Source organism: Rickettsia africae ESF-5 (genome assembly GCF_000023005.1).
Classification (GTDB): Bacteria; Pseudomonadota; Alphaproteobacteria; order Rickettsiales; family Rickettsiaceae; genus Rickettsia; species Rickettsia rickettsii.
Genome location: NC_012633.1, coordinates 173,015 through 230,685, shown reverse-complemented (window position 1 = coordinate 230,685; position 57,671 = coordinate 173,015). Strand labels below are relative to the sequence as shown.

Below are 57,671 nucleotides of genomic sequence, written 5' to 3'. Positions count from 1 at the left end.
CAATATTATCCGCTTTAATAGCATTTGCTATCGGTGTAATTGGATTTTCGACTTTTTGATCATACTCAACACCATTCACATATATCTTTTTTAAACTCAAGTTTACATTCCATAACATGAATAGAAGCAATAATAAAAATAATTATACACTTTAAAATTACTTGAATAATTTTCATATAATCAATCTAGGTACTATGTAGCTATACAGCATTAAACCTTTGTCGGTAAGATAGATATTTTCATCTAGTCTAATTAAGTCTAACGCTTGATAATGCTTAAGATTATTCATATCTAAAATATTCTCTAATTTCGTGTTTAATTTCTGCTCTAATGTAGAAATATTTATACCTTTGCTAAGGCGTAAACCCATCATTAGCATTTCTTCAATAATCTCTTGATGTGTTAAATTAGTATTAGTTTGAATACCAACATTTTTTGTTTTAACCGCATCTAACCATTTTTCAGGTTTATGCCACATCATAATTGCCGATACCGAACTTGAGGATTCAATGATTCTACTATGAGCTCCGGGGCCTATACCTAAATAGCTATTATAATTCCAATAAGTTAAATTATGCAAACATTCATACCCTATCATAGCATAATTGGATATTTCATATCTAAAATACTTTTTAGATTCTAGATAATGATTAGTCCATTCATACATTTCAGCTGCCGCATCTGAATGCGGCAAAATCAGATTACCCTCCTTAAATAATTTATAACACGGCGTACCTTTTTCGATAGTCAATTGATAAAGAGAAATATGTGAGGTAGCGAGCTGCATAGCTTGTTTTAATTCTTCTTGCCAGTCTTTTAATGTCTGACCGCTACGTGCATATATTAAATCAAATGACACTCGTAGAAAAATCGTATTTGCCGCCTCAATTGTTTTAATGGCCTGCATACAATCATGAGTTCTACCTAATTTTTTTAAATCGTCCTCTTTTAAGGATTGCACTCCTATTGAAATACGATTAATTCCGGCGGCTTTGAATGCTTTAAATTTTTCAGTTTCAAATGATGTGGGATTAGTTTCTAGAGTTATCTCGGTTTGATTATCAATAATTGCTAGATTACTGATTTTATTTATTATTCCTTCAACTATTACAGGATTCATTAAAGAGGGAGTACCGCCCCCAAAAAAAATAGATTTTATATATTTATTTTGAATAATATCCTTAAAATATTCAATTTCAGTTTCATAAGATTTAAGCCACTGATTATGATCTATAGTACTTGCTACATGAGAATTAAAATCACAATACGGACATTTGGACAAACAAAAAGGCCAATGAATATAAATACTTAAATCATTAGCCATAACTCTCATATTTTGTATTTTTGCTAGTGCTAACTTAGGTTTTGTGGACATTGCTAAAAAGATTTAATTTTGGTTATTTTTTGCTACAAATTATAAGATTTTTTTGAAATATGAATAACTATTTCTACAAAAATCTTATTAATTTTCGCTAAAAAAGACCTCAAAATAGCAAATCAATTAGCAATGTCTACAAAACCTAGCATTTTCTTTGATGTTATTCAAGGTGTATGATAAAACACTATTCTAATTCAAAGAAAACTTTAAATAAAGCTTTTAATTTAATAGATATTATTAAAATAATAAAAAAAATTACCCACTATTTTATAATTTTTTGTGTTCAAGCTATGGGAAGTAATAATGAACAAATATATAACCCAAAAAACACTAAATTTCTAGAAAAAACTGAAGCTCTAAAATGGGCAAAAGAGCGTACTGATAAAACAGCAAAGGCTTGCCAATCTATGCCTACTTATAAGGTAGTTAAGAAAGAACCAGAATCTGTTTGCTATGATCAAAGAAACACTCCTTTTGGTGCTATACGTAAAGGTTACGTGTATAATTTTTGGATGGATTATAAAAACCCGCAAGGGTTATGGCGTAGGACATTGGTTGAGAATTACTCGAAAGATAAACCAAAGTGGGAAGTTCTAATCGATTTTGATACATTATCCAAAAAACTCGGTAAAAAAGTAATGTATAGAGGTGGGAGTGATTGTTTTCAAAATCCTAATCGTTTCTTAATTACCATGTCATTTGGCGGTAAGGATGAGATGTTTTTTAGAGCATGAGATTTAGAGAAAAAGATTTTGTAAAAAATGGTTTTGAACCAAAAACAAGTAGCGGGAAATTACTAGAAGGTAAATTTACTGTCCCTACTTGGGTTGATCAAGATACTATTATATTGATCCAGTTTTGCATCAAGAGGAAGTGACTGACTCTTTATATCCTAGCTTGCTCTACATATGGAAGCGAGGAGAACCTATAGAGAAAGCCAAAAAACTATTTGAAATACCAAAGAATTATATACGTGTATCAGCCAGTAAACTTTTACCGATAATATTTCTTCATCTTTAATATTTATATCTGCAAATAAGGCTTTTTATAATTACGATAATTATATTTTAGATACTAAAGATGAGAGCTTAAAATTACAAAAAATAAATATGCCATCGATGCAATACCTGAAGGTTCTTTTAAAGCATATGTATTTTGGCTACTGCATTCCGGATTGGCAATTTAAAGATAGTAATATAGAACAGGTTCACTTGTTGCCATACACTACGCTGATCTTCTAAAAGAAGATAGCGATAAAGCTAGCTTAAAAATATTATTTACCCCAACAGAGAGGGAAGTATTGTATTGTGTAGGAATGACTAAAGATACGGTATTTTTAACTAGCTATGAGAATGTTATTTTCAAAAGTAGTAACATTTACATTAGAAAATCATGAATGGACAAAACCGGTAACTTTACTATCTTATGAAAATACAATTTTTGGTATGTTGTCTGATGATGAGGAAGAAGATGCATTAATTACTATAGAAAATTCTATAGTTCCTCCCACTATCTATTTATGGGATAAAACTCATGAATTAAAAGTTATTAGAAAGCCTTTATATCCGTTTGATAGCAAAAATTATGTTGTAGATCAAAAGGAAGCTACAAGCTCGGATGGAGTTAAAATACCATATTTTATTGTCTATAAAAAAGGTACAAAGATTGTAAGAATCCAACATTACTTGAAGCATACAGCGGTTTTCAAGTAATCAACTCTCCATATTTCTCTCGCATGGAAAATGAAGTATGGGTTAAACATAGCGGGGTTAGTGTTCTTGCTAATATTAGAGGTGGCGGAGAGTTTTGGTCCTGAGTGGCATAAGGCGACTCAAGGAATAAAACGTCAAACCGGCTTGAATGATTTTATTGCAGTAGCAGAGGATTTAATAAAGCAAAATATTACTAGTCCTGAGTATTTAGGAATTAAAGGAGGAAGTAACGGCGGATTGCTAGTAAGTGTTGCAATGACACAGCGTCCTGATTTATTTGGAGCTATAGCATGTGAAGTGCCGATACTTGATACGATACGATATAAAGAATTCGGAGCAGGACATTCATGGGGTACAGAATATAGTGATCCAAAGTAGAAGATTTAGTACATATCAAAAAATATGCACCGCTAGAGAATTTATCTTTAACGCAAAAATACCAAGCTGTGTTAATTACAGATTTCAGTATTAGAGCAGCGTGTACACCCATGACATGGAAGAATTTTTGAGTATGTGCTTGAGAAAAACCCAAATACTAAAACTTACTTTCTAGGAAGTGTAGATAGTGGGCATGGTAGTGGGAGTGATTTAAAAGATAGTGCCAATTATTTGATCAATATTTATACATTTTTTGCAAATGCTTTGAAATTAAAAATTAATTAAATTTAATACTAGGTCAATATGTGTTACTTATTATACTACTGGATAGTTTAAAAAAAACCATCGATGTCATTCCTGCGAAGACACATGGGTGTCAACTTAAGGAAAAGGTCACCCCGTGGCTTGACCACAGGATCCATATAATTTTAGTATTTTTAACTGGATCCCGCAATCAAGTCGGCATTGTTGCATGGATCGGAAAACCTACTCGATGTCATTCCCGCATAGGCGGGAATCCAGAAAAATAACTTCAATATTGCTACAGAAGTTACATACTTGATAAAATAACCATACAAACACTTGTTTTTATATGCTTGACTGGATTTCCGCTTCGCAGGAATGACATAATGTAGATATAATATAAATTCAAGAAAACAATTTTCCAATTCCGCTATGTAATAGATTTTTAGGATTCATTTTACTGGCTTTTTTCATTATCTCGCTTATTTGTTTATATTGCTTTAGCAAAATATTTACCTTTTGTACCGTAGTTCCTGCTCCAACAGCTATACGTTTCCTACGAGAAGCATTAATTATATCGGGATTTTTACGTTCTTTTGGCGTCATAGATAAAATAATTGCTTCTTGATGTTCAATTATTTTACTATTTAATTTTGATTGATCTATTTGATCCATAATTTTACCACTACCCGGTAACATACTAAGTATACTTCCAAAACCTCCCATTTTTTTTATACTTCTCATTTGCTGAAGATAATCATTTAAATCAAACTTACCCTTTTTTAATTTAGCTGCCGTTTTTTCGGCTTCTTCTCTATCAACAATACTAGCTGCTTTTTCAACAAAAGAGATAATATCACCCATATCCAGTATTCGAGAAGCTAAACGTTCAGCATCGAATTCTTCTAAATCAATTAGGTTTTCACCGCTACTTAAAAATTTAATCGGCTTTTTAGTAATATATTTTACACTGAGTGCTGCACCACCCTTGGAATCGCCATCAATTCTAGATAAAATTAATCCTGAAATTGCTAACTTTTCATTAAAACTACTTGCCGTAACTACTGCATCCTGCCCTGTCATACTGTCGATTACTAACAAAGTTTCTGTAGGCTCCACTATCTTTTTTATTGCAAGCGCTTCCTCCATCATCGCTTTATCAATTTGTGTACGACCTGCCGTATCATAAATTACGACATCATAAGCAGAAATTTTAGCCTCGGCAATAGCTCTTTTGACAATATCGAGGGGTTTCTCACCTTGCACAATAGGTAATGAATTAATCTGTACTGAGTTTGCAAGTATAGCGAGTTGCTCTTGTGCGGCCGGTCTGTAAGTATCCAAAGAAACAAGTAAAACTTTCTTATTTTGATTTCTAAGCCGTAAAGCAAGCTTACTACTCGCCGTAGTTTTACCACTCCCTTGCAGCCCTACCATTAGGAAATTTACGGGCGGCTTTGAATTTAAATTTAGCTTTGTCTCACTTTTACTTGAAGCTAAGAGATTGATCATCTCTTCATGGATAATTTTAATTATCATCTGTCCAGGTGAAACAGACTTAATAACCTCCTGCCCTAAAGCTTTCTGTTTAACTTCCGCTATAAAATCTTTTATCACCGGTAATGCAACATCTGACTCTAAAAGAGCCACTCTTATATCCCGCATAGCAGCATCTATTTGGGCTTCCGTCAAAATGCCTGAGCTAACTAGCTTATCAAAAATCTTCGTTAAATTTTGTGTTAAAGTTTTAAACATGCAAATAATTTAATTTATAAAGTTCCTAAAACCTAATATATACTACGAGTAAATGAACAATAGTCAAAATAAAACATAAATTAAATTTATATTCTAGAGGGAAGCCGCTTTCTATCTTGAATATCTATTAACTATAAAAAAAAAGAGTATCTCAATATATTTTGTTGTTTTATGGATAACATAGAAAGGAACGTAGTGATATCGTGTTAATTACTAGAAAACTCATTCACCACTAATATATAACTTGTTTTTAAGTCCAAATCATAATCAATGGTATTATATATTAACTTTTTTATGTCGGTAAATTTTTGCAGTAAATATGAAGGGTGTCTATTTGATAGTTTATTAAAAATCTTATTTTCCAAATCTAGAAGTTCAATATTAACGTTGGCAGATTTTTTAAGGATTCTATTCATTAATAATAATAAATTATCAATAAAATCTAGCCATAATTCTCGGTCTTTAGTAGTAAAGCGATGAATAAAATCTAACGTTTTGTTATCTGCTATCGACTGAATAAACTCGGAATATAATTCGTTTTTAGTATGATGGATAGATGATCTAACATTAATTTTAAAACATCTTGATCTAATTGTAGAAATAATACTTGCAGCTCTTGAAGTAATTAAAAAAATGTAACTATTCTTTGGTGCATCTTCAAGAATTTTTAAGCATGAATTCGCTGCATTCAAATTCATAAGCTCTGCCGAATAAATTATTGCAACTTTATAACCTGAAATTGCAGAAGTTTTACTTAAGAAGTCTTGTAATTTTCTTATTTGTTCAATAGAAATATTTTTAGCATTAGATGTAGCTGAAGTTTCCCTAGCGATGAAATGATAATCAGGATTGTTGTCAAGAGGAATGCTATTCTTAAAAAGCTTAATATATATAAACTCTTCTAAATCTTTTAAAGCTTGCTCTATATTTTCGGCTTCGATAAGCCAACTATTGTATAGCTTATTATGTTTTAAGTTAAACTCTAGGCGTTCAATTATCAATGGTTGTAATATCATTATGAATTGTACTTAAGAAGTATTCTATATCATTCCGGCTTTTGCAGAGCATTATTGCATGAGCTGGTTTTTCTAGTGTCACCCCGCAAGCGTGTAACGGGGTTCGGAAATTATTAGTACTGTAAATACGTTACTTCTTTTAATTACAAGCTTCTTTCATTTTTCTTCCGGCTCTAAAAGTAGGTTGATTGTAAGCATCTATTTGCATTTTTGCTCCGGTTTTTGGGTTACGACCCTCACGTGCTTTTCTATGATGTATTTCAAATGAACCGAAACCTGTTATATTAATATTATGGTGGCTCTTTATAGCACTAATCACACTATCAAGAACTAAATTAAGTGCTTTCTCGGCTTCAGCTTTTGTTAATGTTTTATGTGAAGCATGTTTATGATTATGACCATGATCGGTCATAAATGCTATAAACTCGGTTTTATTCATTTTTTTTGGTTCTTTTGTGTTATGTGTACTCATAATAAAATCAATTCTCCTTTGATAGGTTAATATGTATTGATGTTTTTTTCTAAAACAATATATACAACTGGCAATAATATACATCAATATATTTTTTATGTAAGTTAATTATAACAAACTACCCACATACTGCAAATGCCAGTTATTTACAAAATTTAAAATATATACGTTATTATATTAATTTATAGAAAAATGTAGCCATTTTACATCAGTTATACTGTTAAAACTATCTTAATCAAGTAATTAAAGTGAAAATTTATCGTTAAAACCCTAATTTATTATCAGTAGTAAATTACAAAAACTAATTTTCTACTCTATAAAAAATTATAAGTTTTTTAATAAAAAACAATATATACTTAATTTACATAAAAAGTGGAAACTGTCTTTCACCTTTTATATAGAATATTTCTAACCGAATAGCAGATTATGTAATAATTCACTATGCACATTAATTTAGAATAAAATTTTTAATCCAATGTTATTGTCTAAAATTTGTATTAAACGCCCTGTCTTTGCTACAGTTTTGAATTTGGTTATCGTAGCTCTTGGAGCAATTTTTTTTACCAAACTACAAATTAGAGGTACTCCGGATATTTCAGTTCCTATTATAAATGTCGAAGCTCATTATGCAGGTGCCGATGCCTTATATATGGAGCAAGAAATAACGACACGTATAGAAAAAGCTTTAAAGACGGTTAAAAATTTAGATTATATAACTTCTCAAAGTTCTACCGGCGAAAGTAGTATTACTTTATCGTTTCTATTATCTACCGATATTGAAGTAGCACTAAACGATGTCCGCGCCAAAATATCGGATATCACTTATATGTTCCCGCAAGATATGAAAACCCCGTCAGTTACAAAACTTGATGCCGATAGTTTCCCAAGCCTCTTCATAAGCATTGAAAGTGATCAATATAGCGATTTAGAATTAACAAAGATCGTCGAAGATAATCTACAAACACCGTTAGATAAACTTGAAAGCGTAGGACAGTCACAAATTTACGGCGGTCGGGAATATATAATGAGAATAGAACCCGATTCTAAAAAATTATATCAACATAAAATTTCTTTATTGGAGATTGAATCCGCAATAAAAGAGCAAAACAAAGATTATCCCGCAGGTACGATTAAAACAAAAAGCAATAATTTTATAGTAACTCTTGCAGGTTCTTTATCTACACCGGAAGAATTCGGTAATATTATTCTAAAAGTACAAAACGGAAGTATCATAAAATTACGAGATATAGCAAAAATATCTTTAACTTCTCCCGATGAGGACATAATTTTTAGATATAACGGCAAAAGCGCTATTGCCCTTGGTCTTATAAAAGAATCAAAAGCTAACGTCATAGATTTATCACATGAAGTAACTAAAGCACTAGAAAGAATTAAAGAATACATGCCCAAAGGAATAAGCATGGGTATCGCATATGATGCAGCAACACCTGTAAAAGCATCAATTTATGCAGTATTTCAAACAATTTTTGAAGCTTTAATATTAGTAGTTTTAGTCACTTATTTATTTCTTGCTTCTGCTAAAATTACCTTAATTCCGTTTGTAACAATTCCGGTATCGTTGATCGGTACTTTTAGCGTAATGTATGCTTTTGGATTTTCTATTAATATATTTACGCTCCTTGCTATGATACTTGCTATAGGTTTAGTGGTCGATGATGCGATAGTTATGCTTGAAAACATTTTTAGATATAATGAAATGGGGCATAAACCCATGGAAGCGGCTATGCTTGCTTCTAAAGAAATCGGCTTTGCAATCATTGCTATGACTATTACGCTTGCTGCCGTATTTTTACCCGTGGGTTTTATAGAGGGTTTTATCGGGAAATTATTTATTGAATTTGCTTGGACTTTAGCATTTTGTGTTTTGTTCTCAGGATTTGTTGCTTTAACTTTAACTCCTATGATGTCAAGTCGTATGGTTACAAAACATAATACGGACTTACCAAAATTCTTAGTAAAGTTTAACGACATTCTACAATTTATTCAAAATAAATATATTTACTATCTAAAGCTAACTTTTGACAATCAAAAGAAATTTGTCATCATTATTGCATCATCATTTATAGTGCTGATTATTAGTTTTAAATTTACTCAAAAAATTTTCGTACCCCACGAAGATGATGGATTCTTACAAGTTTCTCTTAAAGGTCCTGAAGGTTCTAATTTAGAATCTTCTACTAAAGTAGTGAAAGAAGCCGAAAAAATCCTTGCTAATTATAAAGATATATTAGGTTATCTGATGGTAATAGGTGCAGGCGGTAGCGATAACGTTTTTGGATTCATTCCTCTAAAAAATTGGGGTGAGCGTTCTTGTTCCCAAGAAACTATTAAGAATATGTTAAATAAGCAGTTTTCTGAAATACCGGGCATGTCGATTTACGCTATGGATCCACGTTCAATGGTTAGCGGGAATGCAAGTAGCCCTATCGAGTTTACTATTCAAACGAACCTTGAATATGATGATCTAGATAAAATATCACAACAATTTATTGATATAATGAAAACAAATCCTATTTTCTTAAACGTCAATAGAAATTTACAATCGGCAACGCCGACTATAAGTATAGAAGTCAACCGTGATAAGGCTTATTTATACGGAATGGATTTGGCAAATATAGGCAAAACGGTACAATATTTACTTGCAGGTCAACAAATCGGGCATTTTAGAATGAGTAATGATTTATATGACGTTATATTACAATTTAATCAAAAAGATCGAAAAGATATTAGCGATTTTAGTAAAATTTTAATCAGAGCAAAAAATAATAATATGTTACCGCTTGAATTGATAGCCAATATTACGGAAAAAATATCAGTAAAATCATATAGTCATTATAATAATTCAAAGTCCGTTACCATTTCTTCCGATCTTGCTCCTGACAGAAAAATTGATGATGCAATTAATGAAATCAATAAAATAGCCGCTAAGTTACTTGATCCTAGTAATACTATAATTGAATATATCGGAGAAATTAAACAAATGAGAGAGGCAGACAGTAATATGCTTATAACATTTGTGTTTGCTCTTATATTTATCTATTTAGTGCTTGCAGCTCAATTTGAAAGCTTTACTGACCCTTTATTAATATTACTCGCCGTACCTTTCTCAATAACCGGTGGTGTACTTGCTCTCTGGCTTGCCGGTAATAGCCTTAATATGTATAGTAATATCGGACTTATTACTTTAATTGGATTAATTACTAAGAATTCTATTATGATAGTAGAATTTGCTAATCAGCTAAGAGCAAAAGGAGTAAAGGTTCAAGAAGCTATAATAGAATCCTCAAAACTTCGCTTGCGTCCAATTCTTATGACTACTCTTGCTGCCGTAGTCGGAGCTTTACCTCTAGTTTTTGCAGACGGGGCCAGTGCTGCTGCTCGTAATTCTATAGGCTTTGTAATAGTTGGAGGATTAAGCATCGGTACTATATTTACAATTTTTGTTATACCTGTAATATATCACACTTTTAAGAAGGATTAATAAATTATAGAATTATAAAATTTAGTAGACATATAGCTCAAAATGAGGAATGATTATTTTACGTTAGTTTTATTGCATGGTTCGGAAAACGCATGTAGTGTCATCCCGAGGCCTCGCCACGGGATCCAAAAATGTAACTCATAATACTAGTGTAATTTTAGTATTTTAACTGGACCCCGCTATCAAGTTGTGGGATGACAGAGGTATGAGCCACACAACAAGATCTTTTACGTTTAACTAAAAGGAGATTAAATATGTTAATAAATACTTCTAATAATCCACTTATTACTACTGTACATTTATTATCTTCTATAGGTGCTATAAATTGGGGCTTAGTCGGATTATTTAATTTTAATTTAGTAACACTTTTATTTGGCTCATTTCCAATTATTGTTACAATACTTTATATAATTATAGGCTTTTGTGGTGTATATTCTTTCCTTTGTTTAGGTAAGCTATTTTGTAAACCCGGAATAGAAAAGGCGAAGTAACTCTACCTTTTCGTCATTGCGAGCAGCCGTAGGCTGCGTGGCAATCTCATGAAATCATAACAAACTCCTGAGATTGCTTCGTCAATTGCTATGCAATTTCCTCGCAATGACTCCTAACAACCTCACTTGTGCTATAGCAGTTATTGCTGCTGTTTCAGCACGTAATATATTACTTCCTAAACTTATAGATTTTGTATTCTTATATGAGGCAAGAAGTTCCAGCTCATCATTAGTAAAGCCTCCCTCCGGTCCTACAATAATAGTTATATCACTATTACTAAGTGATGATGAAATTCGTAATATAGAATTTTCTTCTTTTTCATGTTCATTAGCATATAACATCAAATTATTATTCTTTTTTAGGTAATCTTGTATTGTGATAGCTTTTTCAATTATCGGGGGAGTAAGACGTTCTGATTGCTCTGTTGCCTCAATAACACATTTTGTTAAACGTTCGATATTTACCGACCTAAATTGACACCACCTAGTAATTAACGGAATAATTTTAGTTATACCGAGTTGCGTAGCCATATTTATTGCAAGCATTAATTTATCTTGCTTTATTATAGCAACAGCAAGAGTTAACGTAGATTCTGTATAAGGCTTTTTTAACTGTTCTTTAAGTCTAACCGATAGGTTATTTTTACCTATATCGTTAATTTGTGCTAGAAATTCTCCATCCGTACCGTTAAAGAGACGTAAGCCATCATTTACTTTAAGACGTAGCACCGTTTTGACATAATGAACATGATGATCACTTGCTAATTCTATCTTGCTATTTTCAGCTAAACGACTATTAATATAAATACGGTTATATTTCATATATTTAGTACTATGGACGATAAAAAAGATAATAGACATCTTTCCAAACCAGCTTATAGAGAGGAATGTACAGGAGACACGGAACGCAGCACTACAGCGTATATGGACATACGTGAGGATGTGAGTACCGGATCGACGTCTAAATTACCTCTAGAAGCGAAGTTTGTAAAGATATCTAATAATATATCAGAAAAAGAAAATTTACCAAAAGAAAAAGAAATTGGCGGTGTTAAAGGTCTAGAACCGACAAGATACGGGGACTGGCAGCATAAAGGTAAAGTCACAGATTTCTAATGCCTTGCCTTCAACACACTAAAATTTTACCCTATAAACCGCAAGAATTGTTTGATTTGGTCTGGGATGTAAAATCTTATCCTAAATTCCTGCCTTGGTGTTCTGCTTCTAGAATTATTTCAGAAAATAATCAAGAGGTTATTGCTGAATTAGTAATTCAGTTAAAAGGCTTTTTAGAAAAATATAACTCACGAGTTACAAGCGAAATAACAGATGATGGAATATATTTGATTAATACGGTAGCTATTTCAGGACCTTTTGAATATTTAAAAAGTACTTGGCAATTTGTTCCATGCACGGCAGGAACTGCATTAAAATTCTTTATTGATTTTAAAATGAAATCCGTAATACTGGATAAATTAATCGGCACTTATTTTACCAAAGCAACCGAAAAAATGATTATAGCTTTCGAAAGGAGAGCTAAAGAGGTTATTAAATAAAAAAGAGTAAGGTTATAGATCTATAACCTTACTCTTTAGAAAGTTTTGTATTTAGTTACTAGGCAATATCAGATATATATCCTGCATCTCCCTCATCTCCTAAGATTTGAGTTTGATCACCATTAAGATTATTATAATCAAAGCTATAAAACTGCTCTTCTTGTTCTGCACTAGTACTGGAAGTATGATAATTAAATAATTCTTCATAAGCTTCATTTATTTCAGCATATTTCTGTATTTCTTTTGCAAGTTCTACTACTTTATTTTGTATAGCTTTTTCTGTACCATGCCATAACTTACTTGTAAAATTTGGCTTGTATTCTGCTAATTGGTTATTTTTGTAATTTTCTCTCTTTACAACAGTTTCTAAACTTAAAGCTTTTTCAATATCGTCACTTGAATAGCCCTTTTGTATTAGCTGCTGAATAATACAAGCATGTAAAGGAAGAATACTAGTATCTAGAACTAATTTATTTGTATATTGTCCTTTCACGCCAGGTATTGGCTGATATAACACACGATCTGTTGATTCTACTATTTCATAGCCACCATTACATTTGTAACCAACGCCGTCTCCCGTTAAACTTAAGGTTGGTACGCGAGTTATTACATTAGATATTATCTTAGCGTTTGTTCCTTCAATATATTTACCGGTAAATTTATCTATACCGTTTTTATCTATAGCAGTACCATATACAAAACTTTCTAACCCCGAAGTAGCCAAATACTCTTCAACTTTAGTTACTTCATGAGCTTGAGTAAAAAGCTTTATTTTTTCATTACTCTCCATAATGCCTTTTGCCCCATAACTAGTACCAAAAACACCCCATGTTATTAAAGGTATTTTGCTTAACCAACTACTAAATGAAAACAAACTACTTATTCCTACAAAAAAGCTTCCTGATGCTAATTTTGTATAAAAACTACAATCTTCTTGTGCTTTTTCTATTAAAGATAAGTAAGTAATCGGTTTATTACTTCTGAATAAGTTTTGTATTAATAATTTCAACATAGTCTATCTCCTAATTTAAATCACCATATTTCATGGTTGTAAATGCATTATATAACAAAAGTAATCAAATATCAATCCTTTATTTAATAATAGATTAATCTTTGACTTGACATTTTTTAGAAAAAACCATATTTTATGGTAATATTGATCAAAAAGAGGTAGATATGCCTACGTACAAAAATTCTAAACATATTAGCACTAAAAAGCTTGCTTATATAGGTTTAGACCTCGCATATAAAACAGATGATTTAAATATTTATAAGCTAAACGCATCAAAGGTCAATGAACAATTAACAGATAGCGGCTGGGAAATACTGACTGCTTCATGTGATAATATCAACACTGCTAAATATGCTTATAAAGCCGTCGCATTTATAAATAAAGACACTAAAGAAGTTCATATTGCTAGTGCCGGCACAAAATTCAATATATATGATTTATTAGACGACTTGCTTATCGCGCTGCACTACTTACCTACTAAACTAACTCCAATTCAGGATTTTGTTAATGAAATAATTAACAAATTAGGCGGCTTAAGTAAAGCCACAGAATATAGTTTTAATACTAGTGGTCATTCACTTGGAGCAATCATTGCAGATTTAACCTTAGTAGAAATACATTCTCGCAACCTACATTTTAATAAATCTACAACTTTTGATAGCCCTGGCTCAAAACCGATAATTGAAAGAGGCATAGAAAAAAATTTATTTACCGGAAAAGTAACAACTCCAATAAAAGAGCTAGCTACCCATTCTAAGATATATAATGCAAAACATAATCTTATTAATATTACTAATAAGCATTTTGGACAAACAACAATGGTACTTCCTGGTAAAAAAACAACACTATCACAATCAGAAGAATGGGCATCATATTTATATAATTTTGCCAAACAAAAAGTTACAAAATATCTAGGAATTAATGGAATAGTCGAAGGCTTTGAAGAAATCATAGCTGGAATCAGTAAACATGGACTTGTTAATTTTTCTGATTTGAAACAGAATATTACTTTAACCATAGATGATTGGGAAGCAGCAACACCAAAATATGCTAAAAATACTCTAAATTTAAAAAATAATTTATATAATCAAATAGTTGAAACTGAAACCGGAGCTAATTTAGTTGGGATGTATAATAATTTTCAAAGCTGCAATCAAGAATATGCTCAGGAAGTCCAAACAACAGGAGATATAAGTAATTATCATCTATATCCTCTAATATGTTAAATAAAAAAATAAATTTATAGGCAGAAATCACTTTTCGCCTTTCATATTCATTATTTCTTATTTAGAGCAACTAAATAGATTTCCGTAGATTCACTGCGGCTGGATGAAGGTTTAAAATGTTTCACTGTTTTAAATTCACGCTTTACTTTATATAATAATTCATTTTCTGCACCGCCACGAAAAATTTTAGCAATAAAATGACCGGAGGGTTTTAGTACTTTTAAAGCAAATTCAAAAGCTTGCTCACATAAAAGTAAGGTTCTTATATGGTCTGTAGCTTTATGACCTATGGTATTTGATGCCATATCACTCATTACTATATCAGCTCTACCGTCTAAAGCCTGAATAATTAATTCTTCCGTATCTGCTTCAAAAAAGTCTTTTTGAACAAATTCAACTCCAGCAACATGTTCAATTTCTAACACATCGATAGAGATTATTTTATTATTTAGGTTATTATCCGAAGCTTTAATCAGCTTGGAAGCTACTTGACTCCATCCCCCAGGAGCTGCTCCTAAATCAACAATTTTCATGTTAGGAGTAAAAAGTTTAAATTTTTCATGAATTTCAAGTAGTTTATATGCAGCTCTCGACCTAAAGCCGTCCATACGTGCTTTTGCAACATACGGATCGTTTAATTGGCGTCTAAGCCAATTACTAGAAGAGACGGTGCGTTTTTTAGAAGTCTTAACTCTAACGAATTTATTTCTATAACCGCTTAAATTATTTGTCATAAAATCTTTTATACTTATAAATAAATGAAGAATAAGCAGACTAAGTTTAATCTGGAAAAGAGCAAGGAATCCACAAGATGAGGCACAAAAGCCGTTAATAATACTTGAGTACCACAGTACTTATAGCCAATTTTTCAAATTAAACGAATATGCTCTTTTGCTATTTTATCTAATACAGAATTAACAAAACCAATTTCATGCTCATTTAACATATCATTTGCTATGTCCGTATATTCGTTGATTACTACTTTAGCAGGCGTAGTAGGACAAAACAATAGCTCACATATACTAACACGCAATAAAGCTCGGAGTAAGATCGGCATATGTGCAGGATCTTTATCATTTGTTAAATGATTGTCGATAATTTCGTCTAATTTATGAATATTTTCAAATACTGACTTTACCAGCATTTTAAAATGACTTATACTTAATGATATTTTTAAATTCTCAGGTAAATCTGTTATAGAATTATTATTTTGATAAAAAGAAAGTACATTTTGCATGATATCATCCATATCGTCGTTATTTTGCAATATGTTTTGATAAATAGCTTGCACTGCTGCAATACGTGCAATCGACTTTTTATTAATTTTATTTGAACTCATAGAGAAAAGAAATTTAAAATTTAATTTTCGTCAATGCGTAAGGTGATATGGCGTGATGTCATTCCCGTGAAAGCGGGAATCCAGTAATTCAAAAACATAAATACTATTAGTTTTTAAAACTAATACATTTGGATTACTTCATTTTTTTTCTGTGGATTCCCGCTTTCGCGGGAATGACATCGGAAACCAAGGAGCAACGTCCACTCACAACGACGAAATGATATCTATAACCTTACAATGTATACCTTAAAATAATTTATTAGTAAACTTATAAAATTTTTATGCTCTCTATAATAGGATTTATTATAACAATTAGTATCTTGGTATTTATCCATGAATTTGGACATTATTGTATTGCTAGATATTTTAATGTAAAAGTTGAGGAGTTCTCGATAGGTTTCGGTAAAGCACTAATAGGCATTACCGATAAAAAAGGAGTTAGGTGGAAGATTTGCCTTATACCGCTTGGCGGTTATGTCAAGATTTACGGCTATGATCGCAACCTTATGGATAAGACTAAAGAAGTTAACGAAAAAGTAGCTTTTGATGCTAAATCTTGTTTAGAACGTTTTTTAATCGTTGCAGCAGGTCCGTTAATTAATTATTTACTTGCCATAATAATATTTGCAGGTTTTTATTGTTACTTTGGAAAAACAGAGATTCCTCCTATAATAGGTAATGTAGTAGCTTCATCACCGGCAGAGAGAGCAGACTTAAGAGCAGGAGATAAAATTGTTAAGGTTAACGATAAATCTGTTAAAGATTTCGGGGACGTGCAAAGAGAGATATTAATTAACGGTTTTAGCTCTTCTACTTTAACCATAGAAAGAAAAAGTGAGGAATTTATCGTTAATATAATGCCTCAAGAAATAATTATATCACCTCCCGAAGAAAAGCAAGTTAAGAAAACTCTTCGCATCGGTATTATAGCTAAAAATGAACCTATTAATACTAAAATAGGAATTTTAGGAGGATTATGGGAAGCTATTAATACTACTATAGATATGTCTGCTTTAACTCTAAACGCAATATCGCAAATGATTGTAGGAAAACGTTCATTCGATGAAATAGGAGGGCCGATAGCTATTGCTAAAGAGTCAGGCAAATCTATAGCTGGTGGAACCCAAATGTATCTGTTATTTATAGCAATGCTTTCCGTTAATTTAGGATTACTTAACTTACTACCTATACCGGTGCTTGACGGCGGACATTTAGTATTTATATTATATGAAGCAATTACAGGTAAATTACCGCATCCTAAGACTAAAAATATTTTGTTACAATTAGGAGCAATAATCATAATTTTTCTTATTATAATTGCTGTTTCCAACGATATACAAAATTTGTTTTCCTAAATTATAGATTTGCTTGCTCTCGTTTATATTATCTACTATAGTGGAGTACATTAATTATGTTTGAATGCATTAGTTAGGAGAACTTTGTATTATTCTTAGCTAAAAGCGGAAATCCAGTTCTTTGTCATACCGCGACTTGAACGCGGTATCTAATTTATTATTTTTACCGTGGTCAAGCCACGGGATGACATTGGGTTTAAACACAGAAATTTAAATTAAATCTTAAAGAAGGTTTTAGGTGACAATCAGATCAATTAGTAAGTTAACAATTTTATTATTAACGATTTTTTATTATCATATTTCATTAGCTGACTCTGTAATTCGTAAAATAACTATCGAAGGTAATCATAGGGTTGAGCGTTCTACTATTGAGAGCTATTTAAAGCTTAAGGTAGGAGAAACCTATAATAATTCTAAAGAAGATGAGGTAATAAAACGTTTATATGCCACCTCACTTTTTAGAAGTATAAATATGCATATAACAAATGATGGTAATTTAATAGTTAACGTTACTGAAACGCCTTTTATAAGTAGTGTAGTATTTAGCGGTAATTCTAAAATCAAAACTAATATGCTCGCTAAAGAAATTTACACAATGTCGGGTGAATCTCTTAGCCAAGCTAAAATTGAATTAGATGTAAAGAAAATATTAGAAATTTATAAACGTAGCGGACGTTTTGCTACTACGGTAACACCTAAAATCGAAAATTTAGAAAACAACAGAGTTAAGGTTATTTTTGATATAGCAGAAGGACCAAAAACCGGTATTAACTATATTTATTTTAGCGGTAATGAAAATTATAGTGATTCAGAACTTAAATCTATTGTTTTAACTAAAGAATCTCGTTGGTTTCGTTTTTTAGAAAGTAACGATACTTACGATCCTGATAGAATGGAGTATGATAAAGAATTACTGAGAGAGTTTTATCAATCTGTAGGTTTTGCAGATTTTAGAGTAATTTCGGCATCGGCAGAACTCAATAATACTAAAGAATATTTCACCCTTACCTATTCCATTGAAGAGGGAGAAAAATATAGCTTCGGTAATATTACAATAGACAATAAATTAACTAATATAGATATAACACCGCTTAATAAAATTGTTAATATTAAGCAAGGCAAGGTTTTCAATATGAAAAAGGTTGATGATATAGCTGAAAAAATCGGAGAATATTTTACAGCGAACGGTTACCCTGCGGTAAATGTTTATCCGGATATAATGAAAAATGCTAATCATACTGCAGATATTAAATTTATTATTGAAAAAGCCGATAAGGTTTATATTAATAAAATTAATATTATTAATAACCTTAAAACCGAAGACCCTGTTATAAGAAGAGAATTTAAAATAGAAGAAGGTGATATAATTAATCGTTCATATATTGAAAAAGGTGAGCGTAATCTTAGAAATTTAGATTATTTTGAGAAAGTAGCAATTAGCTTAGCTCCGACTAAAGCTAAAGATAAATATGATGTTAACGTTGAAGTTGATGAAAAATCTACTTCCTCTATAGGTTTTGATTTAGGATATAATACTGCCGGCGGTTTATTCGGACGTTTCTCTTTCTTAGAGCGTAATTTAGTCGGTACCGGGAAACTGCTTAATGCCGGTGTGCAAATAAGTAAAAACAATACAAGCTATTACGGTGGTATTACCGCACCGCACTTTTTAGATCGTGATTTATCACTTGGCGTAAACACATTTAGCAACTATACCGGACGCGGTGCTAGTGTATTAAATACAACTGATCAAAGCTATAAGTTACACTCTATAGGAGTCAAAACTTCTCTTGGTTATGAAATTAAAGAGGATTTAGGTCACGAAATAGATTATTTAATCAAACGTGATATTTTAAGTGCTCCAACTCCATCAAGCTCAATATTCTTAAAGGAGCAAATGGGCAGATTCATTACTTCTGCTATAGGACATACTATTACTTATGATCAAACCGATAATAAAATTGTTCCAAAGAACGGTTATTTAGTAAGTGGCACACAAGAATTTGCCGGCGTTGGAGGTGATAACAAATATATAAAGCATGAAGTTGACGGTAAATATTATAAATCTTTCATACATAACAAGCTTACTTTAAAATTATCTGCTTCCGGAGGCGATATTGCAGGCCTTGGAGGAAAAATTATTAGAATTTCCGATCGCTTTAATTTAGGTGATTATAGTTTAAGAGGCTTTGCAAGCGGTGGTGTAGGACCTCGTGAAAAGGTCACTAACGAAGGACTTGGTGGTGAGCGATATTACACATTCTCAACAGAGCTTAATTTCCCAACACCTATACCTGAGGAATTTAATTTAACCGGTACAGTCTTTATGGATTTAGGAAGCGTTTGGAAAGTAGGCCTAAATAAGAAACAATATCAAACTCCAAACGGTTTTTATAACGATAAATCTCTTAGAGCTTCCATTGGTTTCGGCTTTATTTGGGTAACACGTTTTGCACCAATCAGAATGGATTGGGGTTTCCCGGTTAAGAAGAAGAAATATGACGATACGCAGCATTTCCATTTAAGATTTTCGACGCATTTATAAAGATGTCTCATTGTCACCCCGTGGCTTGACCACGGGATCCAATTAAGGATGCTAGTCTTTTAGCATTTTAAAATTTTTTATTGGATTGCCACGCTCCTTGTCAGTCGTCGCTCGCAATGATGAAACATGTCTCGTAGGAATCCGTATCTCAACATAATATAATCATATTTCAGCCGATGTAGCTCAGCTGGTAGAGCGGCGCATTCGTAATGCGTAGGTCTGGGGTTCAAATCCCCACATTGGCACCATCTTCTAAATAAAACTATAGCCCTATTTGTGATAGGCGTGGTAGAACCTGATATACTAATAATGTGTAGAAAAACGCTTTCGTGTCATACCGTGGCTTGACCACGATATCCAAAAAAATAACTTAAAATACTAATCATTTATTATCACCCTCAATTCAAGTGGTCAAAAAGTCCAGCATCTAAAGAACCTAAAGCGGTTTTAAAAAATGCTTATAAAATAAGTAATGATACTGAAAAACTTATTGCTGTTGATATAAAAAATGACCAGTTTGTAATATTTGATAATACAAGTGGTAATGTAGCTCATGTAAGGACATATCAAGAAATAGAGAGAGATGCTGTTTTAAAAAATAACCTAATCACAACAAAAATATGCAAATAAGGTAATAAAAACTTTAATGAAACCTCGAAGCGGTATAAATTATTAGAATAACAAAATGAAATAAACAATGACAGATAAATTATGGTATGCAAAAATAAATGAAGAAGATGCATATATCAGAAAAACACTTCAAGAATATATAGATTTATATTTCTTTGATTCTGTAGAATTTAAAGCAGTAGAAGATATAACCTTAGAAAATTTAGGTGAATTTTTAGAAGTAATGTTAAAACATTATCAACAATATCATTTTTTAGGCGAATTATATGATACTGGAGAAATATTAGAAGAATATTTCGATTATGTTTTTATGGATGATGAAAAATATATACATTATCCTAAATATTCTAAAGAGGATAGACGTAATTTAGGTTGGTTATTGATAGTAACTTATATACAAATGTGTAATCCAAGACTATTTCCAGAAGATGTCCCGCATTTAATAGAATTTTTACACGCTAAAGATGGAGAAGTGACAAAGGCTCAAGAAAAGCTAAATACCTACCTTGCCCAATTTGATTTAATGAAAAGACAAGATGAAGATTACAGATGCTGGGAAGCAATCACGAAAGAACGTCAGCAAGCTATAGCAGAAAATAAACCTTTACCAATAAGACCTATGAGTATTGAACTATCAAAATGCTTGAAAGCTTGAAGTGGGAAACTTTTTTAAGACCATCATAGAGCTAGCGAAAGCATCGGGAGTACAGCTGGCAAAGATGATAGCGATAGAGAAAGTAACGGAACTTGCAGTAAATGCTGTAAATAACAACGCACCATCTGGTTTAGGGCAGAAGATAGAGAATAAAATAGCGGGGAGCGTTACTCCAACTTTAAATTCTAATAACGGGATATTGCTAAGTGCTTACAGTCGTTTAGAGCAGGACGGTAACAAGAGAATATGACGCCATTCGTGATTCCCTGAGCCAAAATAAATATAGGCCAGATTGCAGCAACTGCGGTAATGCACTTTATTAACCGCAAGGTCACCTGAGTATTTTAAACTGGATCTCGCTACAAATGAGCTAGGATGACAGGGTGGAATTAATCCATGCAACAACACCAATGCTACACGGAAATGACAATAAGGTCTTTTTAAGCATGGGGTAAAACAAAACTACATTTTTTAGGTAATTCCATTATATTTTGTAAAGAATTATAAGTTGTTGCTAAAAAATAATATATACCTAGCTTTATATAAAAAGTGAAAGCCAATTGTCACCTTTTATATTCAACTTCTTAAGCCGAATAGCAGATTATGTAATAGTTCGCTATTTGTGTTAATTAACTATTATCTTTTTTCTTGGAGGAATATAGATTGTTTCATCTTCAGCATGCGAAATCTTTTCTAAAAGTCCGATAAAACGGTCGTTATTAGGTACTAGCTTTACTATCGCCCACCCCTCTTCTATTGATTTCTTTATGCGTTCTATATCAGATTTATGCTCTGAAAAAGATATAACTTTTTGTGCTGGGTTTTGCATATTGATAAATCAATTATAGTTGGATTAGTATTATAGTAAATATTTTTAATAAATCAATCACATATTTATTATTTGCTAAATATAAATAAAATGATTACCATATATTATGTCTTGTCTACTTATATCCTAATCAATAGTTTAATTAAAAATTAAAAGTTGTACGATGATTTTTTATTTTAAACATATATGTCACTTATTAACTTTATTTAATTTAAACTGTATAATTTAATTATGTCAAATAATAATTTACAACCGCCTGCTCTTTCTAAAAAGCAATTATTTGCTTTTTTTGGTATGATTGTCGGCATGTTTATGTCGGTACTTGATATTCAAATTGTCGCTAGCTCATTATCCGTAATAGCTGCCGGTCTTGCCGCTTCAAGCGATGAACTTTCTTGGGTTCAAACATCGTACTTAATAGCTGAAGTTATCATTATTCCTATTACCGGCTTTTTAGTAAGGTTACTTACTACTAGAATTTCTTATTTTATTGCAGCTTTAGGGTTTACGGTTATGAGCGTATTATGTTCGCTTGCAACTAATATTGAATCCATGATTATCTTTAGAGCATTACAAGGCTTTTTTGGCGGTGCTATGATACCGACGGTCTTTAGTACCGTTTTTATACTTTTTCCTGCATCGCAACGTCCTATCGTTACTATCTTAATTGGACTTGTCGTAACTGTTGCACCTACTTTAGGACCTACACTCGGTGGATATATTACGGAGATTTTATCATGGCATTTTATGTTTTTATTAAACGTCATACCCGGTATTTTCGTATGTACGGTAGTTTTTTTATATGGGGATTTTGATAAACCAAATTATAAATTACTGAAAAATTTTGATTTTCTCGGTATATTATTAATGGCTTTAACGCTTGGCTTATTACAGTATGTGTTAGAAGAAGGAAACAAAAAAGGTTGGCTTGAGGATAATTTAATATTATTCTTAAGTATTACAGTAGTTTTAGGTTTTATTTTATTAATCATTAGAGAACTAACCTTTATTAATCCAATTTTAGACTTAAAAACATTTCTTTATAAAGACTTTACTTTTGGTTGCCTTTATTCGTTCGTTATGGGTATCGGATTATACGGAACAGTATATATATTACCGCTATTTCTCTGTACTATTGCCGGATATGATACATTACAAATCGGGGCTACTATGATGGTGACGGGCGGAGCACAATTTTTATCTGCACCACTCGCCGGTAGAATGTTAGGGTTAGGGGTAGATTTACGCCTGATGCTTATTATAGGTCTTGGAGGGTTTGCTCTTGGATGTCATTTAAATAGTTTTCTAACGCCTGATTCTAAATTTGCTGCATTTGTGCTTCCTCAATTTGTTAGAGGGCTTTCATTAATGTTTTGTTTTATACCGACTAATAATATAGCTCTTGGCAATATACCGAAAGAAAGAGTAGGTAACGCTAGCGGGCTTTATAATCTTACTCGTAATTTAGGAGGAGCGGTAGGGCTTGCAATAATCAGTACTATACTTACTAATGATACTAAAACCTTTATGCAATATTTATCGGAAAATATCTCGTCTACTTCTATAATGGCATTAGAACAACTAGATTCTTATACTGAATTATTAAGCGGAAAAGTTTTAAATCCCGAAAAAGCATCATATTTGTTATTAGCAAACAAATTAAATCATGATGCTTTTGTAATTGCAATAAATAATATATTTAATATGATAGGGCTGTTATTTGTATTTATAATGCTACTAATACCTTTTACTTCAAATATCAAATTAACCGAAAATGTTAATGCTCACTAAAATTAAATTTATATTATATTTTCCTTGGTTATTATTAGAAATATGGAAATCGGCTTTCGCGGTTATTAAAATAATTTGGCAAAGAAAGATAGGAATAGAACCAGTTTTTGAATGGGTTGACGCAGAAGGGCTAGAAGAAATAGGCGAAATAATTTATGGTAATTCGATTACTCTAACTCCAGGTACAGTAACACTTGATATAAATAATAATATGTTATTAGTGCATGCACTCAATAAGTCATCGATTACCGACCTACAAAGAGGTATAATGATTAAAAAAATTAAGCAGATATTAAAAACAACTTGAAGCAGAAAATGATATCAGATATAAACGCTCTAAAGTATAAAAAAGTTTTACTTAAAGTGTCAGGGGAAGCTTTAATGGGAGATAAGCAATTTGGGCATGAATATGACGTAATAAAAAAGATCGCTATCGATATTAAAGAAGTTATCGATTTAGGAGTCGAAGTCGCTATTGTAGTCGGCGGTGGAAATATTTACCGCGGGATTAATGCAGCACTTGTCGGTATGGACCGAGCTTCAGCGGATTATATAGGTATGCTTGCAACGGTGATTAATGCTTTAACTTTACAAAACGTTATGGAAAGCCTCAATATCTATACAAGAGTTCTATCGGCTATTCCTATGATGAGCGTGTGCGAACCTTATATTCGCCGCAAAGCTAAAAGACATATGGAAAAAAAGCGTGTAGTAATTTTTGCCGGCGGTACGGGCAACCCGTTTTGTACAACCGATAGTGCCGCAGTACTTCGCGCAATCGAAATGAATTGCAATATTTTATTAAAAGCAACTCAGGTTGACGGTGTATATGATTCCGACCCTAAAAAAAATCCGGATGCTAAAAAATATTTCACTATTAACTATAAAGATGTTATAACTAATAACCTGCAAGTCATGGATACGGCAGCTATTGCAGTTGCAAGAGAAAATAAATTACCTATAAGGGTATTTTCGATAAAAGAACAGGGAAATTTTGCTAGAGTAATACAAGATAAAGGGGAATATACGACAATTGAGGAATAATATATTGTAGTGTGAATTGTTGTATGATTTTTATGTCATTTCCGCATAGGTGTTGTTGCGTAGAGACTAAATCGTCATTGCGAGCAGCCGTAGGCTACGTGGCAATCTAGGAAAAATAATAAAAAATTTTGTAGATCAGAATTTTTTACTAGATTGCTTCGTCAAAACTTATAGTTTGTCCTTGCAATGACGGAAAAACCAATCTACGCGGGAATTACATCGGGGACATTTCCTAATACATATAACAATGTCTCAATTCGTGTACTAATAATATATGGATAAATAAAGATGGATAAAGAGCATTTAAAGAAAAACTTACAAGAAAAGATGGAGAAAGCTCTAAAAGTTTTAGATCATGAGCTTAAAGGGCTACGTACCGGTAGAGCTTCAGTGAATTTACTTGATAGCGTAACCGTGGAAGCTTACGGGAGTAAAATGCCGCTTTCACAAGTTGCTTCTCTATCCACCCCTGATGCACGAACAATTAACGTGCAGGTTTGGGATAAATCTATGGTATCATCGGTAGAGAAAGGAATTACGATAGCAAATCTTGGCTTAACTCCTGCAACGGACGGTCAATTAATCAGACTGCCGATACCGGCTTTAACTGAAGAAAGACGTACAGAACTGGTAAAACTTGCTCATAAATACGGTGAAGATACTAAAATTTCATTACGTAATATTAGAAGAGACGGCAATGAAGCACTTAAAAAGCTAGCAAAGGATAACGTTATCGCAAAAGATGAGCATCATAGCTTATCTGAACAAGTACAAAAGCTAACCGATGATTATAGTAATAAAGTTGACTCGGTAATAAAACAAAAAGAACAAGAAATAATGACTGTTTGATTTTCTATGTCATTTCTGCTTTAGATTTGTTTCGTGGATACTAAATCATCATTGCGAGGAGGCCATTGTTGTGTGGACCGGTAAAATCCACTGTGTCACCCCGTGGCTTGACCACAGGGTCTATAAAAACAATAAAAAATACTAATAATTTTATAACTGGATCCCACAATCAAGTCGCGGAATGACAGCAGTGGAATTGATCCACGCAACAATACCTTGCGAGGAGAAAAGCGACGTGGCAATCCAGAAAAATCGATCCATGCAACAATGCTACGCGAGAATGACATACATTGAATCTATACTGACAAAATAAAATGACAAAATTAGTTAGAGATTTAATTCCAGAAATTATCTTAAAATCAGGCAGGATACCAGTTACTCATATTGCTGAATCATATGAGTATAAAGAATTATTAAAAAATAAACTACTAGAAGAAGTAGAGGAAATTTTACAAGATGAGTATATAGAGAAGTTGCCGATATGTTAGAAATACTTGAAACAATCTGTAATATTAATGGCTATAAACTAAAAGATATATTAAAAATTAAAAAACAAAAAAAGAAAGTTAATGGTGGTTTTGATAATAAGATAATTTTAGAAAAAATAACTAATTAGCTTTTTTGCCTTAATAAAATAAATGAGTCATGCAATAAAATCAGCTATAGAACCTTGTATCACAGGCTGTATCCAGGATCTAGCTCACAAGTCGCAGGACGACAGAAATACCGTTACAAACAGAAGCCTTCACAGGAATAACATCAGACTATACCACTCAAAATAATAAAACTATGATAACAAAAGAAGAAGCACAGAAAATAGCAAAATTAGCTAGATTAAAATTTGAAGAAGATACTGTAGAAAAATTTTTTACTCAGCTTAGTACTATTATGGATATGATCGATATTTTAAATGAAATAGATTGCAAAGATATAGAGCCTTTAACTTCGGTTTGTAATATGAATGCTAGAATGCGAGAGGACGCCGTTACAAGTTCTGATTTATCAAGTGAGTTATTTGATAATGTAAGTGGAAATAGTACTCAGCTGGCTAAAGAAGTAAAATATTTTATCACTCCAAAGGTTGTTGAATAATTATGACGGAACTAAACAAACTAACAGTAGCAGACAGTATAAAAGGTCTAAAAAATAAAGATTTTACAAGTACGGAATTAATAGGTGCACATATTAAACAAATAGAGAAGCATAGAAACCTAAATGCTTATGTTACCGACACTTTTGACTTAGCTTTAAAACAGGCTGAAGCAGCCGATCAAAATTATGCTCAAAATAACGCAAGAACCCTTGAGGGTATCCCGTTTGCCGCTAAAGATCTTTTCTGCACGAAAGGAATTAGAACTACGGCATGTTCTAATATACTGAAAAATTTTATACCTAATTATGAATCAAGTGTTACACAAAATATTTTTGATAAGGGCGGTGTGATGCTCGGCAAAACCAATATGGATGAGTTTGCTATGGGTTCAGCAAATATCACTAGTTGTTTTGGAAATGTAATTAGCCCTTGGAAAGCAAATGATGATAATGCTGATTTAGTTCCAGGCGGTTCTTCAGGCGGTTCAGCTGCAGCAGTTAGCGGATTTATGGCATCTGCTGCTCTTGGTAGCGATACGGGCGGCTCGGTACGTCAACCTGCAAGCTTTACGGGTTTAGTCGGTTTTAAACCGACATATGGTCGTTGCTCAAGATACGGAATGATATCGTTTGCTAGCTCCCTTGATCAAGCAGGAATATTTACTAGAAGCGTTTTAGACAGTAGCATTATGCTTGAAGCGATGATGGGGTTTGACGAAAAAGATTCTACTTCGATTAAAGCAGAAGTTCCAGAGCTACAATCCGCTATCGGAAGTTCTATGAAAAATATGAAGATAGGCGTACCTCTTAGCCTTGGTGAGGGCAGTATTATTGAACCTGATATTATGAAAATGTGGCAGGATACCATAGAACTACTTAAAAACGCCGGTGCTGAAATAGTTGATATTACTTTGCCGCATGCTAAATACGGTGTTGCTGTTTATTACGTAATAGCCCCGGCTGAAGCTTCTTCAAATTTATCTAGATATGACGGCGTTAGATACGGTCTTCGAGTAGAACGTGAAAATATGACGCTTGACGAAATGTATGAAATGACTAGATCAACTGGATTTGGGGAGGAAGTAAAACGTCGTATTATGATTGGAACATATGTGCTATCATCTAGTGGTATGGATGCATATTATCTAAAAGCTCAAAAAGTACGTCGTTTAGTTGCAAACGATTTTAATAATGCTTTTGCAAAAGTTGATGCCATTTTATTACCGACTGCCCCGACTGCAGCTTTTAAGATTGGTGAAAAACAAAATGATCCGACTATTATGTATTTAAACGATTTATTTACTATTCCTGCAAGTTTAGCCGGTTTACCTTGTGCATCGGTTCCTGCTGGATTATCGGCACGCGGTTTACCTCTTGGGATACAGATTATAGGTAAACAATTAGACGAATATAATGTTTTGAAAGTAGCATCGACAATTGAGTCAGGTGTAAAACATATTAAATTTGAACCAAAGGTTTTTTAATTATGGCATATATTGAAGGTAATACGGGGAAATGGGAATATGTAATAGGGCTTGAAATCCATGCTCAAATTTCCTCAAAATCTAAGCTTTTTTCAGGAAGTAGTACTATTTTTGCAGCAAATCCAAATTCGCAGGTTTCCTATGTCGATGCAGCAATGCCCGGGATGTTACCGGTATTAAATAAGCATTGTGTACACCAAGCAATTAAAACAGGACTTGGGCTTAAAGCTAAAATAAATAAATATTCGGTATTTGACCGTAAAAATTATTTTTATGCCGATCTGCCGCAAGGTTACCAAATTTCACAATTTTACTATCCTATAGTACAAAACGGCACTATGGAAATACCGACTAGTACCGGCGATCTTAAAACTATTCGTATTAACCGTTTGCATTTAGAGCAAGATGCGGGTAAATCTATGCATGATCAATCACCACATTACAGTTTTATCGATTTGAATCGTGCCGGTATTGGACTTATGGAAATTGTGACCGAACCTGATATATCATCACCGGAAGAAGCAGCTGAATTTGTAAAAAAGCTAAGAAACTTGTTACGTTATATTGGCAGCTGTGACGGTGATATGGAAAAAGGCTCGATGCGTTGCGATGCTAATATTTCAGTAAGACGTAGCGGCGAACCACTCGGCACAAGATGCGAAATTAAAAATATTAATTCAATTCGTAACATCATTAAAGCAATAGAATTTGAAGCTAAAAGACAAGTTGACTTGCTTGAAAGCGGTGAAGAAATAATTCAAGAAACACGCCTATTTAATGCCGATAGCGGCGAAACAAGAACTATGCGTTTAAAAGAAGAAGCACTTGATTATAGATATTTTCCTGATCCCGATTTATTACCGCTTGTTATTTCTGATGAGTTAATAAATGAGCTAAAAGCAAATTTACCTGAGCTACCTGATCAAAAGATTGAAAAATATACGAAGGAATTTAGCTTAAGTAAATATGATGCCGAAGTAATAGTAGCCGATGAATCGGTTGCTGAGTATTTTGAGAAAGCAGCAAATGAATGTAACCCTAAAATGCTTACTAATTGGCTAACTAGTGAATTATTTGGCCAATTAAATAAAGCATCGATAGGAATAAATGAATGCAAAATTACCCCCAGTAACTTTGCAAAACTGGTAAAATTAATAGAAAATGATACTATTTCCGGTAAAATTGCAAAAACCGTTTTTGAAATTATGTTTGAAACCGGTAAAGCACCTGATAAAATAGTAGAAGAAAAAGGACTTGTACAAGTTTCGGATAATAACGTGCTAAACACGGTAATTGACGAGGTAATAGCTGAAAATCCTGAATCAGTAGAGGGTTATAGAAGTGGTAAGGATAAATTATTCGGTTTCTTTGTAGGACAGGTAATGAAAAAAACCGGCGGTAAGGCTAATCCGACTCTTGTGAATCAGCTTTTAAAGGAGAAATTGAGTTCTTGATGCTATTCCTTTGAAGATATTGCCCGAGTGGATAGATTTTTCTGTCATTGCGAGCAGCCGTAGGCTACATGGCAATCTCGCCAAATATCCTGAGATTGCTTCGTCAATTACTACGTAATTTTCCTCGCAATGACGATTTGATATCCGTACAACAAGGGCAATACCTCGTAGGATGACACAGAACATACTCAAACTTAAAACATTATTTTTATGAAATTTCTGAAAATATTTTTACTATCTTGCTTACTAGTTTCTTGTGAAAAAAAAGAAACGGAAAAAACTTTAATAGTCGGTACTGCCGCAGATAATCCTCCTTATGAATTTATCCAAGACGGAGAGATTGTTGGGATTGATATTGATATTATCAAAGCAATAAGCGAACGTCTAAATAAAAAAGTTATCATAAAAAACTTCGACTTTAACGGTTTACTTGCAGCTTTGGTTAGTGAAAATATTGATGTTGCGGTGGCGGAGCTTTCCGTAACACCGGAGCGTGCTGAATATATCAGCTTTTCCGATAATTATGCTACTGCAAGATTTGCCATAATATATAGAACAGGTGATAATATACAAAATAGCAAAGATCTAGAAAATAAAATAGTAGGGGTACAGCTCGGTAGTGTTTTAGAAAAAAAAGCACACGATCTATCACAGACGATAAATATTAAAGTTCATTCTTTAGCAAATCATTTAATGTTGGTTGAAGAATTAAAAGCCAGAGTCATAGATGCTATTATTTCTGAGGAATTTCAAGGCAAAAAATTAAAAGAAAATAATTCAAATTTAGAAAGCAGTACTTTAGAAGAATTTTCATCCGATTTTGCTATAGGCATGTCTAAAAACTCAGGACTAATTAATGAAATTAATGAGGCAATCGATTCATTAAAAAAAGACGGAACCATTAACAAAATTATGAAAAAATGGCTGGGACAGTAACAGAAAGTCAATTTAAAGATGCTATGAGCCGATTCCCTCAGGGAGTGACTATTATAACAACAAATTGCAATAACGAACTTTTTGGCTTTACTGCTAGTTCTCTTACTTCCGTATCTTTAAAACCGCCGTTAATATTATTTTGCCTTAATAAAAACTCTTTTAGTATCAACAGTTTTCAAAAAAGTGATAAGTTTGCAATTAGTATTTTAGCAGAGAATCAAATTGATATCTCAAAACATTTTGCTAAATCACAATCTAATAAATTTACAAAAATTGATTATGAGCTTGGTAATAAAACTGATTGCCCTTTAATAAACGGTGCAACTTATCATATAGAGTGTAATAAATATGCTTCTTACGATGCCGGTGATCATGTTATATTTATCGGTGAAGTAATAAATACCGCTATTAAAAATGATTTAAAGCCTCTATTATATTTTCATAAATCGTATACAAAGATTTAATTAGGAGTATACATTGCCAATATGTTAAATATCGGTCTTAGTGGTTCTACCGGTAAAATGGGAGGAACCATTCTAGAGAGAATAGATAAATTTAAAGATTGCAAAATTGCAGCAAAATTTAATAGTACTAATAATTTAGATGATTTAGATAATTTTTGTAAAAATTCTGATGTGATCATCGATTTTTCTACCCCTGAAATATTAGAAAAATTAATTAATTATGCATTAAAACATAATACAAAATTAGTAATCGGCACCACAGGTCTCCAACCTCAACATTTTAAGCTTTTAGAAAAAGCAGCTCAAACTTTACCTGTTTTATATTCTGCAAATATGAGTATAGGAGCTAATTTGCTTAGCTATCTAGCTAAAGAAGTAACAAAAATACTAGATGATTACGATGTTGAAATTCTAGAAACGCATCACCGTAATAAAAAAGATTCACCCTCAGGAACTGCTGTTATGCTTGCTGAAACAATTGCCAGCAAAAAAGGATTAAATATAACATTTAATCGTGGTAATAGACTAAGAAGCGAAAAAGAAATAGGTATTTCCTCGCTTCGTGGTGGAAATGTTCACGGTATACATGAAATATCTTTCCTAGGTGACGATGAAATAATCACCTTAAAACACGAAGCTCTGAATAAAAATTCTTTTTCTATTGGTGCAATTAAAGCCGCTATTTGGCTACAAGATAAACCTTCTGCTTTATATTCAATGCAAGATATTTATAAAATATAATTAATATAGCTTGAAAAAATACCTTTAAGAGGCTATATTTTATTATGTAAATAACATAATCCTAAGGTTACTTATGATCGATTATACAAAAACTTTAACTGCCGCCTCAAAAAATAAAACTTTTGATGAAGGCTTAAGACAATACATGCTTAAAGTATATAATTATATGGCTTTAGCACTTTTACTAACCGGTGTAGCAGCCGTAACGACTATATCAGTTGAGCCTATTTATAATTTAATGTTTCAAACAGGTTTCGGTACTATTATAATGTTTGCTCCGCTCGGTATTGCTTTATATTTCTTTATGGGCTTCGGACAAATGAACCTGCAAACGGCACAAATATTATTTTGGGTTTATGCCGGTTTAACCGGTATGTCGCTTGCATATTTAGCTCTTATTTATACCGGTGCATCAATAGCTCGTACTTTCTTTATTTGCTCTTCCGTTTTTGGAGCAATGAGTTTATACGGTTATAGCACAAGTAGAGATTTAACATCTATGGGTTCATTTTTTGCAATGGGTCTTATAGGTCTTATCATTGCTTCATTAGTCAACTTGTTTCTAAAAAGCTCGGCTCTTTCTTTTGCTACTTCTCTTATTGGAATAGTAATATTTATGGGATTAATTGCTTGGGATACTCAAAAGATTAAGTCTATGTATTACATGGCAGGAAACGATAAAGCAGGACAAAAGCTTTCTATTATGGCAGCCTTTACTTTATATTTAGATTTTATAAATCTTTTCCTACATTTAATGAGATTTTTAGGCAATAGAAGAGATTAATCGGTATCATTCTTGCAAAGTCATGATTTTATTTCATTGCTTCGGTTTTTTCATTGTTATATCACGATCAAATCTATAGTACTGAATAGTTTTTAAAAAGACCTGAATGTCATATCCCCGCAAAAGCGGGGGTTTTGTTGCACGGCTTCAAAAACTTATTCAATGTCATTCCCACGTGGCATTGTTGCGTGGATACCGAATCATCATTGCAAACGGCTGCAGCGAACTCAGCAATCCAGAAAAAATAATAAAAAAATTCTGTAAATCAAAGTGTTTATTGGATTGCTTCATCAATTGCTGCGTTGTTTCCTCACAATGATGAGGATTTTGACCCACGCAACAACACTTTTTCACTATTAGTTAATATTAAGCAGGTTATTTTTATGTCTCAAGAGAAAACTCAACAAGAATTATTATTACAAGAGCAACTTTTTAAAGCCCTGAAAACTAATGATACAGAATTGAATGCCAAAATATCTAGAACCTGCAAAGGCATTGCCGAATCTGTTATTGACCTTTCTAATGACCAATCTCCTACTGCTGAAAGCCTATATATTAGCTATATGGCCCTAGCCGATTTAAACACTAAGGATTTAGCTAAAGTTACAACAATAATAAAAAACTCGTTTCCAGGAGATAAAAACAAGAAATTAAGGGAAATAATCGATGCACCTCTTTTAGAGCACTTAGTTATGATAGAGGCAATTGAACGACAGGTTGGATTAGATGATAGCCGATATAACGCAGATTACAGAAAACTTGAAGAAATAAGAAATCCTAATGACCCTAAAAAAGTAATTGATGCTATGCTACGTGATAAGAGGGTGGCACAGCAAGCTGAGTTTGAGGAGAAAGGAAAAAAGGCAGCAGGCGTCTCAGCCGGTTATGTTGCTAAAGATAACGCCGGTAATACTTTTATTTTAAAACATTTTTATAAAACTCATGCTGCATGCCAAAAAATACAAGGTAATCATGCACAAAGACAGGCTATGGCTGACCGAAGAGACGGAGTACAAGAATTAATAGGCTCTACCATGTATCAATTTTTATTACATGATCGCGCACCAAAAGAAGGGCTGGTAACAGCGGATGAACAACACCCTGATTCACTTTATGTACGTTCTAAATTTTTTGATAATGCTTTAACACTAACAGAATTTTCCGGTTTATCAGGTGAAACTAGAGTCAGAGATAATGATCAAAATTTAAAAAAGTTGGAAGGATTTGAAAAAGCCATAGCTGCTTGTCATATGCTAGGGGAATTAGATTATCATGCTGGTAATTTAATGGTACAGGATGGTAAAACAATAACCAAAATTGATCATGGTCGCTCTTTTTTAGCATTTCATAAGAATTTTAGCAGTATGATTCAATCAACAGCTAAAATGTTTACACATCCTGGTGTTGGCTACAGTGCTGCTATTAAAGCAGGTAATTTCTCGTTTAGTATCGATAAATATAGCGAATCATTAAATCAAATGATAAGTCAATTTGATGAGAAACAGATGGAAGCAATAGTTGATCAAAAAATTGATGAATTAAAAAAAGCTGGGTTTGATCCAAAAAATATTATGTTATCCACTAATATTCAAAATTTTGATGATTTGAGAAAACACTATAAAAGCAGTATAAAAGAAAATCTTGTTAATATGCAAGAAGTGGCTAAAGGAGCTGAGATAGTAACAAAATTCAGTAATGTTTCACCTGAATTTAAAAATGGTGGTTGGTTAGAGGCTTTCGCTAATTCACCTGTAAAAGACCCGGTACTCTATGCAATAGATAATAACATTACAATTGAAGGTAAAGATGCTAAAGAGTGGGCGTATGAAAATAATTACCAAATTAAAATTTCTATAGGCTTGAAAAAAGAAACAATCAAGGAACAACAATGGAGTAAAGATTTGGACGGAAAATGGAAAGAAAAAGAAGTTGAGGTTAAGACAGATAAAGTAGAAGTACAAATTTCTGATCCTGCAAAATCAATGCGTATACAAGACAAATCTACAGGTGAAAAATTGGCATCACTAATTGTTAATTTTACAAAGCAGGCAACAACTAAAAACGTAACCGATAAAGCAGTAGCAAAATTCTACGACAATATAATGAAAGTGCTAAAAAAAGAAAATTATCTTACCGAGCAAGATATTAAGGGTATAAAGAAAAATTTAAAATATCAGGATAACATCGAAAACACGACCAACTTATTAAATGCTAAATCTTTCAAGTTAAATTCTAAAGATACTATATATTACAAGGTAGGAATTTTTTGTGAAAAGAGAGGTTTACCTAGTATCTCAAATTATTTTATGAAACAAATTTCTTCTGAGAATTTAAATAAAATTCATAATACAGAAAAACTTATAGCAGAAAGTATAAAAATTGGTAATATACTACAACAGAAGAAGCAAGAAAGACTCCAAACAAAAAGAGTAGAAACGGTAAAAGAAATCGCATTCTCTCAATTACAAGCTAGGAAGGAAAAACATCAACAAAGATAAGCATTGTTGAGTATATGCCTTAAACGTCATTGCGAGCAGTCACAGAGTCGTTGCATAGTCCTAATGTCATTTCTAGCTAAAAGCGGAAAGCTAGTAACTATTAATCTCATCCTGCGACTTGATCGCAGGATCTAGTCTTTTTTAAATTTTTTTCTCGATACCGTGGTCAAGCCACGGTATGACAGCGAAAAGTACTGGATTTCCGCTTTTAGCTAGAAATGACATACTATAGGCCAAGTTGCGGTATGACATAATAACATACAACAACTATAAATTCTTATTCTTTTTCTGCATTTTTTCTAGCAGACGGTGAGAGCATAATGCTTAGCTCTTTTAGAGCTTTATCCTCTACATAGCTTGGGGCGTTCATTAGTAAATCTTCAGCCTGCTGGTTTAAAGGAAACGCAATTATTTCCCTTATATTTGTTGCTTCCGCAAGCAGCATAACGATTCGGTCAATACCGGGGGCTATTCCACCATGTGGTGGAGCTCCAAACTTAAATGCTCTAATCATCCCTCCAAATCTCTTATCAACTTCCTCTTCACTATAACCTGCTATGGAAAATGCTTTATACATAATTTCCGGCTTATGGTTTCTAATAGCACCGCTGGACAGTTCAATACCGTTACAAACAATATCATATTGGTATGCGGTAAGTTCTAATAACTCTTCAGTGGTTTTAGCTTGCTCTAAAGCATCTATTCCGCCCTGCGGCATAGAAAACGGATTATGGCTAAAATCAATTTTTCCTGTTTCTTCATTTAACTCATAGAATGGAAAATCGGTAATCCAGCAGAATTTAAAACAATCTTTTTCAAGTAAATCAAGCTCTTCACCAAGTCTTATTCTAACCTTACCGGCAAGTTTAGCAGCTTTCTCTTTCTTATCGCTAGCGAAAAACACAGCATCACCGTTACTAATACTAGCTGTAGCTTTTAGACTCTCTAATTGCTGCGGGCTTAAGAATTTTACTACCGGTCCCTTTGCTTCACCGGTTTCACTAAACTGAATATAGCCAAGTCCACCTGCTCCTTCTGATACCGCAAACTCTATCATTTTATCGAAGAAACTACGAGGCAGTGCAGCTGCCTTAGGTGCAGGAATTGCACGCACTATGCTACCTTTTTTAATATTCTCTCTAAAGATTGTAAAATCGGAATCTCTAAATATCTCAGTTACATCGGCAATTATAATAGGGTTACGCAAATCAGGCTTATCAGAGCCATATTTTAACATAGATTCATTATATGGAATACAAACAAAAGGAGTCTCTGATACTTTCTTATCCGTGAATTTAGTGAATAAATCATACATCACAGGCTCAATAGTACTAAATACGTCTTCCTGTGTAACAAACGACATTTCTACATCTAGCTGATAAAACTCGCCGGGTGATCTATCAGCTCTTGCATCTTCATCCCGAAAACAAGGAGCAATTTGGAAATAACGATCAAATCCTGATACCATCAATAACTGCTTGAATTGCTGAGGTGCTTGCGGTAATGCATAGAACTTACCCGGATGCATTCTACTAGGTACTAAAAAATCCCTAGCCCCCTCAGGTGAGCTTGCTGTTAAAATCGGAGTTTGAAATTCGGTAAAACCGCTTGCCGTCATCAAATGACGAATATGAGAAATAATTTGTGAGCGGAGTATTATATTATTATGTAATTTCTCACGCCTAAGATCTAAAAAGCGATGTTTAAACCTAGACTCTTCGGGAGCGTCTTTTTCAGTATTAATAACAAAAGGTAGAGTGTCCGCAGCTGACTCAACACTAAATTCCACAGCTAGCACTTCAACATGACCTGTCGGAAGCGTATTATTAATCGTGTCCTCTGATCTTGCTACAACTGTACCCCTTACCGTAATTACCGACTCATAACGCAAACGACTTGCATCCTCCATAAGCTGAGGATTTTGATCGGTAAACACGATTTGAGTTATACCGTAATGATCACGCAAATCTATAAAAACTAGATTCCCGTGATCTCTTCTTCTATGTACCCAACCGGATAGCTTAACTTCTGTTTCTACATCGGATATTTGTAATTCGTTACAATTATGAGTTCTGTATTTATGCATTTTTATTTTTTTATTATACGATTTCCCCATTATATACATAAAATCACAAATTTTCGCAAATAAAAACTAAAAATTCATCTTGCCAAAGTTTTATCTTGATATTGCAGCAGCTTTTGGCTTTGATGGGCGTTGCTGATAATTTTGTTGTTGAGGTTTTACTTGATTTAACTCACCTTTAATCCATTCATATATTGCTTTCTTAGGATTTTTAATTATCTCTGCAACATTTTCGACTAGATTTATTATTCCTTTAACTAACGATAATACATCTTTTGCTATTTCACCTATAGAATTATTACCTGCTTGTAGTTTTTCTTGGTCTTGCTTAGACAAATTACTACGTATCCTATTCATTCTTGATTTAAGCTCATCTTGTTCTAGCTCTTCTTTTGTAAAATGTGACTTAAGTTTTCTATCAACAATTTTTTGTTCTTCCGGAGTTAAATTTTTATATTGATCAACAAGCTTATTAACTTTTTCTTGTTCTTCCGGTAGTTTTGAAATATTTTCAGCAATATTTGACATTTGTTTCTCTTCTCTTATAAAGTTAAAACATATTAATTTACATTATATATATATTTTTATACAAGAAAAACTTTAATAGAAATTAACCTTTGAACGCAGCCTTAATACCTAGAAAGTCTAAAAAATTTCGTAATTCTTGACGTGCAAGCACGTGTGAGCTATTAAATGCTCTATCATATTTTGCAGTTTTTAGATCAAGTAATGTTAGACCTTGTAAAAATAACTCCCTATATATTACACGTTCACTAAATCCTTCTGCGAGTTTAAAGTTAATTCTTTTAGCAAGTTTAGCTAATACATTTCCTACGCGTCTTTTATTTAATGCATCAAGATTACTTAAACGATTACGAAGTATGACCCAATCTATACTAATTCTATCACGACTAGCACGTTCCATTTTCTGCTCCCAAATCATCTGACTATATATTGATGGGCTAATAATTTCATCCTTGCTATCGACTTTTGCTATTACGTCTAAATCTAGAAAGCTATCATTAATCGGTGTAATAATTGTATCGGCGTAAGAATGAACAACCCTTGATAAAGGAGTATGACTGCCTGGGGTATCAATCACTATATAATCGACATCCTGATTATTTTTGAGTATCGGCTCAAAACTCTTTGCTTGCTCTTCTACTTTGCTTTCCGATATATGAAAATGTTTCGGTACTAATACAGGTTTATCAGGATTGTGTTTATTATATAAATCTCGATTTTTTAAATAATTCGTTAACGAACTTTGACGTGAATCGGTATCTATACTTACTACCGAATAATTTTGATAAAGCAGAGCGATTATTAGATGCATAGAACAGGTAGTTTTACCTGCTCCGCCTTTCTCATTACCTATAACAAATATATAAGGTTTATTTATTGTGTTCATAATTATATTCAGAATAAACGAATAGTAAATAGACGAAGTTTAATGTCATTCTTAGCTCAGTATTACACATGTGGATAGTTTTTTCCGTCATTGCAAGAAAATGACGTAAGTAATTGACGAAGCAATCTCAGGATATTTGACGAGATTGCCACGCAGCCTAAGGCTGCTCGCAATGACGACTCGGTATCCATGCAGGCAATGCAACGCAAGAATAGCATTTAAGTATATTCTTTGATAAATTTCTCTAGTAATCTCACGCCGTATCCTACTGCCCCCTTAGGACCGAGTGCTGAAGCTTTATTACTATTTGCAACGCCTGCTATATCTAAATGAGCCCAATCTACTCCATCTTTAATGAAACGTTTAATGAAATGTGCAGCTATGCAGCTTCCGGCAGCTCTCGGTACGTTCCCGATATTTGCCATATCGGCTATGTCGGAGTTAATCATTGCATCATACTCATCATGCAGCGGCATTCTCCAAAGTTTTTCATTAACTTCTTCCCCTACTTTTATTAACTTATCAGCTAACTCATCATTATTGGAAAAACAACCAGCATATGTATTACCAAGTGCTATGGTTATTGCTCCTGTTAGAGTTGCAACGTCAATCACGCATTTAGGCTTAAATTTTTCTTGTGCATACCAAACAGCATCAGCAAGTACTAACCGCCCTTCTGCATCGGTATTTAAAACTTCGGCAGTTTGCCCTGACATGGTAGTTACTACATCCCCTGGACGCTGTGCATTACCGGACGGCATATTTTCGACAAGCCCTACAACACCGACTATATTTATAGGTAATTTTTGACCAGCAACCGCAATGATGGTACCCACAACTGCTGCAGAACCTCCCATATCGTATCGCATTAAGTGCATATCACTTGACGGTTTTAATGAAATACCGCCTGTATCAAAAATCACTCCTTTACCGACCAAAGCAATAGTCGGAGCATCTTTACTGCCACCTTTATATTCCATCACCACTAACTTTGACTCGTTTTGTGAACCTTGCCCCACACCAAGTAACGCTCCCATACCAAGGTTTTTCATCTCACGTTCACCGATAACATCAACATCTACCCCTAGCGGTTCAAGTCTATCAACTATTCTTTCGGCATAAACTTGAGGAGTTTTAATATTTGACGGTTCATTACTTATATCTCTTGTAAAAAATACTGCTTCAGCAATTAATTTTTTGATTTCAAATAATTTTGCCGTTTCAGTGCTATTATCAGTAAAAATTTCAATTGACTCTACTGCGAACTTCTCTGCTTCTTTTAAGGTAGTTCTATATTTATCAAATCTGTAAGAAGCAAGAAACGCACCGCTAGCAACTAAAGATGCAAATGTTTGAGATGTAAACCTGCTAATTCTATTTGTAAGTTTCAAGCCAATAGTAGAAATTTTACAACCGGTTGCATGCTGTAAGATTTTGCCGCCTAACTCTTCAATTTTTGCTTCAGTTAATTTTTCTTCATTCCCAAGACCTGCTATTATCAAATATCTAACCTCGCCTGATTTAATGACGGACGGAATAACCTTGATCTGTCCATATTTACCGGTAAATTGCAGTTTATTCTGAATAGTTTTAGAAATTAATCCATGATGTTGTTGATCAAGTCCTATTAAATTACTATCAAGCTTTAACTGTTCATCAATAAAAACTACTAGACCTTGATTAGTAGATGATTCTTCATTCACAAAATTTACGTTAAGCATATTTACTCCTTATATTATTTTTGACTTTGGATCATTCTATTTATCGTGATAAAACTTTGCAAGTATTATATATTGGTTTAAAACAAAATCTCATTAAATAGCATTTGACAAATGTTAACGTTTTTTATATCTTACTTACTGACGAATTAGTTAAATTTAAGTAATAATATGCCAGTACATGACATCACTTCTTATTTAATTAAACAGAAGTATACAATGATTAAAGCATCATGTGAGTTAAACCAAGATATGGGTCAGATTTATAGTCTCACTCCTCATCCAATACGATATAATTGCCTTAACTATTTAAAGTTATTATCTCTACCTATATCGCTAGCATTTTATATAACAAAGCTTTGTGTTACGGCTAATCCGTCATGGACATGGATCGGGGTTAATATTTTGCATAAGAAGATGGGTCAAGCAACAGCAAAAAAAATACTACACGGCTTACCTGACGAAGTAGAACCAGATCAAAATATACCTAAAATTGTTGAGTATGTATTTAGACAATATGAAGAAAATCCTACATTAACCCCTATTATTGAACCTACATTTATACAAAAATTTTTAGCAAAGGCCAGTAAATATATTCCTGCTTTGTCTAGAATAGTAAAGTTTTGGAGTGAAGGAGGAATTAACTATTCTGATGAAATACAAACAAAACGAGCATTAATTGACGTTATTTATAAACACATTATTGCTAAAGCTTATGAAGTAGGGAAAAAAGGAGGAAAACTTGAAATAACGGATGTGAAAGCACTTTTCCCAGAGATAAATTTTGAAGAAAAAGTCAATACTGCATCAGCAAATCTTGAAACAGAGAAGGTAGAAGTAAGCAATGAAGAGTCTTTAATTTCTGAATTGCCTGTTAGACATCTTTCTAAACCAACTTATAGAGAGGAATTTAAAAGAGATACGGAACACAGCACCACAGCGTATATAGACATACGTGAGGATGCGAGTACCGGATCGACGTCTAAATTACCTCTAGAAGTGAAGTTTGGAAAGATGTCTATTGATCAAAAACACGAAGAAGCTACGATTACTACTAATGCAAATAATAGTATTAACCCATTAGTAAACTTACTCATGTTAAAAACTTTACATGATGCAATTCGTCACGAAGTACTGAAAACTTATGTTGAACATTGTTTAGCAGAAATTCAGATATCTAAAAATCAAGAAACACTTGAAAGCTTCCAATATGACGGTTCTCTAGCAAAATTACAATTATACAGTAATTATGATAACAATAATACGTGTATCTTTGAACAACCAGTATCTTATTTAGGTCAAATCTACGAGCATTTAACAACACCGATTGCTTGTTATTAAAGCGTCATTTCTGCAAGTGGGCAATAAGAAAAAACCTATAAAAAACTTGGTTTTTTATAGTTTTTTTTTGTCAATAATACGTCGTAGTAAGGTTATTTTTCTGGATTTCCGCTTCTGCTAGGAAGGCATTGTTGCGTGGATACCACCTCGTCATTGCAAGGACATTACAAAGTAATTGACGAAGCCAGCTCAGGGGAGTTTGTTATTATTTCATGAGATTGCCACGCCAGCATAAATGTTGGCTCGCAATGACGGGTTTTTTATAAACTATCCGGTACATACGAAGATCAACTTGGAAAAGAGCAAAGGGTCTGTAAATCGAGGAGCGGAGCGTATATTAAACGTTCAGCATCCTACGACTTACAAAGACGACACAACCAATTTTTCAAGTTCTATCTTAGTATATTTATACATTCTCTTCATCAAGCTTTGCGGCTGCTTTACGCATTTTATCCATAAAGTAACCGGTTCCAGCAGGTACTAATCGTCCAACTATCACGTTTTCTTTTAGTCCTCGCAACTTATCTACTTTACCAGCAATAGCTGCTTCAGTTAAAACTCTAGTAGTCTCTTGGAATGATGCCGCGGAGATAAACGATCTAGTTTGCAGAGAAGCTTTAGTAATACCTTGTAATATTAATTGTGCTTCAGCAGGTTTTAAACCATTTTTCATAGCTTTTTCATTTATCTCATCAAATTCATGTCTATCTATTTTTTCACCTACTAATAACGTAGTTCCGCCTGAATCCGTAACCTCTACTTTTTGTAACATCTGACGGATAATAACTTCTATGTGCTTATCATCAATCTTTACACCTTGTAGACGATAAACGGCTTGAACCTCATTAACAATATAATTTGCAAGAACCTCTACGCCCATTACTTTTAAAATATCTTGAAGTACCGGATTACCGTCAATCAATAAATCACCTTTTTTAACAAAGTCACCTTCGTTAACTACAACATGTTTGCCTTTTGGTACCATATACTCAATAGACATTGTTTCATCAATCGGATGTATAATAATACGTCTTTTAGATTTATAGTCTTTACCGAATTCTACTCTACCGTCAATTTCGGCAATAACTGCATGATCTTTAGGGCGTCTTGCTTCTACAAGCTCGGCAACTCTTGGTAAACCACCTGTAATATCTTTAGTAGTGGTTGATTCTTTCGGTATACGTGCAATGATATCACCTACCGATATTTGTACTCCGTCTTCTACGCTTAAAACTGCTCCAACCGGCAAGTAATATCTAGCTTCTAAACCGTTTGATAAGGTGATAACTTCACCTTTAGTATCTAAAAGCTGTATACGCGGACGTAATTCTGCACCGCGTGAATATTGCTTTGATTCAATAATAACTTTACTCGGTATTCCGGTAGCTTCATCAGTTACGTCACGAATAGAAATACCCTCAACCATATCTTTGAATAAAACTTTACCTGACTTCTCCGTGATAATCGGTATAGTATAAGGATCCCATTCTGCTAGTTTTTGAGTTTTAATCACCATATCACCGTCATCAACAAGTAATCTAGCACCGTATGGAATTTTATGACGAGCCTTTTCATTACCGTTATTATCAAGCAATAATAATTCACAATTTCGGCTCATAACAATTTTTCGTTCTTCAGAATTAGTCACAACGTTACGACTTATAATTTTCACTTTTGCGTCATAGGAAGCGTCTACGGAAGAAACCTCAGCACCTTTTGTTGCCGCTCCTCCAATATGGAAAGTTCTCATTGTAAGCTGCGTACCCGGTTCACCGATAGATTGAGCAGCAATAACCCCGATTGCTTCACCCTCCGATACTAATGTACCGGTAGCAAGATCCCTACCGTAACATATGCTACATATACCGGTAGTACTTTCACAGGTTAATACGGATTTTATCATAATTCTGTCGAATCCTGCCGACTCAATCTGCTCTAACTTTGCTTCATTAATAAGCTCGCCTTTATTGAGAATTAGATCATTAGTTACCGGATGAAATATATCAATAGCAGCAGTACGACCTAAAATCTTTTCCGCTAAAGGTACTATAACTTCTCCACCTTCAATAACACTCTTAACTTCAATTCCTTTATCAGTTCCACAATCTTTTTCAGTAATAATACAATCTTGTGCAACATCTACTAATTTTCTTGTTAAGTAACCTGAGCTTGCCGTTTTTAAAGCCGTATCTATTTGCCCTTTACGCATTCCATTAGCAGAATTAAAACACTCAAATTCAGTTAATCCTTCCTTAAAGTTAGAGATAATAGGAGTTTGTATAATTTGACCGTTTGATTTGGTCATTAAACCTCGCATACCGCCTAGCTGCTTAATTTGCTGGAAAGAACCTCTTGCTCCGGAAATAGCCATCATATATATAGCATTTATTTTCTGATGATTTGGAGCATCATTAACCGGCGGCATAGCAATCTCTTTCATCATGTCATTTGCTACTCTATCGGTACATCTTGACCAAGCATCGACTACTTTATTATATTTCTCTCCGTAAGTAATTAAACCGTTTGAATATTGTTGTTCAAATTCTTTTATTTCAAGCTGAGTTTCGTTGATATGAGTACTCTTAGATTCCGGTACTACCATATCGTCCATTCCAAAAGAAATACCTGAAGAACAAGCATATTTAAAACCTAGTTTCATTAGCTGATCGGCAAAAATTACCGTAGCTTTTTGACCGCAGTGACGATAAACTAAATCTATAACTAATGATATGTCTTTTTTAGTTAGTTGTTTATTAATACACTTGAATTCTATATTAGGGTTAGAAGGCAATAACTCACCGACCATTAACCTACCGTAAGTAGTATCAATGATAACAGGGACCATTTTACCTTCGGCATTTAACTGATTTCTGCGATATTTTATCTTTGTATGAATAGTTATAAATTTATTATATAAAGCATGTTCCATCTCAGCTAAATCTGAGAACATCATCCCTGCACCTACTTCATTATCAAATGCAAGGGTTAGATAATATAAACCAAGCACTATATCTTTATCCGGTACAATGATAGGACGACCGTTTGCGGGGCTTAAGATATTATTTGTAGACATCATAAATACCCTAGCTTCAAGCTGTGCTTCAATCGATAACGGGATATGTACTGCCATCTGATCACCATCAAAATCCGCATTGAACGCAGCACACACAAGCGGATGAAGCTGGATCGCTTTACCTTCAATTAATAGCGGTTCAAATGCTTGAATACCAAGCCTATGTAACGTCGGAGCCCTATTCAGTAAAACTGGATGCTCTCTAATTACCTCTTCAAGCACATCCCACACTTCGGATTTTTCAGCTTCCACCATTCTTTTAGCGGCTTTAATAGTTGTAGCGATGCCGTACAACTCAAGCTTAGAATAAATAAACGGCTTAAATAACTCCAGAGCCATTTTTTTAGGTAAACCGCACTGGTGAAGTTTAAGCTCAGGTCCTACCACGATAACCGAACGTCCTGAGTAATCAACCCTCTTACCTAGCAAGTTCTGACGGAAACGCCCCTGCTTACCTTTAAGCATATCACTTAATGACTTAAATGGACGCTTATTAGCATTTTTCGCTGCTCTACCGCGACGACCGTTATCAAATAACGCATCCACCGCTTCTTGTAACATTCTTTTTTCGTTTCTGACTATTATATCAGGAGCTTTTGACTCTATTAATTTCTTTAAACGATTATTTCTATTAATTACTCTTCTATAAAGTTCATTTAAGTCTGAAGTAGCAAATCTTCCGCCGTCAAGCATAACAAGCGGTCTAATTTCAGGAGGAATAACCGGTAAAACATCCATAATCATCCATTCCGGCTTGTTTTCCGACTCTAAAAAATTCTCTACTAATTTTAAACGCTTTACTAATTTTTTCTTTTTGACTTCTGAAGAAGTGGTTTGTAATTCCTCGTATAACTCTTGCTTTAACTTTGAAAAATCAAGCTCTTTAAGCATTTGTTGTATTACTTCTGCACCTATAGAGGCAGTAAATGCATCTTCACCGTACTTATCTTTTGCTTTCTGTAATTCTTCCTCTGTTAAGAGTTCGCCTTTTTGTAAAATCGATAGCCCTGGGTCAACTACTACATAATTTTCAAAATAAAGAATCTTTTCTACATCTCGCATTGTCATATCAAGAAGTGTACTAATTCTTGAAGGTAGCGACTTTAAAAACCAAATATGAGCAACGGGAGCTGCAAGTTCAATATGTCCCATTCTTTCACGTCTTACTCTAGAAACCGTAACTTCAACGCCGCATTTCTCACACGTAATGCCACGGTTTTTCATCCGCTTATATTTACCGCAGAGACATTCATAATCTTTTACCGGACCAAAAATTCTTGCACAAAATAAACCATCTTTCTCAGGCTTAAAAGTTCTATAGTTAATTGTTTCAGGTTTTGTTACTTCACCGAAAGACCACGAACGTACCTGATCGGGACTTGCTATATTAATCCTTATCTGATCAAATTGTTGAGTATTACTTAATTGTCCGTAAAAATTTACTACGCTCATAAATACTTTTCCTTAAAAATTACTCGTATATACTCAGTGAATTTCAAAAATTGGCGTTGTCGTTCTACAAGTTCTGCGGTGCTCACGTATTAAGTATACGCTCCGCTCCTTGCCTTGTGGACTCCTTGCTCTTTTTGAAATTGACCTTCGTCTACCCAGAGTTCTTATTGCACCCTATATGTCATTCCCGCAAAAGCGGGAATCTAGTAAAACAGATAAAAAACTTGTTTTTTATCTGTTTAAATGACCTGTCTTTCTTAACTTGAAGTTACTTCAAGCTTTACGTTAAGACATAAAGATCTAAATTCTTTTATCATAACATTAAATGATTCAGGAATGCCTGATTCAAAATTATTTTCACCACGTACTATAGAATCATAAGTTTTAATCCTACCGTTTACGTCATCCGACTTAACCGTTAACATTTCCTGTAACGTATAAGCTGCACCGTAAGCTTGTAATGCCCAGCATTCCATTTCTCCGAAACGCTGTCCGCCGAAATGAGACTTACCTCCAAGCGGTTGCTGCGTTACTAAGCTATAAGGTCCTATAGAACGGGAATGAATTTTATTATCGACTAAATGATGCAATTTCAACAAATATTTCTGTCCGACGGTTACTAGACGGTCAAAATATTCACCGGTTCTACCGTCAATTAATTTCACTTGTCCTGAAGGGTCTTGACCGGCAAGCTTTAACATATCTTTAACGTCCTGAACTTTTGCTCCGTCAAATACAGGAGTTGCAAAATGTACGCCTTTACTTACTTTCTTACAAAAAGAGATAATCTCTTCTTCCGGTCTTTCAAGTATAGAATTAATATTTTCTCCATACAGTTCAATTAAGAATTTCTTAATCTGCTCAATACCTATATGTTTATTTTTATATTCCTTTACTAAGGTAGATATTTTTTTTGCTAAATTTATTGATGCCCACCCAAGATGCGTTTCTAAAATCTGTCCTATATTCATACGGGACGGAAGACCTAGAGGGTTAAGAACGATATCTACCACAGTTCCATCTTCTAAAAACGGCATATCTTCTTCAGGTACGATACGTGAAATAACACCTTTATTTCCGTGTCTTCCTGCCATTTTATCCCCAGGTTGTAATTTATGCTTAGTGGCAATAAATACTTTTACTACTTTTAAAGCTCCCTGAGGTAAATCATCACCACTTTGCAATTTCTCTACCTTAGTAGCAAATCTTTTATCAAGAGCCTCTTTTTTCTCATCATAATGAGTCTTTATCTGCTCTATTTCATTCATTACATTTGCATCTTCCACGATAATCTGCCAAAATTGCCCTTTAGATAAGCCTTTTAGCATTTCAGTAGTAATAGTTTGTCCTACTTTTACTTGCTTAGGACCGTTAATAATCACCTGCCCTACTAAAAGCTTTTCAAGCCAACTAAACACAAAATGCTCAATAATTTCTAATTCATCGTCTCTGTCTTTTGCGAATTTTTCAATTTGTTGTTTTTCAATAGCAATAGCTCGCTGGTCTTTTTCTACACCTCTACGAGAAAATACCCTTACTTCTACTACAGTTCCGCTCACTCCGGAAGGTACATGCAGCGATGAATCTTTTACGTCAAAAGCTTTTTCCCCGAAAATAGCACGTAGTAGCTTCTCTTCAGGAGTAATAGGCGATTCACTTTTTGGTGTTACTTTTCCAACTAAAATATCACCGGCTTTTACTTCTGCACCTATATAAATTATTCCGACCTCATCAAGATGACGCAACGCTTCTTCACTTACATTCGGTATATCACGGGTAATTTCTTCAGGACCAAGACGTGTATCTCTAGCTATTACTTCAAACTCTTCAATATGAATAGATGTAAATACATCCTCTTTTACTATACGTTCGGATATTAAAATGGAATCTTCAAAATTATAACCGTTCCAAGGTAAGAAAGCCACAAGCACGTTTCGACCTAAAGCAATTTCACCGTTATCCGTACTAGGACCGTCAGCTATAATATCGTTTTTCTTAACGTAATGACCGACCTTAACTAAAGGCTTTTGATTTATACAAGTATTATGATTGGATTTTTGGAATTTTAGTAAGTTATAAATATCAACCGAAGGAGAACCGTCAACTTTTTGTTCTAGAGTTCTAATCACGATTCTATTTGAATCTACCTGCTCAACAATACCGTCATGTAATGCAAGCACTGACGCTCCGGAATCTTTAGCTACTATCCCTTCAACTCCGGTACCTACAAAAGGTGCATCCGTTTTAATTAAAGGAACGGCTTGTCTTTGCATGTTTGAACCCATCAAAGCACGGTTAGCATCATCGTTTTCTAAGAAAGGTATAAGAGAAGCTGCAACCGATACTACCTGCATAGGAGTCACATCAATGAAGTCTACCTCATACGGTTCTACCATTACAAAATTACCGCCTTCAACACGGCAATTAATAAACTCTCCTTGCAGCTTTCCGTCTTTATTAATTTTAGAATTTGCTTGTCCGATTTTGTATTTACCTTCTTCAATAGCAGAAAGATATACCACTTCATCGGTTACACATCCATCTTTAACTCTTCTATACGGACTCTCTATAAAACCATGTTTATTTATTCTAGCATAAGTAGCCATAGAGTTAATTAACCCGATATTCTGACCTTCAGGTGTTTCAATAGGACAAATACGACCGTAATGAGTCGGATGTACGTCACGCACCTCAAAACCTGCTCGATCTCGACTAAGACCTCCGGGACCGAGTGCCGACAGCCTTCTTTTATGAGTTATTTCCGATAATGGATTTGTCTGATCCATAAATTGGGATAATTGGGAGGTACTAAAAAATTCTTTTACTACTGAAACTAAAATTTTAGAATTTACTAAATCATGAGGCATTACGGTATCAACATCACCTGCCGACATCCTTTCAATTACAGATTTTTCCATTCGGACTAAACCTATTCTAAATTGATTTTCTATCAATTCACCTACCGATCTAACCCTTCTATTACCTAAATGATCAATATCGTCTATGATACCTTTACCGTCTTTAAGCTCTACTAAAACTCTTACGATATTTTTAATATCATCAATTGTTAAAACCGTAACTTCTTCAGAAATATTCAGCTCTAACCTAGAATTCATTTTTATTCGCCCGACTTCTGACAGATCATATCTTTCCGTATCAAAGAATAAATTATAAAACAGGCTTTCAGCCGCTTCGATATTAGCAGGTTCGCCTGGTCTTAGAACTCTGAAAATATCACATAATGCTGCCTCACGATCCTGATTTTTATCAGCAAATAAGGTGTTCCTTATATATGGACCGGATTGAGGATTGATTACTAATACGTTAACATTTTTAATTTTAAGATCATTAATAACATTTAGCATATCAGCAGTAATCATTTCACCGATTTTTGCTAATACTTCATCGTTTGCAGGATCTCTTAAATCTTCGGATAGATATTTGCCGATTAAAGTTTCATGAGCTACTAAAATATTATTAAGCCCTTCCCCAAAATATTTTTTAGCCAAACGCGGAGTAATTTTTTGTCCTGCTTTCAGTAGAATATTTCCGGTATCTGCATCTACTAAATCACTTGTTAAACGATGAGCAGTAATATGCTGAGGTATAAATTTAACCGCCCAACCTTTATTTTTAACAAGCTTATAAGTTACTGAATTATAATAAAATTTTATAATTTCTTCAGTACTCATACCTATAGCTCTAAGCAAAGTAGTAGTATAAAGCTTTCTTTTTCTATCAATCCTGAAATAAATCACATCCTTAGCGTCGAATTCTAAATCAAGCCAAGACCCTCTATATGGAATAACACGAGCAGAATATAAAAGCTTGCCGGAAGAGTGGACTTTTCCTTCATCATGATAAAAGAATACACCAGGTGAGCGATGCATTTGTGATACAACTACTCTTTCCGTACCATTGATAATAAAAGTACCGTTTTTAGTCATTAATGGGATATCACCCATATATACTTCTTGCTCTTTAATCCCTTTAATTTCTCTAGTACCGGTATCCTCATCTATATCCCAAATACTTAATCTTAAAGTAACTTTAAGAGGAGCAGCATAACTTAAACTTCTTTGACTGCACTCTTCTACATCATATTTTGGAGTATCAAATTCATATTTTACAAATTCTAAATTAGCAATATTGGAGGAATCTGAAATAGGAAAAATCGAGTTTAATATAGATTGTAAACCTTTGTTTTTTCTTTCAGAATCTTTAATATTTAACTGTAGAAAGTTTTTCTCATATGAATTTTTTTGAATTTCAATCAAATTCGGTATATCTGCTACTAAATTTATGTGACCGAAATTTTTTCTTATTCTTCTATTATGTGACAAGGGTTGTGCTTCTATATTATCCCTTAATGAAACCATATAATCTCCTGACTGATAAAATTACTGCCCGTATTACAGTGATTAGGTCCTATGCACTTTTAATAGAATAATCATAATTATGGCTCTTTTTAGCTGTAAATCATAAGATTTTTTTGAAATAGTAATAAACTCTCCTATCAAAAATCTTATTAATGTTCGCTTAAAAATATCTCCTAATTAATAATCATTAATCAAAAGTGTTCAGAACCTAGGTTCTGTATATAAAATTTAAATTATTTATATTTTAAACAATAAAGTTTTTATTGGAATAGATACCTATTTCAATAAAATACTTATAATTTGCAGTAAAATACAATATACTGTTTTAAAATTTTTCACATAAAACTTAAATTAAAGAAACCTAGTAAGTTTCTTATTTAGATCTTGTGTAGGCTCTACGAACATTTCCAAAAAGATTTGATTTTGGTTATTTGTTTGTTGCAACAAATTATAATATTTTTTTAAAATAGGTAGCTATTCCTTCAAAAATCTCATTAATTTTCACTAAAAATCAATTATAAATGTTCACAGAACCTAGAAAATTTCAATAATTTAAACTTCTAGACGTATGGTACATTAACAAAATTATTTTAATCAATAAGATTTTTAATGTAATAGCTTGATCCTATTGCAAAAAAATAACTTACATTAGCTTTAAATTAACTTCTTAAAATCCAAAAAGCTTTATTTAGTAATTAAATTTGAATGAGGCTTTTTGGATTTTACGAAGTTAATTTAAAGCTATAAAATATTTCATCTGTAATGCAAAAACATTAGGTCCTGTAAAAAAATTAATCTATACTTAGTTGTTTTTGATTGAAAATTATAAGATTTTTCTTGGAATAAAAACAACTGTTTCAACAAGAATCTTATTAATTTTTACTTAAAACTATCTAAAATACGAATAATTCAACTTTTCTTTACAGAACCTAGTGCAGAAATAATTATTTTAATTCAACTTTTGCTCCAGCAGCTTCTAACTTACCTTTGATTTCGTCTGCGTCTGCTTTTTTCACATTGCTTTTAATCGGCTTTGGAGCTTCATCAACTAATTTCTTAGCTTCAATTAAACCAAGACCTGTGATATCTTTCACAACTTTAATTACTTCAACTTTCTTATCACCGGCAGCTGTTAAAACTACTTCAAACTCAGTTTTTTCAGCTACTGCTTCAGCTGCAGGAGCTGCAGCACCGGCAGCTGCTACAGCTACAGGAGCTGCTGCAGATACACCCCATTTTTCTTCTAGTATTTTCACAAGCTCAGCTGCTTGCATTAACGTTAATGATGATAATTGTTCTTCAATTTTAGCTAAATCTGCCATAATTTTTTCCTTTTTACTTTTTACTTTTTTTATATTGAAAGATTACTACATCAGGCATTTTAAAGTTAATTAAATTCTTGTGCTTCAAATTATAAGACTTTTTTAAAATAAGAATAATATCCTATAAAAAACCTTATTAATTTTCACTATAATAGCTCTTTAATTATCAATTAAAATACCTGATGCAGTAACCTTTAAGTTAATTTTTACTAGCATGTGCTTGTATTACTCTCGCCATACTCGAAGATGGGGCTTGTAACACACCTACAACCTTAGTAGCCGGTGCTTGTAATAACCCAACAATTTTACCCCTAAGCTCATTAAGTGTAGGTAGCTTAGAAAGTTCTTTTATTGAATGTTCATCTAATACGTGATTATCTACTATTCCACCAATAATCTTAAGATTATCATTAGCCTTAGCAAAATTAACTACTAATTTTGCCATCTCAACCGGTTCTTTAGAATAAACGATAGCAGTAGGACCCGCAAATAAATTAACAATACTATTAAGCCCTGTTTGATTTGCAGCTATTTTTGCTAAAGTATTTTTAACTACTTTAAAACCTGCTTCTTTAGATTTAAGTGATTCTCTAAGCGAACTCACTTGACTAACGGTTAACCCGTGATAATGAGTAATAATTATAGAGGGCGATTCTTTATAAATATTTACAATATCCTCTACTGCTACCGGTTTTTCTGATCTTAACACCTTTTAATTCTCCTTTTATAATACAGTTTAATATATTTAAACTGATACAAATGCTTAAAATAACAAAATTTTTTTATTATTACTATACTACCGTTAAACGGCTATAAAAATTATGCTATACTAGTTAAATCTATTTGTACCGATGCTCCCATAGTAGAAGATAAATACATTGCTTTTAAATAACTTCCTTTTAATCCGGCAGGTTTTGCTTTAATTACTGCCTCAATAAACGCATTTAAATTTTTTAATAAATCTTGGTCTGAAAAAGATAATTTTCCAAGCCCTGCATGAATTATACCTGCTTTCTCTGCTCTATATTCTACCTGACCGCTTTTAGCATTTTTAATAGCATTTTTAATATCTAAAGTTACGGTACCAAGTTTAGGGTTAGGCATTAAACCTTTTGGTCCTAAAATTCTTGCAACTGAACCTATAGCTACCATCATATCGGGAGTAGCTATACATACATCAAAATTAATTTTCCCTGCTTTAATTTCATCAATAATATTTGTTGAACCTACTAAATCTGCTCCGGCACTTTTAGCTTCTTCTTCTCTTTCTTCTTTACAAATAACGGCAACTCTTACGGTTTTGCCTGTACCGGCAGGTAAATTAACTACACCACGTACCATTTGATCGGAATGCCTAGAATCAATTCCAAGCTTCATAACTATTTCTAAGGTTGGATCAAATTTAACATATGATGCTGATTTTAATCGTTCAACTGCATTTGTTAAATTATATAAAGTATCTGATTTTACTTTTTCTCTAGCTTCTCTTATTTTTTTACCGCCGCTAATTTTTACAGCAACATCTTTCTTATTTGACATAATAATTAATTCCCTACTACTTCAAGTCCCATAGATGCAGCACTGCCACAAATAATTTTTGTTGCTGCTTCAATATTTTTTGTATTTAAATCAGGCATTTTTAACTTTGCAATTTCACGACAATCATCCATAGTAACTTTACCTACTACGGCTTCTTTTTTAGTAGCACTAGAACCTTTAGTAATTTTAGCATATTTCTTTAAAAAGTAAGAAGCAGGAGGAGTTTTTATTTTAAAAGAAAAACTACTATCTTCATAAACGGTAATTACGGTTGGCAGAGGTATTCCTTTTTCCATACCTTGCGTAGCATCATTAAAATCTTTACAAAATGCTGCAATATTAACTTTTCTTTGTCCCAGGGCCGGTCCTATAGGAGGTGCAGGAGTGGCTCCAGCAGCTGGAATTATCAAGTTAATATAACCTTTTATTGCTTTCTGAGACATTTATAAATATCCTTATTTTTCTCTTAAATTAATATTACTTTGTAACAATTGCATGGATCTTGTTTCCCATCATTGCAAGGAAAAACTGTAAGTTTTGACAAAACAAGGAAGAAAAAAAATTCTGTAAATCAGAAGTTTTTTATTATTTCTCCTAGATTGCCACGCAGCCTACGGCTGCTTGCAATGACGACGCATTATCCCGCAACAATGACATCCTGAACATTAGTACAATACAGCTTAAGTAATTAATAAACCGTATTTAGTCCAACTTTTAATCATTTTTCTTTACTTGATTAAAATTTAGTTCTATTGGAGTTGCTTTACCAAATATTGCAACTGAAACTTTTAACCTATTTTTTTCTTGATCTATTTCTTCTACTGTACCCATGAAAGTTTCAAAAGGACCGTCTGTAACAGTCACTATTTCACCAACTTCATACAATTTAGAATTCTTTGCTTCTTTAGCTTCTGCTTCCAAATTATTAAAAATATTTTGTATTTCACTTTCTGTAAGAGCTTTTGGCGTGGTTTTGCTTCCTAAAAAGCCGGTTACTCCAGATATATTTTTTACTAAATGCCAAGATTTATCAGTCATATTCATCTTTATCAAGATATAACTCGGCATTAGTTTTTTTTCTACCTTGACATTTTTACCGCGTTTAACTTCAGAAACTCCAAAAACAGGTATTAATATATCTTCAAAAAAACCCGTCATGTTCTGTTTAGCGATTTTTCTAAGCATATCTTCTTTAATGCGTTTCTCTGCTCCTGATGCCGTATGCACTACATACCACTGCTTTACATTTTTTTCAGAAGAAGGCAATATATTATCTATACTCTGTGCTGTCACAATTTATTCCTTATACTATTTGCCGATATTAAGCAAAAGCTGCATTATGTTATGTATACTATAATCAAGTACCAAACAAATTAGGCTAAAAATAAAAACTGCTACTACCACTACTAATGTTGAAGCAACAAGCTCTTTTCTAGTTGGCCAAACTACCTTATAAGTTTCTTGTTTAACTTGCTCAAAAAACTTATAAATTTTATATTCTTTAAACATATTTTTGTTAGGTCATTTATTAGACTTCTTACAAAATGCTACTTCTAGAGGCAATTGAGACGATAATCCAGTACTGGAATTCTCACATACTAGTATGTACTGCGATTCGAGGTGAAGTACCTCTTTCAAATTGCTCCCTATAAGCAAATTTTGTAAAAATTCTATATTTTATAGCAAAAAAGCTCTAAGCCTATAATGGCAGGAGCGACAGGTATCGAACCCGCAACCTCCGGTTTTGGAGACCGGCGCTCTACCAATTGAGCTACACTCCTATCATATTTTTAATAAAAAATCAATAAAAGTTATTAAAAATATTTGTTATTATTAAAAAATTACTATAATAAACAGTACTGTTAATTTATAAGCTGCCACGGCAAAACAACATTTATTTTTGTAAGACGTGACACCTCACCCCTAAATTATTTTTTAGCTTTAATAATATCAGCTACTTGACTCGGCACTTGATCATAATGAGAGAATATCATACTAAACTGAGCTCTACCTTGAGATAAAGACCTAAGCGTATTAACATAACCAAACATTTCCGCTAAAGGAACATTCGCAGTAACTACTTGAGCATTCCCTCTTGGATCCATGCTTTGAATTTGTCCTCTACGACTATTTAAATCGCCTATAATATCACCCATATATTCATCAGGAGTGATAACTTCAACTTGCATAATCGGCTCAAGTAATTTAGGATTACCTTTCGGCATCCCTTCTCTAAATGCTGCCTTTGCAGCAATTTCAAACGCAAGTACACTAGAATCTACATCATGAAACGCACCATCAACTAAAGTTGCTTTAAAATCAATCATAGGATAACCGGCAATAACACCGGTTTCTCTAATATTATTTAATCCTTTTTCAACACCTGGTATATATTCTTTAGGCACGGCACCACCGACGATTTTACTTTCAAAGACAAAAATTTTATTTTTATCTTCATCTTTTAGATCTTTTACCTCTTTTAGAGGCTCAAAAATAATTTTTACACGAGCAAATTGTCCTGCACCGCCGGATTGTTTCTTATGGGTATAATCAATTTCACAAACTTTTGTTATAGTTTCACGATATGCTACTTGAGGAGCTCCAATATTTGCTTCGACCTTAAACTCTCTTCTCATACGATCAATGAGAATTTCTAAATGGAGCTCTCCCATTCCTTTTATCACTGTTTGTCCTGTTTCATAATCAGTTGACACTCTAAATGATGGATCTTCAGCTGCTAAACGAGAAAGTGCGAGGCCCATTTTTTCTTGATCGGCTGTTGATTTAGGTTCTACCGCAAGCTCAATTACCGGCTCTGGAAATTCCATTCTTTCTAAGATTACTTGCTGATCAATATCAGATAACGTATCACCTGTGGTAGTATCTTTAAGACCTGCTAAAGCTACTATATCACCTGCTGATGCTTCTTTTATGTCTTCACGATTATTAGCATGCATTAATAGCATTCTACCGATTTTTTCTCTTTTATTCTTTACGGTATTAATAACAGTTGTTCCTGAAATAATTTTACCTGAATATATTCTAATAAAAGTTAATGAACCGACAAATGGGTCATTCATAATTTTAAATGCTAAAGCTGCAAAAGGCTCAGTGACCGAAATAGGGAAATCTTTTTCTTCACCGGTACTTACTTCCATACCTTTTACTATACCTATATCAATAGGCGAAGGTAGGAAATCTACTACGGCATCAAGTAAAGGCTGTACCCCTTTATTTTTAAAAGCACTACCGCATAAAACCGGATAAAATGCTGCTGAAATAGTACCTTTTCTGATTAATCTTTTAATTTCTTCTGCTGTTACTTCTTCACCTGATAAATATTTTTCCATAACATGATCATCTAACTCAACAACCATATCAAGTAATTTAGCACGATATTCTTCAGCTTTATCTTTCATATCGGCAGGTATATCTTCTTCAAAATACTCAGCTCCAAGTGCTTCATCTTTCCAAATCACTGCTTTCATTTTAATAAGATCAATGATACCTTTAAAATTTTCTTCAATCCCTACAGGCAACTGAATAACAAGCGGTTTTGCTCCTAAACGATCTTTGAGCATTTCCACGCATCTATAAAAATCTGCTCCCATTCTGTCCATTTTATTGACAAAACACATTCTAGGAACATTATATTTATCTGCTTGCCTCCAAACCGTTTCTGACTGCGGTTCAACACCTGCTACACCGTCAAATACTGCAACCGCACCGTCAAGAACACGAAGCGAACGCTCTACTTCGATAGTAAAGTCAACGTGTCCAGGAGTATCGATAATATTAATTATTTTATCTTGCCATCTACAAGTAGTAGCAGCTGAGGTAATGGTTATACCACGTTCTTGTTCTTGTTCCATCCAATCCATGGTAGCACCACCCTCATGAACTTCACCTATTTTATGCGATTTACCGGTATAGTATAAAATACGTTCGGTAGTTGTGGTTTTACCGGCATCAATGTGAGCACATATACCGATATTACGAATATGCTCAAGTTTATTTATTTTACTCATTATACCCTACCTTACTTCATTTTTTTAGGGCTAAAATGAGAGAAAGCTTTATTAGCTTCGGCCATTTTATGAGTATCTTCTTTCTTCTTAATGG

General features: G+C 33.3%; 49 protein-coding genes, 2 tRNA genes and 1 pseudogene (1 of these 52 cut by a window edge). 28 read left to right on the top strand and 24 right to left on the bottom strand.

The annotated features are described in order from the left end of the window. Positions 1-172 precede the first annotated feature (172 nt). Positions 173-1,375 carry a radical SAM family heme chaperone HemW gene (hemW, locus tag RAF_RS01150; protein ID WP_012719439.1) on the bottom strand — a complete coding sequence of 401 codons (1,203 nt, stop codon included), beginning with the start codon at positions 1,373-1,375 and terminating at the stop codon, positions 173-175. Between the two features lie 176 nt (positions 1,376-1,551). Between hemW and RAF_RS10495 the strand changes: the two genes are divergently transcribed. The 3 genes from RAF_RS10495 (at position 1,552) to RAF_RS10485 (ending at position 3,468) form a co-directional block, all read left to right on the top strand. Next, positions 1,552-2,112: a S9 family peptidase gene (locus RAF_RS10495; RefSeq protein ID WP_041471803.1), complete on the top strand. Its 561-nt coding sequence runs from the start codon at positions 1,552-1,554 to the stop codon at positions 2,110-2,112. Between the two features lie 612 nt (positions 2,113-2,724). After that, positions 2,725-3,090: a prolyl oligopeptidase family protein gene (locus tag RAF_RS10490; RefSeq protein WP_004996570.1), complete on the top strand. Its 366-nt coding sequence runs from the start codon at positions 2,725-2,727 to the stop codon at positions 3,088-3,090. Between the two features lie 66 nt (positions 3,091-3,156). Further along, on the top strand, positions 3,157-3,468 hold the full coding sequence (locus tag RAF_RS10485) for a prolyl oligopeptidase family serine peptidase (RefSeq protein ID WP_327203428.1): 312 nt from the start codon (positions 3,157-3,159) through the stop codon (positions 3,466-3,468). 648 nt (positions 3,469-4,116) lie between these two features. Here the strand turns inward: RAF_RS10485 and ffh are convergent. The 3 genes from ffh to RAF_RS01110 all read right to left on the bottom strand — a co-directional run bounded on the left by ffh (position 4,117) and on the right by RAF_RS01110 (position 6,954). Beyond that, positions 4,117-5,466, bottom strand: coding sequence for a signal recognition particle protein (gene ffh, locus RAF_RS01120; protein ID WP_012719438.1), 1,350 nt, complete (start codon positions 5,464-5,466; stop codon positions 4,117-4,119). Between the two features lie 206 nt (positions 5,467-5,672). Further along, positions 5,673-6,482, bottom strand: coding sequence for a DNA polymerase III subunit delta' (locus RAF_RS01115; protein ID WP_010976879.1), 810 nt, complete (start codon positions 6,480-6,482; stop codon positions 5,673-5,675). A 139-nt stretch (positions 6,483-6,621) separates the two neighbouring features. Continuing rightward, positions 6,622-6,954: an HU family DNA-binding protein gene (locus RAF_RS01110; protein WP_041471801.1), complete on the bottom strand. Its 333-nt coding sequence runs from the start codon at positions 6,952-6,954 to the stop codon at positions 6,622-6,624. Between the two features lie 475 nt (positions 6,955-7,429). Between RAF_RS01110 and RAF_RS01105 the strand changes: the two genes are divergently transcribed. Continuing rightward, on the top strand, positions 7,430-10,456 hold the full coding sequence (locus RAF_RS01105; protein ID WP_012719435.1) for an efflux RND transporter permease subunit: 3,027 nt from the start codon (positions 7,430-7,432) through the stop codon (positions 10,454-10,456). A 254-nt stretch (positions 10,457-10,710) separates the two neighbouring features. After that, positions 10,711-10,947, top strand: a complete 237-nt coding sequence (locus RAF_RS01100) for a DUF378 domain-containing protein (protein WP_012150427.1) — start codon at positions 10,711-10,713, stop codon at positions 10,945-10,947. Positions 10,948-11,035: 88 nt separating this feature from the next. Here the strand turns inward: RAF_RS01100 and RAF_RS01095 are convergent. Next, positions 11,036-11,769: pseudogene (locus tag RAF_RS01095) on the bottom strand (16S rRNA (uracil(1498)-N(3))-methyltransferase). A gap of 12 nt (positions 11,770-11,781) precedes the next feature. Here RAF_RS01095 and RAF_RS01090 point away from each other — a divergent pair. Beyond that, complete coding sequence (locus RAF_RS01090; protein WP_004996593.1) at positions 11,782-12,063, top strand: DUF1674 domain-containing protein; 282 nt, start codon at positions 11,782-11,784, stop codon at positions 12,061-12,063. After that, entirely contained in the window at positions 12,063-12,503 is a 441-nt protein-coding gene (locus tag RAF_RS01085) for a type II toxin-antitoxin system RatA family toxin (protein ID WP_012719433.1), read from the top strand. The genes RAF_RS01090 and RAF_RS01085 overlap by 1 nt, the downstream gene beginning before the upstream one ends. A gap of 58 nt (positions 12,504-12,561) precedes the next feature. Here RAF_RS01085 and RAF_RS01080 read toward each other — a convergent pair whose 3' ends face one another. Continuing rightward, positions 12,562-13,515, bottom strand: a complete 954-nt coding sequence (locus RAF_RS01080) for a hypothetical protein (RefSeq protein WP_012719432.1) — start codon at positions 13,513-13,515, stop codon at positions 12,562-12,564. A 164-nt stretch (positions 13,516-13,679) separates the two neighbouring features. Between RAF_RS01080 and RAF_RS01075 the strand changes: the two genes are divergently transcribed. After that, a complete protein-coding gene (locus RAF_RS01075) occupies positions 13,680-14,741 on the top strand; it encodes a hypothetical protein (RefSeq protein WP_012719431.1) in 1,062 nt (353 codons plus the stop codon). A 50-nt stretch (positions 14,742-14,791) separates the two neighbouring features. On the opposite strand, the gene RAF_RS01070 is transcribed toward RAF_RS01075, so the two are convergent. Both RAF_RS01070 and nusB read right to left on the bottom strand, forming a co-directional pair. After that, the gene (locus RAF_RS01070) at positions 14,792-15,475 is read right to left on the bottom strand and encodes an RlmE family RNA methyltransferase (RefSeq protein ID WP_012719430.1); all 684 of its coding nucleotides are present in this window, start codon (positions 15,473-15,475) and stop codon (positions 14,792-14,794) included. A gap of 134 nt (positions 15,476-15,609) precedes the next feature. Further along, positions 15,610-16,080, bottom strand: coding sequence for a transcription antitermination factor NusB (nusB, locus tag RAF_RS01065; protein WP_004996600.1), 471 nt, complete (start codon positions 16,078-16,080; stop codon positions 15,610-15,612). Positions 16,081-16,361: 281 nt separating this feature from the next. On the opposite strand from nusB, the gene rseP reads away from it, so the two are divergent. The 5 genes from rseP to RAF_RS01040 all read left to right on the top strand — a co-directional run bounded on the left by rseP (position 16,362) and on the right by RAF_RS01040 (position 21,515). Beyond that, entirely contained in the window at positions 16,362-17,435 is a 1,074-nt protein-coding gene (gene rseP, locus RAF_RS01060) for an RIP metalloprotease RseP (RefSeq protein WP_012719429.1), read from the top strand. Positions 17,436-17,673: 238 nt separating this feature from the next. Continuing rightward, positions 17,674-19,980, top strand: a complete 2,307-nt coding sequence (gene bamA, locus RAF_RS01055; RefSeq protein WP_012719428.1) for an outer membrane protein assembly factor BamA — start codon at positions 17,674-17,676, stop codon at positions 19,978-19,980. A 172-nt stretch (positions 19,981-20,152) separates the two neighbouring features. Continuing rightward, positions 20,153-20,228, top strand: a tRNA-Thr gene (locus RAF_RS01050). A 449-nt stretch (positions 20,229-20,677) separates the two neighbouring features. Continuing rightward, positions 20,678-21,265: a hypothetical protein gene (locus RAF_RS01045; RefSeq protein ID WP_012719427.1), complete on the top strand. Its 588-nt coding sequence runs from the start codon at positions 20,678-20,680 to the stop codon at positions 21,263-21,265. 64 nt (positions 21,266-21,329) lie between these two features. Then, positions 21,330-21,515: a hypothetical protein gene (locus RAF_RS01040; protein ID WP_041471800.1), complete on the top strand. Its 186-nt coding sequence runs from the start codon at positions 21,330-21,332 to the stop codon at positions 21,513-21,515. 375 nt (positions 21,516-21,890) lie between these two features. Here RAF_RS01040 and RAF_RS01035 read toward each other — a convergent pair whose 3' ends face one another. Further along, positions 21,891-22,094 (bottom strand): DUF2674 domain-containing protein, encoded by a 204-nt coding sequence (locus tag RAF_RS01035; RefSeq protein WP_004996604.1) that lies wholly within the window; start codon positions 22,092-22,094, stop codon positions 21,891-21,893. Positions 22,095-22,325: 231 nt separating this feature from the next. Between RAF_RS01035 and RAF_RS01030 the strand changes: the two genes are divergently transcribed. The 14 genes from RAF_RS01030 (at position 22,326) to RAF_RS00975 (ending at position 35,231) form a co-directional block, all read left to right on the top strand. Next, a complete protein-coding gene (locus RAF_RS01030) occupies positions 22,326-23,885 on the top strand; it encodes a DHA2 family efflux MFS transporter permease subunit (RefSeq protein ID WP_012719425.1) in 1,560 nt (519 codons plus the stop codon). Next, entirely contained in the window at positions 23,869-24,192 is a 324-nt protein-coding gene (locus RAF_RS01025) for a monovalent cation/H+ antiporter subunit E (RefSeq protein ID WP_004996606.1), read from the top strand. Before RAF_RS01030 ends, RAF_RS01025 begins: the two co-directional genes overlap by 17 nt. Before the next feature lie 8 nt (positions 24,193-24,200). Continuing rightward, the gene (gene pyrH, locus RAF_RS01020) at positions 24,201-24,929 is read left to right on the top strand and encodes a UMP kinase (protein ID WP_012719424.1); all 729 of its coding nucleotides are present in this window, start codon (positions 24,201-24,203) and stop codon (positions 24,927-24,929) included. A gap of 288 nt (positions 24,930-25,217) precedes the next feature. Continuing rightward, entirely contained in the window at positions 25,218-25,778 is a 561-nt protein-coding gene (frr, locus tag RAF_RS01015) for a ribosome recycling factor (protein ID WP_012719423.1), read from the top strand. Between the two features lie 314 nt (positions 25,779-26,092). Beyond that, positions 26,093-26,266 carry a hypothetical protein gene (locus RAF_RS09185; protein WP_012719422.1) on the top strand — a complete coding sequence of 58 codons (174 nt, stop codon included), beginning with the start codon at positions 26,093-26,095 and terminating at the stop codon, positions 26,264-26,266. Then, complete coding sequence (locus tag RAF_RS10265; protein WP_268738931.1) at positions 26,260-26,394, top strand: hypothetical protein; 135 nt, start codon at positions 26,260-26,262, stop codon at positions 26,392-26,394. Before RAF_RS09185 ends, RAF_RS10265 begins: the two co-directional genes overlap by 7 nt. A 173-nt stretch (positions 26,395-26,567) precedes the next feature. Next, positions 26,568-26,870 (top strand): Asp-tRNA(Asn)/Glu-tRNA(Gln) amidotransferase subunit GatC, encoded by a 303-nt coding sequence (gatC, locus tag RAF_RS01010; RefSeq protein ID WP_012719421.1) that lies wholly within the window; start codon positions 26,568-26,570, stop codon positions 26,868-26,870. Between the two features lie 2 nt (positions 26,871-26,872). Then, positions 26,873-28,354: an Asp-tRNA(Asn)/Glu-tRNA(Gln) amidotransferase subunit GatA gene (gene gatA / locus RAF_RS01005; RefSeq protein WP_012719420.1), complete on the top strand. Its 1,482-nt coding sequence runs from the start codon at positions 26,873-26,875 to the stop codon at positions 28,352-28,354. Between the two features lie 2 nt (positions 28,355-28,356). Continuing rightward, positions 28,357-29,808, top strand: a complete 1,452-nt coding sequence (gene gatB / locus RAF_RS01000; RefSeq protein ID WP_012719419.1) for an Asp-tRNA(Asn)/Glu-tRNA(Gln) amidotransferase subunit GatB — start codon at positions 28,357-28,359, stop codon at positions 29,806-29,808. Between the two features lie 210 nt (positions 29,809-30,018). Next, on the top strand, positions 30,019-30,744 hold the full coding sequence (locus tag RAF_RS00995; RefSeq protein WP_010976861.1) for an ABC transporter substrate-binding protein: 726 nt from the start codon (positions 30,019-30,021) through the stop codon (positions 30,742-30,744). Further along, positions 30,729-31,208 carry a flavin reductase family protein gene (locus RAF_RS00990; protein ID WP_010976860.1) on the top strand — a complete coding sequence of 160 codons (480 nt, stop codon included), beginning with the start codon at positions 30,729-30,731 and terminating at the stop codon, positions 31,206-31,208. Before RAF_RS00995 ends, RAF_RS00990 begins: the two co-directional genes overlap by 16 nt. Positions 31,209-31,229: 21 nt before the next feature. Next, complete coding sequence (gene dapB / locus RAF_RS00985) at positions 31,230-31,949, top strand: 4-hydroxy-tetrahydrodipicolinate reductase (protein ID WP_012719418.1); 720 nt, start codon at positions 31,230-31,232, stop codon at positions 31,947-31,949. A 73-nt stretch (positions 31,950-32,022) separates the two neighbouring features. After that, positions 32,023-32,733, top strand: a complete 711-nt coding sequence (locus RAF_RS00980; RefSeq protein ID WP_012719417.1) for a Bax inhibitor-1/YccA family protein — start codon at positions 32,023-32,025, stop codon at positions 32,731-32,733. A gap of 383 nt (positions 32,734-33,116) precedes the next feature. Continuing rightward, the gene (locus tag RAF_RS00975; protein WP_012719416.1) at positions 33,117-35,231 is read left to right on the top strand and encodes a hypothetical protein; all 2,115 of its coding nucleotides are present in this window, start codon (positions 33,117-33,119) and stop codon (positions 35,229-35,231) included. Positions 35,232-35,508: 277 nt separating this feature from the next. On the opposite strand, the gene aspS is transcribed toward RAF_RS00975, so the two are convergent. The 4 genes from aspS to RAF_RS00955 form a co-directional block, all read right to left on the bottom strand. Beyond that, entirely contained in the window at positions 35,509-37,317 is a 1,809-nt protein-coding gene (aspS, locus tag RAF_RS00970) for an aspartate--tRNA ligase (RefSeq protein WP_012719415.1), read from the bottom strand. A gap of 90 nt (positions 37,318-37,407) precedes the next feature. Next, entirely contained in the window at positions 37,408-37,842 is a 435-nt protein-coding gene (locus tag RAF_RS00965) for a DUF3106 domain-containing protein (protein WP_004996619.1), read from the bottom strand. A gap of 82 nt (positions 37,843-37,924) precedes the next feature. Continuing rightward, positions 37,925-38,725 carry a division plane positioning ATPase MipZ gene (locus tag RAF_RS00960; protein WP_004996620.1) on the bottom strand — a complete coding sequence of 267 codons (801 nt, stop codon included), beginning with the start codon at positions 38,723-38,725 and terminating at the stop codon, positions 37,925-37,927. A gap of 218 nt (positions 38,726-38,943) precedes the next feature. After that, on the bottom strand, positions 38,944-40,446 hold the full coding sequence (locus RAF_RS00955) for a leucyl aminopeptidase (RefSeq protein ID WP_010976854.1): 1,503 nt from the start codon (positions 40,444-40,446) through the stop codon (positions 38,944-38,946). A gap of 168 nt (positions 40,447-40,614) precedes the next feature. On the opposite strand from RAF_RS00955, the gene RAF_RS00950 reads away from it, so the two are divergent. Then, on the top strand, positions 40,615-41,784 hold the full coding sequence (locus RAF_RS00950; protein WP_012719414.1) for a palindromic element RPE1 domain-containing protein: 1,170 nt from the start codon (positions 40,615-40,617) through the stop codon (positions 41,782-41,784). A 406-nt stretch (positions 41,785-42,190) separates the two neighbouring features. Here the strand turns inward: RAF_RS00950 and rpoC are convergent, their stop codons facing one another. The 11 genes from rpoC to rpsG form a co-directional block, all read right to left on the bottom strand. Further along, positions 42,191-46,309, bottom strand: coding sequence for a DNA-directed RNA polymerase subunit beta' (gene rpoC / locus RAF_RS00945; RefSeq protein WP_012719413.1), 4,119 nt, complete (start codon positions 46,307-46,309; stop codon positions 42,191-42,193). A 257-nt stretch (positions 46,310-46,566) separates the two neighbouring features. Beyond that, on the bottom strand, positions 46,567-50,688 hold the full coding sequence (gene rpoB / locus RAF_RS00940) for a DNA-directed RNA polymerase subunit beta (protein WP_012719412.1): 4,122 nt from the start codon (positions 50,686-50,688) through the stop codon (positions 46,567-46,569). A 944-nt stretch (positions 50,689-51,632) separates the two neighbouring features. Then, positions 51,633-52,010, bottom strand: coding sequence for a 50S ribosomal protein L7/L12 (gene rplL / locus RAF_RS00935; RefSeq protein ID WP_012719411.1), 378 nt, complete (start codon positions 52,008-52,010; stop codon positions 51,633-51,635). Positions 52,011-52,209: 199 nt separating this feature from the next. Continuing rightward, complete coding sequence (gene rplJ, locus RAF_RS00930; protein WP_004996634.1) at positions 52,210-52,719, bottom strand: 50S ribosomal protein L10; 510 nt, start codon at positions 52,717-52,719, stop codon at positions 52,210-52,212. A gap of 110 nt (positions 52,720-52,829) precedes the next feature. Then, the gene (rplA, locus tag RAF_RS00925) at positions 52,830-53,549 is read right to left on the bottom strand and encodes a 50S ribosomal protein L1 (protein ID WP_004996637.1); all 720 of its coding nucleotides are present in this window, start codon (positions 53,547-53,549) and stop codon (positions 52,830-52,832) included. Between the two features lie 5 nt (positions 53,550-53,554). Continuing rightward, entirely contained in the window at positions 53,555-53,992 is a 438-nt protein-coding gene (gene rplK, locus RAF_RS00920; RefSeq protein WP_004996639.1) for a 50S ribosomal protein L11, read from the bottom strand. 271 nt (positions 53,993-54,263) lie between these two features. Then, positions 54,264-54,842, bottom strand: coding sequence for a transcription termination/antitermination protein NusG (gene nusG / locus RAF_RS00915; protein WP_012719410.1), 579 nt, complete (start codon positions 54,840-54,842; stop codon positions 54,264-54,266). A gap of 15 nt (positions 54,843-54,857) precedes the next feature. Continuing rightward, positions 54,858-55,058, bottom strand: a complete 201-nt coding sequence (gene secE / locus RAF_RS00910) for a preprotein translocase subunit SecE (RefSeq protein ID WP_004996644.1) — start codon at positions 55,056-55,058, stop codon at positions 54,858-54,860. 196 nt (positions 55,059-55,254) lie between these two features. Then, positions 55,255-55,330 (bottom strand) — tRNA-Trp (locus RAF_RS00905). A gap of 147 nt (positions 55,331-55,477) precedes the next feature. Continuing rightward, positions 55,478-57,577, bottom strand: coding sequence for an elongation factor G (gene fusA, locus RAF_RS00900; protein WP_012719409.1), 2,100 nt, complete (start codon positions 57,575-57,577; stop codon positions 55,478-55,480). Positions 57,578-57,588: 11 nt separating this feature from the next. Continuing rightward, positions 57,589-57,671, bottom strand: the 3' portion of a protein-coding gene (gene rpsG, locus RAF_RS00895) for a 30S ribosomal protein S7 (RefSeq protein ID WP_004996646.1). Its footprint extends 400 nt past the window's final position; the window shows 83 of its 483 coding nt (coding positions 401-483); its start codon lies beyond the right edge, outside the window; the stop codon is at positions 57,589-57,591.

Coding starts and splice junctions, on each gene's coding strand:
- RAF_RS00990 (WP_010976860.1), top strand. CDS start 30,729: ATGGCTGGGACAGTAACAGAAAGTCAATTTAAAGATGCTATGAGCCGA.
- rseP (WP_012719429.1), top strand. CDS start 16,362: ATGCTCTCTATAATAGGATTTATTATAACAATTAGTATCTTGGTATTT.
- secE (WP_004996644.1), bottom strand. CDS start 55,058: ATGTTTAAAGAATATAAAATTTATAAGTTTTTTGAGCAAGTTAAACAA.
- RAF_RS01040 (WP_041471800.1), top strand. CDS start 21,330: ATGATAGCGATAGAGAAAGTAACGGAACTTGCAGTAAATGCTGTAAAT.
- frr (WP_012719423.1), top strand. CDS start 25,218: ATGGATAAAGAGCATTTAAAGAAAAACTTACAAGAAAAGATGGAGAAA.
- rplA (WP_004996637.1), bottom strand. CDS start 53,549: ATGTCAAATAAGAAAGATGTTGCTGTAAAAATTAGCGGCGGTAAAAAA.
- nusB (WP_004996600.1), bottom strand. CDS start 16,080: ATGAGTTCAAATAAAATTAATAAAAAGTCGATTGCACGTATTGCAGCA.
- RAF_RS01075 (WP_012719431.1), top strand. CDS start 13,680: ATGCCTACGTACAAAAATTCTAAACATATTAGCACTAAAAAGCTTGCT.
- RAF_RS00975 (WP_012719416.1), top strand. CDS start 33,117: ATGTCTCAAGAGAAAACTCAACAAGAATTATTATTACAAGAGCAACTT.
- RAF_RS00960 (WP_004996620.1), bottom strand. CDS start 38,725: ATGAACACAATAAATAAACCTTATATATTTGTTATAGGTAATGAGAAA.
- gatA (WP_012719420.1), top strand. CDS start 26,873: ATGACGGAACTAAACAAACTAACAGTAGCAGACAGTATAAAAGGTCTA.
- RAF_RS10490 (WP_004996570.1), top strand. CDS start 2,725: ATGAGAATGTTATTTTCAAAAGTAGTAACATTTACATTAGAAAATCAT.
- rpoB (WP_012719412.1), bottom strand. CDS start 50,688: ATGGTTTCATTAAGGGATAATATAGAAGCACAACCCTTGTCACATAAT.
- RAF_RS00980 (WP_012719417.1), top strand. CDS start 32,023: ATGATCGATTATACAAAAACTTTAACTGCCGCCTCAAAAAATAAAACT.
- hemW (WP_012719439.1), bottom strand. CDS start 1,375: ATGTCCACAAAACCTAAGTTAGCACTAGCAAAAATACAAAATATGAGA.
- RAF_RS01070 (WP_012719430.1), bottom strand. CDS start 15,475: ATGACAAATAATTTAAGCGGTTATAGAAATAAATTCGTTAGAGTTAAG.
- fusA (WP_012719409.1), bottom strand. CDS start 57,577: ATGAGTAAAATAAATAAACTTGAGCATATTCGTAATATCGGTATATGT.
- rpoC (WP_012719413.1), bottom strand. CDS start 46,309: ATGAGCGTAGTAAATTTTTACGGACAATTAAGTAATACTCAACAATTT.
- gatB (WP_012719419.1), top strand. CDS start 28,357: ATGGCATATATTGAAGGTAATACGGGGAAATGGGAATATGTAATAGGG.
- RAF_RS01105 (WP_012719435.1), top strand. CDS start 7,430: ATGTTATTGTCTAAAATTTGTATTAAACGCCCTGTCTTTGCTACAGTT.
- RAF_RS01110 (WP_041471801.1), bottom strand. CDS start 6,954: ATGAGTACACATAACACAAAAGAACCAAAAAAAATGAATAAAACCGAG.
- RAF_RS01030 (WP_012719425.1), top strand. CDS start 22,326: ATGTCAAATAATAATTTACAACCGCCTGCTCTTTCTAAAAAGCAATTA.
- RAF_RS10265 (WP_268738931.1), top strand. CDS start 26,260: ATGTTAGAAATACTTGAAACAATCTGTAATATTAATGGCTATAAACTA.
- RAF_RS01100 (WP_012150427.1), top strand. CDS start 10,711: ATGTTAATAAATACTTCTAATAATCCACTTATTACTACTGTACATTTA.
- rplL (WP_012719411.1), bottom strand. CDS start 52,010: ATGGCAGATTTAGCTAAAATTGAAGAACAATTATCATCATTAACGTTA.
- RAF_RS01035 (WP_004996604.1), bottom strand. CDS start 22,094: ATGCAAAACCCAGCACAAAAAGTTATATCTTTTTCAGAGCATAAATCT.
- RAF_RS01085 (WP_012719433.1), top strand. CDS start 12,063: ATGCCTTGCCTTCAACACACTAAAATTTTACCCTATAAACCGCAAGAA.
- RAF_RS01025 (WP_004996606.1), top strand. CDS start 23,869: ATGTTAATGCTCACTAAAATTAAATTTATATTATATTTTCCTTGGTTA.
- rplK (WP_004996639.1), bottom strand. CDS start 53,992: ATGTCTCAGAAAGCAATAAAAGGTTATATTAACTTGATAATTCCAGCT.
- aspS (WP_012719415.1), bottom strand. CDS start 37,317: ATGCATAAATACAGAACTCATAATTGTAACGAATTACAAATATCCGAT.
- dapB (WP_012719418.1), top strand. CDS start 31,230: ATGTTAAATATCGGTCTTAGTGGTTCTACCGGTAAAATGGGAGGAACC.
- RAF_RS00950 (WP_012719414.1), top strand. CDS start 40,615: ATGCCAGTACATGACATCACTTCTTATTTAATTAAACAGAAGTATACA.
- RAF_RS10495 (WP_041471803.1), top strand. CDS start 1,552: ATGATAAAACACTATTCTAATTCAAAGAAAACTTTAAATAAAGCTTTT.
- RAF_RS09185 (WP_012719422.1), top strand. CDS start 26,093: ATGACAAAATTAGTTAGAGATTTAATTCCAGAAATTATCTTAAAATCA.
- RAF_RS00955 (WP_010976854.1), bottom strand. CDS start 40,446: ATGCTTAACGTAAATTTTGTGAATGAAGAATCATCTACTAATCAAGGT.
- RAF_RS00965 (WP_004996619.1), bottom strand. CDS start 37,842: ATGTCAAATATTGCTGAAAATATTTCAAAACTACCGGAAGAACAAGAA.
- RAF_RS01045 (WP_012719427.1), top strand. CDS start 20,678: ATGACAGATAAATTATGGTATGCAAAAATAAATGAAGAAGATGCATAT.
- RAF_RS01080 (WP_012719432.1), bottom strand. CDS start 13,515: ATGTTGAAATTATTAATACAAAACTTATTCAGAAGTAATAAACCGATT.
- RAF_RS01090 (WP_004996593.1), top strand. CDS start 11,782: ATGGACGATAAAAAAGATAATAGACATCTTTCCAAACCAGCTTATAGA.
- gatC (WP_012719421.1), top strand. CDS start 26,568: ATGATAACAAAAGAAGAAGCACAGAAAATAGCAAAATTAGCTAGATTA.
- ffh (WP_012719438.1), bottom strand. CDS start 5,466: ATGTTTAAAACTTTAACACAAAATTTAACGAAGATTTTTGATAAGCTA.
- RAF_RS01115 (WP_010976879.1), bottom strand. CDS start 6,482: ATGATATTACAACCATTGATAATTGAACGCCTAGAGTTTAACTTAAAA.
- pyrH (WP_012719424.1), top strand. CDS start 24,201: ATGATATCAGATATAAACGCTCTAAAGTATAAAAAAGTTTTACTTAAA.
- RAF_RS00995 (WP_010976861.1), top strand. CDS start 30,019: ATGAAATTTCTGAAAATATTTTTACTATCTTGCTTACTAGTTTCTTGT.